Here is a 55,459-nt window from a genome sequence, read left to right as displayed (position 1 = left end):
ACCGGAATGCCGTCATGCACGCCGGTCGGCACGCTGATCGACGGCAGCCCGAGATAGGCGGTCGCGAACAGGAAGACGTGCGAGCGATACAGGCGATCGACGCTGGCATCGCTCTCGATGTCGACGCCGTAGGGCAGGGCCGTCTCCATCGCGACCGGGCACAGCACCAGCGGATGATCCTGCATGAACGCCTGCCAGCGCCGCAGATAGGTCGCGCGCGCCGACGACGCCTTGATCAGGCCGGGCACGTCGAGCTCCGGCGTGCGGTTCATCATCAGCGCGAAGGCACGCCGAGCCAGCGCATCGCCGTGCTGCTCGACCTGCGCGGCCAGCGTCACCCGCGATTCCCCTTGCGCGAAATCATTCCATGCCTGGGCTGCGGCGGCGACATCCGGCGGATCGCGCCAGGTCACCTCATAGCCCGACCGATGCAGGATCTCTGCTGCCTTGCGCACGGCGGCCTCGACCTCGGGCGCGATGCCGACACCGGCCGGATCGAGGCAGACCGCGACGCCGGGATGATCGATGCGGGGGCCCTCCAGCGGCATCGCGACATGCCAGGGATCGCGCGGATCGGGCGCGGCCATCGCCGCCAGCGCCAGCCTTGCATCCTCGACATTGCGCGTGATCGCGCCCTGCACCGAGATCAGCTGCAGCGACAATTGCCGCTCCGACGGCGCCGTGCCGTTGTACGCCGGGATGCGGCCGAACGACGGGCGCAGGCCGACCGTGCCGGTGCAATAAGCGGGATAGCGGATCGAGCCGCCGCCATCATTGCCATGCGCGATCGCGCACATGCCGGTGGCGGCGGCCACCGCCGCGCCGCCGCTGGAGCCGCCCGGCGTGCGATCCGGCCGCCACGGATTGAGCGTGCGGCCATGCAGCTCGTTGTCCGTGAACCAGCGCATCGAGAAGGCCGGCGTGTTGGTGCGGCCGATGATCACGGCGCCGGCCTTGCGCAGATTGGCGACGACGGGTGCGTCGTCCTTGGCGATGTTGTCCTTGAAGGCTGCGACGCCGTTGGTGGTCGGCAATCCCTTCTGGTCGACATTGATCTTGGTCGTCACCGGCACGCCGTGCAGCGGCCCGAGCATGGTGCCTGAGGCCACCATGCGGTCGGCCAGATCAGCGGCGGCCAGCGCGTCCTCGGTCTGCACCGAAACCACGGCGTTGAGCTCGGGATTGACCGCGGCGATGCGGTCGAGACAGGCCGTCACGGCCTCGCGGCTGGTGATCTTCCTGGTGCGGATGGCGGAAGCGAGTTGCGTGGCCGACCAGCGCCACAGCGGGGTATCCATGCGAAGCGAACCTTTGCAATCAAAGCCAATGGTCAGGCGCGCCGCGATGCTGCGCACACCGCGCGTCACGCCCGAACGACGGCCACCATAGGTGAATCGCGCGCCGGGCCAAAATTCTCGTTCCTGCGCGGGAACTTTGCCCTCACGCCGCCGTTACGTCGATGCGTCCGCTCCCGCCTGCATGCGATGGTGCGCGATGAGGCGGCAATGTCGCTGCCTGCCAGGGGGATGGATGACCAGTCGCGAGTTCGTGCGTAACTTCTGGCGCAATCAAACCTCCGTCGACTACGGCCTTCCGGACCTCGCTCCCGGCAACCTGGAAGACCGCGATTTCCGCCTGCTGGCGGACGGCATTCCCACGCTGTGCTGGATCGCCAATGGCGACGGCTACATCGTCTGGTACAATCGCCGCTGGCACGAATACTGCGGCAGCACGCCGGAGCAGATGGAAGGCTGGGGGTGGCAATCGGTGCATGACCCCGCGCAGCTTCCCTCGGTGATGGAGCGCTGGCAGGCCTCGATCGCCACCGGCGAGCCGTTCGAGATGACGTTTCCGCTGCGCGGCGCCGACGGCATCTTCCGGCCGTTCCTGACCCGCATCCAGCCGATGCGCGATGCGTCGGGACGTATCCGGCGCTGGTTCGGCGTCAACACCGAAGTGTCGGCCCAAATGCAGGCCGAGCAGGCGCTGCGCGACAGCGAGACGCAGGCCCGTGCCGATGCCGAGCGCGTGCAGCTCGCGCTCGCCGCCGGCGCCATCATCGGCACCTGGGTCTGGGACATCCCCGCCAACCGCTTCACCATCGACGACAACTTCGCCGTCAATTTCGGTCTCGATCCGGAGCTCGGGCGCGAAGGCCTCAGCCTCGAGCAGGTCACCATGACCGTGCATCCGGACGATCAGGCCGGGCTTGCGGCCGCCATCCAGGACGCCTTGGCGCGCGGCGGCGACTACGCGCATCAGTATCGCGTTCGCCGCCGCGACGGCCGCTACCACTGGATCGAGGCCAACGGCCGCGTCGAGCTGCGCGACGGCAAGCCGGTTCGCTTTCCCGGCGTCCTGCTCGACGTCAACGCGCGTCACGCCGCCGAGGCAGCGCTGCGCGAGGCCGAGGAGCGGCTGCGGCTGGCGACCCAGGTCGCCGAGGTCGGCTTCTGGGACTACGACCCCGCGACCGACGTGTTGGTCTGGCCGCCGCTCGTCAGGGCGATGTTCGGTGTCGCCGCGGACGTGCCGGTCACGATCGCCGACTTCTACGAGGGCCTGCATCCCGACGATCTCGAGCCGACGACGACAGCCTTCGCGGCCGCCGCAGATCCCGTCCGCCGCGCGCTCTACGACGTCGAATTCCGCACGGTCGGCAAGAATGATGGCGCGGTCCGCTGGGTGGCGGCCAAGGGGCGCGGCCTGTTCGACGACGCCGGACGCTGCGTCCGCTTGATCGGCACCGCCATCGACATCACCGCCCGCAAGACGGCCGAGGCGCGGCTGCGTGATCTCAACGAGAGCCTGGAGGTCGCCAATGAGGAGATCAAGCGCTACGCTCATGTCGTGAGCCACGATCTGCGCGCGCCGCTGGTCAACATCATGGGCTTTGCACAGGAGCTGCAGAGCCAGCGCGACGAGATGTTCGCGGCCGGACAACTGCCCAAGACTGATCCGCTGCGCGAGCAGGCCGAGCGCGACTTCGACGAGTCGTTGTCCTTCATCCGCGCGGCGACGCAGAAGATGGACGGGCTGATCAACGCCATCCTGAAAGTGTCCCGCCACGGCCAGCAGCCGCTGCATCCCGAGCCGCTCGACATGGAGGCGCTGGTCAGGAAGCTTTCGGATTCCATCCGTCACCAGACCGAGACGGCCGGCGCCGTCATCACCATCGAGCAGCTGCCGCCGCTGGTGGCCGATCCGCTCGCGGTCGGACAGATCTTCGGCAACCTGCTCGACAATGCCGTCAAATATCTCGATCCCGAGCGCCCGGGCCGGATTACCATTTCAGGCGAGGCGCGCGGCGGCGAGGTGGTCTTTCAGGTCGCCGACAATGGCAGGGGCATCCGGCCCGAAGACCAGGCGCGGGTGTTCGAGCTGTTTCAGCGCGCCGGCAAGCGCGACCAGCCGGGCGAGGGAATCGGCCTTGCGCATGTGAAGTCCTTGGTCGGGCGCATGCACGGCAGCATCTCGCTGACCTCCGAGGCTGGCGTTGGCACGACGTTTACCGTGATCTTGCCGCGCGCCGCCAACTAAGCGCGTCTGCAAATCAGTCCTGCGTGGAACGCAGGCCGATTTTGATTTGCCGCAACGGCAGCGGCTCTCCTTTCGGGAACATTGGCGTCAACGGAAAGGAGATGAGTCATGTGGCTCACCAAGGACGACTTCCGCATCAAGGCGGAGAATTTTGATTTATCGAATGGGATGAACATTCTTCGCATCATCTGCGGGTTGTTTCTGTTTCCCCATGTGGCCGGAAAATTCGCGGGCGGCGCGGTGTCGGCTGCGACGGCAGGCTTCTTCGCCAAGGCCGGCTTCCATCCGCCGGAGATTTGGGTCTTGATTGCCGCCGCGTCGGAAAGTGCCGCCGGCATCGCGCTGGTGCTCGGCATCTGCACCCGCTTTTCCGCGCTCGGCGCCACGGCGCTGCTGCTATTCGCCGTCTATGCGCTGCAGGTCGTGAAGGGCTTCGGCTGGACCTGGAATACCGGCGGCTACGAGTATCCCGTGTTCTGGGCGATCACCTCCTTCGTGGTGGCGCTCGAGGCCTGGAAGGTCCACCTCGCGCAGGCCAAGCCGCGCGCGGCGGTTGTGCCGGCGGGCGCTGCGGCCTGATCCGGGCGGGCCCGGCCTTCGCGAAACGTCAGAAGATCGAAGAGAGCCGCCCTTGGGCGGCTCTCTTGTCTTGAGCGCTTCCATTTTGTCATCTCTTGCCGATCCAAGACTGCCGAGACCAATCGTTGGATCACGTCCGAACAACAATTCGGTACACTACAGGGACGCCGCGGAGGCTGGGCCGTTCCGAGGGCCGGGAGCTAGGCCCCGGCGGGTGCAGGTGCCTGCGGGCAGTTCGTCAGCCGCGCCGGCGTGCCGACCGCGGTGCAGCCGGCGGGGACATCGCGGGTCACCAGCGCGTCGGCGCCGATCTTGGCGAAGTCGCCGACGGTGACGTCGCCCAGGATCGTCGCGCCCGAGGAGATCAGCGCGCCTCGGCCGATTCGCGGCGCGCGGCCGGGCAGCGCATCCTGGCGACCGACGGTCACGTTCTGGAGGATGGTGACGTCATCGCCGACATCCGCATACGCTCCGATGACGATGCCGGTGGCATGATCGAGGAAAACAGCGGTCCCGAGCAGGGCCGAGGGATGAATGCTCACCTGGAGAGAAGCCGAGGACTCCGCCTGCAGCAGCAGCGCGAGATCGGGCCTGTCGTTCGTCCACAGCCAATGCGAGACGCGATAGGCCTGCAGCGCGACATATCCCTTGTAGTTCAGCAGCGGCGGCAGCAGTGACGAACTCGCGGGATCGCGCGCCGCGATCGCGCGAAGATCATCCGCCGCAGCCTCGACCAGGACCGGCGCAGCATGCTGCGCGTCACGGGCGATGCGGGCAAGACGCGTCCCTTCGGCATCACGCCTGCCAAGCCGTACGCCGATCTGGTGAGCGATCATGTGGCCGAGATCGGGATGGTCCAGGACCGCAGCCGACAGGGCGCGACCGAACACGGGATCGGCAGCCGCGCTCGACCGGGCCTCACGCAAGATCGATTGCCAAAGCGAGCGGCTGGGCACGTTCGAGCGGTCGACCATGATCATGCTCCTCGGTTGCCGACCAGCAAGCAGGCACTGTAACATGGACGGAGCTTCATCAAAATCCCGAGTGGCCACGATCGGCCGACACGCGGTGATCGCCTTGCCCCGTCGCATTCACATCACCGGCGCCTCCGGCTCGGGGACCACCACGCTCGGTCGCAGCGTTGCCTCGGCGCTCGCGATCCCGCATCACGACACTGACGACTACTTCTGGAAGCCCACTGATCCGCCCTATGATGACATGCGGCCGGCGCCCGAGCGGCTTCGTCTGATGGCCGACATGTTCGTGCCGCGTCCCGCCTGGGTGCTGAGCGGATCCTTGGCGGGCTGGGGTGATCCGCTGATCTCCCACTTCGACCTCGTCGTCTTCATCACCATCGAAAAGGAGCTCCGGCTGCAGCGTATCCGGTGTCGCGAAGCCGCGCGCTACGGTGCTGCGGCAGTCGCGCCCGGCGGCGCGCGCCATCGCGACACCGAGGCCTTCGTCGCCTGGGCCGCCGCCTACGATGAGGGCGACAGCGTCAGCCGCACCCGGGCGAAGCACGAGGCGTGGCTGGCCACGCTGCCATGTCCCGTGCTGCGCCTCGACGGAGGACGTCCGATCGAGGAGCTCACCGCGCGGGTGGTGACGACGGCCTCGCAGCTTTGACCAGAGGTCGAGCCCAAGCTCGCTGTCGGAGACATGATCCGATGCAGGTGACAACCATCCTCTTGATCGTGCTGCTGGGGCTCGCCTGGCCGGTGCTGAAACTGTTCAACAGCCTTCGCACGATGCAGGTTCGGATCGGGATGGGAGCGGGCGTGACGCTGTCGAGGGACGAGAGCCCGCGCCTGTTCTGGCTTCTGATCACGTTGCAATGTCTGGCCGTGGGCCTGATGCTCGCAATCCTCTACGCTGTCTGCTTTATCCTCCCGCAGCAGATCCTGAGCTAACGCGCGAACGGCCTTGCATCGAAGCCGTTCACGAGCTTGATCCCCTCGTCCGCAAGAGCAGACCTCTGGTTTCAACGTCCGCGCTCGGCCCCGCCATTGACCTGAACGATCTGCGCGGTGACATGAGCCGCCTCCGCCGAGGCGAGCCAGCCGATGGTCGACGCGATATCCGCTGGCGTCCCTGCGCGCTTGTTCAATGTCTCGTCGATCCTCGCGTCCAATTGCGCCTCGCTCATCGCCGCGCCGAAGAATTCCGTGTCGGCGACATAGCCGGGCGCGACGACGTTCACCGTGATGCCGCGCGGCCCGAGCAGTTTGGCGAGGTCGGCGGAGTAGGGGTGAAGGGCGGCCTTGGCCGCGCCGTAGGACCCTTCGCCCGATCCGCGATAGGCCGCGATCGAGCTGACGAAAACGATCCGCCCGCCCGGGGCACGCAGGCGCGGAATGAGGGCTTCGGTGAGCAGCACGGCCGTGAGCGTATTGAGGCGGTAATTGTCGGTCCAGCGCCGCGCCACGCCCGCCAGACCGTCATCATAGGTGCCGGCCGGCGCGCGCCGCGCCACATGGCCGCCGGCGGCATTCACGAGTACGTCGACGGCGGCGAACCGCTGCTCCAGCGTCGCTCGCACGGCTTCGACCTGCCCGACATCAGCGAGGTCGGCGGTGATCGACAAGGGCGCCGGCGCTTCCGGCTGCTCCGTTGAAATCGAAGCGACTGCGGCCGCGAGCACGCCCGCGCGGCGGCCAATGATCACGACCTGGGCCCCGCGTCTCGCAAAGCTTCGCGCCGTGGCAAGTCCGATGCCTGTGCCCCCGCCGCTGATCACGACCACTTGCGTCATCGTTCAACTCCACGCTGTCCTAAGTGCCACGGTCGAGCAGCAGGTTCAAAATCCGAAGCGGCAGTCGTCAACCTGCACGGGAGTGGACTTTTCGTCAACGATGCTTACCTTCGTCGGCGGGGCACCGGCCCGGGCTGTTCTGAGGAAGACATCTTCGCATGTTTGTCAAACTCGCGAATGCCGCAAGGATGACGTGGCGCTGGATGCCGCCGTCGACCTACTTGGCGGCTGCTGTCGCTCTTGCGGTGCTCGTTGCGGCCTCGATGGCGGCGAGGCCGGGGCTTGCAGCGATTTGCTGGCCGTGGACACTCGCTGCGGCCGCCTGTGTTCTTGCGATCGCCGGCGCCTTTCGCATCGTGCGCGGAATCGGTGCGCCGCGCTGGATCGCAGCTGTGCTTGCGCTTCCTGCCTATATGTGGGCCGTGGGTGTTATCAAGCTGCTCAGTGATCAGCCGGTTTCGGTGATGGAGCGGATCGTGTTCGGCCTTGCCGCGCAACTGGCCTTTCTCGCCGCGGCCGGTGGCGCGATCGGGCTCGTTGCGTGGCTGTCGAGGCCACGATCGATGTTTCGTGTCGGCGTGGCCGTGCTCGCGACATTTGCCGTGCTCTCCTGCGCCGACGCCATGATGGCGTGGAACGGGCTGTCCCTCGCGACCAGCACCTATTGGCTCACTCCGTTCCTCGCGGCGCGCGCGACCGCGATGCTCGTTGCCTACACCGCGTTCGTCGGTGCTGCATGGATGCTCTCGATGCGCCATGATGGCGAGCCATGGACAGCCATCGTGATCAGCCTCATCGCGGCCGACATGCTCACAGATACGCTGCGGCTGACAGTCTTGCTCGAGGCGCGCGCATATGCGCCATCGTTGTGGGGATACGGTGTCGTGCTCACCGGCGCCGCCGCGGTTTGGCGCATGGGAGCCGTGCTAGGCCCCGAGATCGATGCCGGCCGCCGCGCAGATACTCCGATCGGAGGAGAGGTATGAGCGTTGGGGCGAAGTCCCAGCGCTGAATTGGGTCAGCCTCTGAGACAGTCCGTCAGCCTCCCGAACGGGCTTCGATATTTTCTCCGTTTCAGAAGTTTTCTCTTTCGTTTTTCCGGAAAGTGTGCTTCAATGCCCCCATCCTGCTTCGCCACGAGGGGCGTATCGCGATCGTCACGACATGTGAGGCGGGGAGGCGATGGCCGCTGGCTTGCCGCAGCGCATATCTGTGCGCGGACGAACGGCAGTTGGCGGACGTGAAGTCGTGTGGTCCTGGCGCCGCGATGCTGGCGCCAAGCTGTCGGGCGATGATCCCGATGGCGACGGTGGCTCGACAGCCGTACACCGGGGAGAGCACGATATAAGCGTGAAGACCATCGCGCAGGGAATGCCGGAGTTCGGCTGAACCTGTGGTGACTGCCGCCTGCTTTTTTTGCTGCAGGCGGGCCATGGGTTGCGGCCAGCGCCCGGCATTCCCTGCGCCCTCGTAATATCAGAGGGCTCGTCGATCTCATCAGCCCGGGCGTCTCAGCGTCGCGGGATTGCGCCGATGCGTGTGAGGCCGCAGCTCAGGGCCGAGAGCATCTGACAGCCCGATGGGATGATGGAGCAAAGTCCTGTCTTGCCAGTTCGCGAGTCCGTCGACGGCGCTCCTGAGCGAGACGTTGAAAGGAATGATGGAAGACCGCTTGCCAGGGGAAGGTGAGTTGCCAGGGCTGAGGCGCCGATCTGTAGAGGCCCCGATCTGCAATGGCCGATCGCCCAGGGCCGCAGGCCTCGCGCGACGGCGGATTATGATCTAGATGGGAGCGATCTCGAAGGACCGATCCTGACGTCTCGCGTGCACCGGCGCGCAGGACAAATCCGGAGTTGCATATGTCGCCCAGCCGAGCACCTTCTCTCACCCTCGCGGCCGAAACGATCGATATTCTGACCTCGCTCGGCGTCGCCCCTGAGCGGCTGCGCGGCGGCCCGCGTGCCGCGCGCTCGCCGATCACCGGCGAGGTTCTGGCGCAGGTGCATGACGACACACAAGCGGATGCGACTGCGGTGATCGCCCGCGCCCATGCCGCTTTTTTGCAGTGGCGACTGCTGCCGGCGCCGAAGCGCGGCGAACTGGTGCGTCTGCTCGGTGAGGAATTGCGCGCGAACAAGGCGGCGCTCGGCCGGCTGGTCTCGATCGAGGCCGGCAAGATCGTCTCGGAGGGCCTCGGCGAGGTCCAGGAGATGATCGACATCTGCGACTTCGCCGTCGGCCTGTCGCGCCAGCTCTACGGCCTCACGATCGCGACCGAGCGCGCCGAGCACCGCATGATGGAGACCTGGCATCCCCTCGGGGTCACCGGCGTGATCTCGGCGTTCAATTTCCCGGTCGCTGTCTGGGCCTGGAATGCCGCGATCGCGCTGGTGTGCGGCAACAGCGTCGTCTGGAAGCCGTCTGAAAAGACGCCGCTGACGGCGCTGGCGACGGACGCGCTGCTGGCACGCGCGATCGCCCGCTTCCGCCGCGAGGGTGGCGAAGCGCCGGACGGGCTCGCCGGCCTGCTGCTCGGCGGCCGCGCCGTGGGCGAGATGCTGGTGGACGACGCAAGGGTGCCGCTGGTGTCGGCGACCGGATCGACCGCGATGGGCCGCGTCGTCGGCGCCTGCCTCGCCAGCCGCTTTGCCCGCGCCATCCTCGAGCTCGGCGGCAACAATGCCGCGATCGTCACGCCGACGGCCGATCTCGATCTCACGCTGCGGGCGGTGGCGTTCGCCGCGATGGGCACCGCGGGCCAGCGCTGCACCAGCCTGCGCCGGCTGTTCGTCCATGCCGACGTCTATGAGCAACTGGTGCCGCGACTGAAGCAGGCCTATGCATCGGTCGCCGTCGGCAATCCGCTGGAGCAGGGCACCTTGATCGGCCCGCTGATCGACAGCAGTGCCTACGACGCCATGCACGACGCGCTGAGCGCGGCGCGGGATCACGGCGGTCGCGTGTCCGGCGGCGAGCGTGTCAGTGTCGGCGGTTTCGACGATGCCTACTACGTGCGGCCGGCGCTGGTCGAGATCGCCACGCAGGCCGGCCCGGTCGAGCGCGAGACCTTCGCGCCGATCCTCTATGTGATGCCGTATCGTGATCTCGATGCCGCGATCGAGCTGCACAATGCCGTGCCGCAGGGCCTGTCGTCGTCGATCTTCACCAACGATCTGCGCGAGGCCGAATTGTTCGTCTCGTCGCGCGGCTCCGATTGCGGCATCGCCAACGTCAATATCGGGCCGTCCGGCGCCGAGATCGGCGGCGCGTTCGGCGGCGAGAAGGAGACCGGCGGCGGCCGCGAATCCGGCTCCGATGCATGGAAGGCCTATATGCGCCGCGCCACCAACACCGTGAACTACGGACGCAGCCTGCCGCTGGCGCAGGGCGTGAAGTTCGATTTGGGGTGAGCTGTGTGATGCTTCCGGTCGGCAGCGGAACTGCTTGGCTCATTCGCGCGTTGCGCGCTGACAAGGAGATGCATCATGGCAGCGAAGAAAACCTCCACTGCAAAATCGGCGCGCGGACGCAAGCAGGATCGCGCCCGCGTCGCGAGCGGTCAGGACTACGAAGTGCGCTACGAAGCCAAGAAGAGCGGCCGCTCGGCTTCCGCCGTGAAGAAGGCGGTCAAGAAGGTCGGCAACAGCCGCAAGAAGGTCGAGCGCAAGCTCGCGCGTTAGGATCGTCAGTTCGGCTTCGGCCGCTGCGGCGGCCGCAGCGATCCTCTCGCCCAGCCGAGCGCCTTCGGCGAATGCAGGGGATCAGGGCCGTCGCAGACGGGGCAAATCGCCTCGCGCAGCCTGGCCGTCGCGCCGAGTCCGACATCGGCATTTCGGTCAGTCGTCGCATCGTGCTGCCGGTCGCGGAGAGCGAGCGGCCGTCCGCAGGTGGGACATGGCTTGCGCACAATCCATTGGGCCGGACGTTTCAGCACGACGACGTCTCCCGGTTGAGTGCTCAGGCTAGAACATCTTCGGGCGCCGGCGGAATCACTTATTTGAATCGTGGCGATTCTTCCGCTTCGTCCCGCGTCGAACAGTCGGGACAGCTGTCGCCGATCGCACCGAGGACGTCGTCGATCGCAGCGATTGCGTCCGAACTGCAGACGCCGCGCGGCGGAGCGTCGCCTGCGGCGCGACGCGCCCGGGCCACCGCGTACGGATCGCCGCGCTCGCGCATCCAGCCATGCTCCTCGCATTCGCTGATGGCGCCTGCATCGCGCAGGATGCTGATGGCCCAGCGCTCGAGATTCTGGCTCGCCTGGCGGCGCGGATTGGCAGGTGGCATCGGCTCTCTCCAGCCTGGGAGAATCCATGAATCCCCATGCGTTTCCAGGCCGCGCCCGCAGGGCAGGGATTCCAAAATGGAGGGGCTGGTTTTGGGCGGACGAGTCCGCGCTTGCCGCTTGAGATCGCCGCGGGCGGAGGTCATCCTGGGCGGAGCTTCGTGACAAGGGTGCGGACAGGGATGCAGATCAAGACCAATGAGGATGTGCTGCTCATCATCGATGTGCAGAATGATTTTTGCCCGGGCGGCGCGCTTGCGGTCGCCGACGGCGACGCCGTGGTGCCGGTGATCAACCGGCTGAGCGGACGCTTCGATCACGTCGTGCTGACTCAGGACTGGCATCCGGCGGGGCACAGCTCGTTCGCCTCCAGCCACCCCGGCAAGGCGCCGTTCGAGAGCGTCACGATGCCCTACGGGCCGCAGACATTGTGGCCGGATCACTGCATCCAGGGCACGCCGGGCGCGGCGTTTCATCCTGGGCTTTCGACCGACAAGGCGCAGATGATCATCCGCAAGGGTTTTCGCGCCGCGATCGATTCCTATTCGGCGTTCTTCGAGAACGACAAGACCACGCCGACCGGGCTCGCCGGATACTTGCGGGAGCGCGGCCTGAAGCGGGTGTTCCTGGCCGGGCTCGCGACAGATTTTTGCGTGCACTATTCGGCGGTCGACGCGCGCCGGCTCGGCTTCGAGGCGATCGTGATCGACAGCGCCTGCCGCGGCATCGACCTCGGCGGCTCGATGGCCGCCGCGCAGGCTGAAGGCGCCGAGGCCGGCGTGATCAGGCTGCCGGAGCTGGCATGAGCTACGCCGCCGCGCCGATGCCGGGCTCGGCGATGGCGCCGGCGACGCGGACACGGACGCGCAGCGCATTGCCGGGGAGGTAGGCGATCGGCATGTCCTCGACGTCGACCGTCTTGAGCGTGCCGCGCTCGGCGCCCGCCTGCACCGCGCGGTCCTCGGCGATGCCGCGGGCGGCCGCGATGGCCTCGTCGCGGGTCATGTCGCGGAACACCTGGTCGGCCTCGCCCGACACTTGCGCGATGGCGGCACCGACCGCGTTGGCGCAATCGCCATGCGGGACGCGGACGATTTCTGAAATGCCGGCAAGCCGCTCCGGCACCAGGAAGGCGCCGCCCCCGACCGCGAGCAGCGGCACGTCGCCGGCCTCGGTCTTCATGCGGTCGATGTCGCCCTCGAGCTTGCGATGGGCATCCGCGAGCGCGGCGTCGATCAGGGCTTTCGGCAGATGCGCGACGCGCGCGCGGTCGCCGATGTCGATCAGCCCTGCGGCGACCGCGATGTCGGTCGCGGTGAGCTGGTCGCCGCCGAATACGAGCGCCTCGGAGGTCAGCCGGTATCCGACGCTGACCGGCCCGACGCGGACCGGATCCTGCTCGACGTGGCTGCCGCCGCCGAGGCCGATCGAGAGCAAATCGGGCATCCGGAACAGCGTGCGGACGCCGCCGACCTCGACCACCGCATTGGCCTCGCGCGGAAAGCCGTGGCGGAGCTGGCCGATGTCGGAGGTGGTGCCGCCGACGTCGACGACCATGGCGTCGTCGAGGCCGGAGAGATACGCAGCGCCGCGCATCGAATTGGTGGCGCCGGAGGCGAAGCTCATGACCGGGAAGGCGGTCGCGATCTCCGCCTGCATCACCGTGCCGTCGTTCTGCGTCAGGAACAGCGGCGCATCGATGCCGGAGTCGGCGATCGCCTTGCGGAAGGCGGCGACGGTGGTGACGGCGAGATCATGGAGCGCAGCGTTGAGGAGGGCGGCATTCTCGCGTTCGAGCAGGCCGATGCGGCCGAGGTCATGCGACAGAGTGACCGCCACGTCCGGGCAGATCTCGGCGAAGATCTCCCGCGCCGTGATCTCGCAGCTCGGGTCGAGCGGCGAGAACGACGAGGCGACCGCGACCGAGCGTAGGCCCCTGGCCTTGATCGCGCGCGCGGCGGCCTTCAGCCCGTCGGTGTCGAGCGGCATGAACGGACGGCCGTCATAGTCATGGCCGCCCTCCAGCATGAACGTCTCGCCGCTGACGAGCTCGGCAAGGTCGGCCGGCCAGTCGCAGAACGGCGGCAGCGAGGCGGAGGCGGGCATGCCGATGCGGATCGCGCCGATCTTGTGCAGATGCCGCCGCTGCACCACCGCATTGATGAAATGCGTGGTGCCGATCACGACCGCATCGACCGGCACGGCCGCTGCGGGATTTTCGCGCAAGGCCTTCAGCGCGGCGAGAATGCCGGAGGTGACGTCGGCGGTGGTCGCGGCCTTGACGGAATGAACAACCTTGTCGTCGGCAATCAAGACCGCGTCGGTGTTGGTGCCACCGACGTCAATACCAATCCGCTTCATTCACTAGGCTCCAGGGGTCGCAAACAGCGACCGGAAATCGAGGTCGTAACCGAAGGCGCGGGGGCCGACGAAATCGAGGCCGCGCGGGCTGGTCAGCACGGCGGGCGCGGGCAGGGCGATCACGGTGACGCGCTGGCCGTAGCGCACGGTCTCGGTGCCGATGCCGTGGCCGTTGACGCTGTCGAGCACGCAGATCAGATCGGGCGACATCGCGATCGCCTCATCGCCGCGCCAGGCCACGATCCATTCGTTCTGGAACGACAGCTTGAGCTGCGTGCCGCGATCCGCGTCGCTACCCTCGATGACGGCAGAGCCGCGGAGGAAGCCTTCGGTGGTGCGGCGCTCCACGTCGACGATCTTGCCGTTGAACAAGCGCTGGCCGCCCTCGCAGTCGAGGATCGCCGCGATCGGATCCTGATGGTTTTTATTGGCGGCGTTCACGGCGCGGCCGATCGCGATCGCCTTGGTGGTGGTGAAATGAATGCCCCAGTCCTTGACCTCGCGCCCGGTGCGCGGCGCCTTGCTGGTCGAGGCGATCGAGCCCATCTCGACGCAGATCTTGCGGCTGGCGCGCTCCATCCACTTCCACGAGGGGACCTTGGTGACGACGGCCTCGATGCCGCGCGGATCATACAAGGTGCAGGGATACGGCTTGAGATCGCCGATCGCGACCGACGTCATCTGCGCCTCGGGGAAGGCGCGGCCCATGCAGTCGGCGTCGACGACGGGAATGTTCAGATGCGCGGCGGCCATCAGCGCCTGCATGCCATTGCCGCCGCCGATCTCGACCGACATCACGGCGCGGAATTTGAAGCCGTTGATCTCCTCTTGCATGCGCACGGCGCGCGCGATGCTGCGGCTGTCGGCGAGACGCTCCTGGCCGACCAAAGGCGCGCCCATGTTGGAGACCACCGCGACCCAGTCGTCGTCGCCGAGATCGAGCGGCGACATCAGCTGTACGCGATGCCCCTGGGCATAGAGCCGGCGCAGATTGAGCAGGCCGAGATAGGGGCTGCCGCCACCGCCGGTGCCGAGAATCCAGGCGCCGACCGCGAGCGCCTCGATGTCGTCGAGGCTGATCGTCTTCATGTCGACCGCGCTCACGACACGAGCTCCTCGATCACCCGCGCGGCCGCCGCGATCGAGAGAATCACGGGGCCCGGATAATGCCGACGCACGCGGGCCTTGTTGGCGCTGGAGTAGCTCATGCAGTCGAGCACGACGAGGTCGGGTTGCCTGGCCGCCATGTCGCGTGCCGCTGCATCGACGGTCGCGTCATCCGAGCCTGGCTGCAGCGTGACGCCGACGACCTCGACGCCCTCGCGCTGCCATTTCCCGGCAATCAGCGCCGTCTGCTCCGGCAAGGGCGAGAACACGCCGAGCCGGCCCTTCGGCAGCACCGCCTCGACCATCTTGTGCAGCACGGCCGAAGGCAGGACGACGAGTCCCTCCGGCGCAAGATTCGGGAATTTGCCGGTGCAGGCGAGCATGACCACGTCGATGCCCTCCTGGCGAAACTTTGCGAGCTGCGCATTGGCGCGGGTCTCGACGGCCTTCTTGCTGAGACGGACATTGTCGCCGTTCGGCAGCAAGGTGAACAGCGCATCGGCACCATCGATCGGCGGAATCATGTCGATCTCGGCACGGCTCATGCCGTCGAGCGCGCCACGGAGCTCGATCGTCGTGCCCGGCGACAGCACGGCAGCGATCTCGGCCTCCATCGTCGGGCGCGGGCTCTGGCCGATGACGACGATGCCCATGCGACGTTGGGTGCGGTGGGCAGGGGACGGGGATGAAAGCATGACGTTCAAAATATCAATCCTCGAGAATGACGAGATCGGCCGGCCGCCAGCCGAGCGCGACGGCCTGGCCCGGCGTATGGAGCGGGCCGGCTCCGGAATTCGGCTGCTGCGCCAGCACGCGCTGGCCGCCGTCGAGCACGATGCGATAGAGCACGGCGCCGCCGAGGAAGTTCGTGCTCTCCACCGTGCCGCGCGCCGACGTGCCGCTGCTTCTCGTCTCCGACTGATCGGCTGCAGCTATGGTGATCTTTTCGGGCCGCAGGGCGACCGAAACAACTTCGCCTTGCGCGGCGGCAACAGGCCGGGGCAGCGCCAGCGCGAGACTGTTGCCGACCGCGATGCCCGTGCCCTGGTCCATGGTCACGCACTGGCCGCGAAAGATGTTGGTGTCACCGATGAAGTCGGCGACGAAACGGGTGCGTGGCTGGTCATAGATCTCGACCGGCGTGCCGACCTGCTCGACGCGGCCGGCGTTCATCACCGCGATGCGATCAGACATCGCCAGAGCCTCTTCCTGGTCGTGGGTGACGAAGACGAGGGTCACGCCCAGGTTCTTTTGCAGTTGCTTCAGCTCGAACTGCATCTGCTGGCGGAGCTTCTTGTCGAGCGCGCCGAGCGGCTCGTCGCACAACAGCACCCGCGGCGAGATGACGATGGCGCGGGCCAGCGCGACGCGCTGCTGCTGGCCGCCGGAGAGCTGCGCCGGCCTGCGATCCTCCATGCCCGCGAGTTCGACCATCGCCAGCGCGGCCTTCACCTTGGCGGCGATCGTCGCCTTGTCGACCTTGCGCATGCGCAGGCCGAAGGCGACGTTCTCGGCCACCGTCCGGTGCGGAAACAGCGCGTAGTTCTGGAACACCATCGCCATGTCGCGCTTGTGCGCCGGCACATGGGTGATGTCGGCACCGTCGAGGCGGATCTCGCCAGAGCTCGGGGTGTCGAAGCCCGCGATCATGCGCAATGTCGTCGTCTTGCCGCAGCCGGAGGGGCCGAGCAGCGAGAAGAACTCGCCCGGCCGGATGTCCATGGCAACCGTGTCGACGGCGCGAACGCCGCCGTCATAGACCTTGCTGACACCTGCGATTTCGATCGCAGCGCTCATGCGCGGAAGATCCGGTTGACCCGGCTGTCGATCTCGTCCTTCTGCGCGTTGTACCATTTCCAGTCGACCTGGATCAGCTTGCTGACCTTCTCCGGCGTGGTCAGCAGCTTCGCGTCGTACTTGGCGTCGAGCTTCACCCTCTTGTTGGCCGGCGAATACCACACGGTCTCGGCGAGGCGCTTTTGAACGTCTGGGCGCAGCATGTAGTTGATATAGGCGTTGCCGAGCTCCTTGACCTTGCTGCCCGGCGTGATGCTCAGCACCTGCTCCAGCGACAGCACGCCCTCGCTCGGCGTGACGAAGTCGATCGGCTGGTTCTGCCCGTCGTAGCGGTAGATGCCGGAATCATGGATCACGCCGAGTCCGACCTCGCCCGAGAGGAACAGCTTCTCCATCGCGCCGGTGAAGTCGACGAGCTTGATCGGCTTCAGCTTCTCCAGCGCGGCGTAGGCCGCGTCGAGATCGGTCTGGCCCTTGCCGTAGAGCGTGCCGCACATCATCAGGAAGGCCTGGCCCAGGCTGTTGACCGGGATGACGTAGCCGCCGCGCACCCCGTTGTACTTCGCGTCCCACAGCTCCTTCCAGGAGGAGATGTTGGCATAGCCCTTGTCGGTGCGCATCCCCAGGCCGATGGCGCTGGTGAAGATGCAGACGCCGACGATCTTGTCGCTGACGGCGTAGGGATAGAGGTCCGCCATGTTCGGCACCAGCTTCGGATCGACCTTCGGCTCCACGAGGCCCATCTCCACGGCCGCCCATTGCTCGTTGGAGTTGGTGTGCAGCACGTCGTAGATCGGCGCGGAGCGCGAACTCGCCTGCAGCTTCGGCAGGAACGGCAGGGCGGTGTCGGTCTTGAGTTTGCACTTGAACTCGGTCTCGAAGGCGGGGCCGATCTCGGCCTTCATCACCTCGCCCCATTTGCCGCCCCAGCCTGTGACGTTCAGCACCGGCTCCTCGGCGCGTGCGACGTAAGGTGCCGCGATCACACCGGCACCGAGCGAGGCCGCGCCGGTCAGCAGGCGCCGGCGGCTGAGAGTGAAGCGACGCGATGAGGCGGTCATGTCGAAAGTCTCCATCAGAGTTTCACGTAGGAGCGCAGGCCAACGGTACGATCGAGCGCGATGACGACCAAGAAGGCGAGCAGGATCGAGACGACCGAGGCGGCGCCGATGGTGCCGTCGAGGTCGAATTTGAGATAGTTGAACAGCGTGATCGGCAGTGTCTCGCTGCCGGGCGCGACCAGGAACAGCGAAACCGGAAACTGATCGAACGAGACGATGAAGGCGAAGATCCCGCCTGCCATCACGCCGGGCTTCACCAGTGGCAGCGTGACCTCGACGAACGTCCGCGCCGGGCTGGCGCCGAGGTTCTGCGCGGCTTCCTCCAGCCGCACGTCGAAATTATGCAGCACGGCGAGCGTGGTGCGGACGACATAGGGGATCGTCACCAGCGTGTGCCCCGCGACGAGGCCCCACACGGGACGACCGACATCGAGCAGGACGTAGGACTGGAACAGCGCCAGTCCGGTGAGGATCGCCGGCAGCATCAACGGCGACAGCATGGTCGCGACGATCAGCCGCGAGCCGGGCAGATTGCCGCGGGCGATGGCGAGCGCCGCGGACGCGCCGAGCACAGTCGCGGCAACCGTCGTCATCGCGGCGACCTCGAGGCTGAACAGCAGCGCTTGCATGAAGTCGCGCGAGGCGAAGAACTTCTCGAACCAGCGCAGCGAAACGCCGACCGGCGGAAACTGGATGAACGGCGTGGGGTTGAGCGCGAACACGATGACGATCGCGATCGGCGCCAGCAGGAAGGTGAGAATCGCGATGTTCGCTGCCAGGTACAATCGGCGTCCCCATCGCCGCGGCGTCGCCTGGCTGCGCAGGGCAGAGGCTGCCGCAAGCTCGACCGGGCGAGCCAGCTGTGTGTGCTGCGGGGAGACGAGACCCGTCATCGTAGGCCTCACTGCAGCTCGCGCTGGCCCGAGACGAGGCCGAGCACATGATTGTAGGCAATGACGAGCGAAAGCGAGATCACGAGCAGCACCATGCCGAGGGCCGCCGCGAAGCCGACGTTGAAGTTCGCCGAGATCTGCTGATAGATCAGGATCGGCAAGGTCATGATCTGGAAGCCGCCGAGCAGGATCGGCGTGACATAGGCGCTGATCGCGAGCGCGAACACCAGCAGCGAGCCGGCGAGGATGCCGGGCAGGCTGAGCGGCAGAGTGACTTCGAGGAACGCGCGCCAGGGGCTCGCGCCGAGATTTTCCGCCGCCTGCTCGAGCCGCTCGTCGATGCGGCCGATCACGCCGGTCAGAGTCAGCACCATGAACGGCACGTAAATGTGGACGAGCCCGATGATGATTCCGGCCTCATTGTACATCAGCTGCAACGGCCTTGCGATCAGCCCGAGCGAGATGAGGATCTGGTTGATGACGCCCTTGTCGGACAGCAGCGTCATCCAGGCGAAGGTGCGCACGACGATCCCGGTCAGCATGGGGGCCAGCACCGCCATCAGGAGCAGTGCATGGCCGGTGCGGCTCTTGATCCGCGCCATCCAATGCGCCAGCGGATATCCGATGACAAGCGCGACCAGCGTCGTCCAGAGGCCGATCCGGAGCGTGGTCGAGATCACCTCGAGATAATAGCTGTCGTTGCCCATGCGGGCATAGTGTTTCGTGGTGAACGCGACATTCGGCATGACGACGGGGTTTCCCGTCAGCACGCTCATCACCGCCATCAGCCCGATCGGCAGGAAGAAGAACAACGCGAACAGCAGCGCGCTCGGCAGGATCAACAGCGCGAGGCTGTTGACGCGCGGCGCGCTGCTGCCCGGCATCAGGAGGCCAGTCCGGCCAGTTGCTCGATGGTCTGGCCCAGCGGGTCGCCGGTCATGCGCCGCAGCTTCGCGGCCATTGCGTTGAGCTCACGGCGGACATTGGCCCGCTCGATCTCGGTGGTGGCCTGCACCGAATACGACACCGCGATGCCGATCAGCTCGCCGCTCTCGCCGCTGGCGAGCGCAAAGCCCTGCGATCCCACGCCTTCGATGGCTTCGTCGGCCGCGTCCGAGATGCCGGTGCGGCGGATCTCGTTCAGCCGCGCCATCAGCTCATTGAAGTTCTGCGGCGAATTGGCGGGGACCTTGGGGTAGTCGAGCGGCACGCGCGCGCGGATGTCCTGGTCCGACAGGCGCGCCAGCATCGCGCGCCCGTTGGAGGTGACGATCGCCGGCGTGCGCTGGCCCGGCGGGTTGACGACGCGCAGCGGGTTGGAGCCGGGCACGATGCGCAGCACGACCTGCTGATAGCCGTCGAGCACCGCGATGTAGCCGGTGTGCCCGGTGCGCGCGCAGACGTCGCGCAGCTCGCGCTCGGCGATGGCGAGCAAATCGTCATGGGCGCGGTGCAGCCTGCCAAGCTCGAAGGTCAGCAGGCCCGGGCGATAGCGCCGGCTGTGCGGGTCCTGCTCGAGCAGGCCGCAATCGCGCAGCGAGCGGAGCAGGCGCGAGGTCGAGCTCTTGGGCTTGCCGGTCAGGACCTGGACGTCGGCGAAGGAGAGGTCGGGCCGCGTGGTCGAGAAGCAGCGAAGGATGTCGATGGCGTTCGTCAGGGCGCTCATGATGATACCGTCTGTTCCATTTTGCGGAACCTAGTGCCAAATTCTAGAAGCGGCAAACCATCTGCCGCAAGGTGAAATTACGTGCAGAACGCTGCTCGAATGCGCGTCAGGGTGGTGGTCGCGGCGCCAAGGGGGTGCGAAGCATCGTCGGCCTCAATGCGGCATGGCCGAGCGGATGCGGCTCACGGCAGCATTCACGTCGGTCCAGGCGGCCTTGTCCGGTGCGAACTGTCCGCGCAGGTAGGAGACGAGCTCGGCAACCTGCGCGTCGCTCAAATGGTCCTTGAACGCTGGCATGTAGCCGAGGTCGGAGGAGGCCGGCTTCATGATGCCATGCAGGATGACCTGGATCAGGTTGTCGGGCGTCGCGCTGTGCAGATTGCTGTTGACGGCGAGCGAGGGCCTGGTCCCGAACAGTGGCAGGCCGCCGACCTCGTGACAGACGGCGCAGGCGCCGAGATAAAGCCGTGCGGCGGGAGACGAAGCAGAGGTGACCTTGGTGCGCGTTTCGAGCTCCGTGGCCAGGGTCTCCAATTTTGCCGGCTCAGGCGCGGCCTGCTGGAAGGAGGCCAGATAGGTCGCCATCGCGCGAATATCGGCATCGGGGAGCCTCGCGAGATCCTTGACGATCGGCGCCATCGGACCGGCGGCCACGCCGTGGAAACGCGAGTGGCCGGTGCGGAGATAAGTGACGAGTTCGTCTTCCGTCCACGGGATCGGCGCTGAGGAGAGCGCGGTCAGCGCCGGTGCTTCCCAGCCATCGGCGAAGCCGCCTGCGAGATACGCATTGCGCTGCTCGGCGCCGAGCGCGTTGCGTGGCGAGTGACAGGCGCTGCAATGGCCGAGGCTTTCGACGAGGTAGAAGCCGCGATTCCACGGCTCTGATCTGGTCGGATCGGGTTTGAACGCTTCGGTGCTGTGAAACAGCGCATTCCACCCGGCGACCAGCGGCCGCAGGTTGACCGGGAAGCTGAGCGCATTGCCGGGCGCCTGCTGATGAACCGGCGGCTGCGCCATCAGATAGGCGTACAGCGCCTGCAGGTCGGCATCACCGGTGCGGGCAAAATGTGTGTAGGGAAACGCCGGATAGAGCTGCCGGCCATCGCGGTGCACGCCTTCGCGCATCGCGCGCTCGAAGGCGGGATAGGACCAGGCGCCGATCCCGGTCTCGACATCCGGCGTGATGTTTGTGCTGAAGATCGTCCCGAACGGCGTCTCCAGCGCGCGGCCGCCAGCATTGATCAAGCCGCCATCCGAGGTGTGACACACGGCGCAATTGCCGAGCGCCGCAAGTGCCTCGCCGCGCGCGATCGTCGCCGCTGAATAGACCGAGGGATCAGGACGCGTGATCGGCGCGATGGCGCGCCATGGCAGCACGGCGGTCGCGACGCCGATGGCCGCGGCGCAGGCCGCGACGGCGCTGGCGACGAGGCCGCCGCGCTTTGCGAACGGCTTGAGCCAAGTGGCCGCTGGCTTATTCGGAGCTGGCAACGGCTGCGGCTTGGCGGACTCGACCTCGTCGCCGCGCAAACCTTTCAGGATTCGCTCCGGCGTGAACGGGGGCTCGCGGAAGCGCACGCCCGTGGCGTCGTAGATCGCGTTGGCGATGGCGGCGGCGCTCGGCACCGATGCGGACTCGCCGACGCCAAGGGGGGGCTGATCCGGCCGCGGCAGCATCAGCACGTCGATCTTGGGCACGTCGGGGAAGGTGATGATCGGGTAGGCGCCCCATTCGCGCGCCACGACCTTGCCGCGGGAGAACGGGACCTCCTCCATCAGCGCCCGGCTGGTGGACTGGATGACGTTGCCTTCGATCTGGTGGCGCACGCCATCCGGATTGATCATCAGGCCGGAGTCCTGGCCGGCGATCACGCGGGTGACGCTGACATCACCGGTCGTGGTGTTGACCGCGACATCGGCGATCCAGGCCGACCAGGCCGCGCCGTAGCCGGGAAACTTGCTGTGGACGTAGAGCGCGTAGGCGAAGCCGCGGCCGTGTACGACGCCATTCTCCGGCGTCTTCTCTTCCCGCACCGGACGCGGCCGCCAGCCGGCGCGCTCGGCCACAGCGTTGACGAGATCGCGCGCGCGCTCGTCCTTCAGATAGCGCAGCCGGTATTCGATCGGATCGACTTCAGCCTCCGCGGCGAGCTCGTCGATATAGGATTCGTGCGCAAACGTATTGGGCAGCGCCGAGACGCCGCGGATCCAGGAGGCGCGCACGATCGGCGGCATGTCATGCGCGGTCACGCGCATGTGGTCGTAGTCGTAGGGCGGGATCGCGGTGCGGTCGCCCATCTCGAACACCGCAGGCTCCGGCGCGATGCGTCCGGTGAGCAGCAGCGCCAGGGTCGGCGCGCCGTTCGACGGATAGCGCGTCGCGAACTCGTAGGCGGCGACCGAGCCGTCGGCATTGAGCCCGCCATTGACGTCCATCAGCTGGGCCGTGCCCTTCGGCTCCCACACATGCTCCTGCTCGCGTGTCAGCTGCACGCGCACCGGACGGCCGACCGCGCGCGACAGCAGCACAGCGTCGGCGGTGACGTCGTCGGCGCAGTTGCGGCCGTAACAGCCGGCGGCCTCCAGCCGGATCAGCTCGATCTGGTGCTCGGGGCAGTCGATCAGCTTGGCGAGATCGGCGCGCAGGAGGTGAGGGTTCTGCGTGCCCGAATAGATCCGGATCTGGCCTTCGCAATAATCGGCGACGGCGCAGGATGGCCCGATCGAGCCATGCATCTGATACGGCCAGAGATACGTCCGTCGCATCGGCTTGGCTGCGCCTTCGATTGCGGCATCGACGTCGCCCTTATCGAGCAGCCGGCGCGGCGCGGACGGATTGACGCGCAGCGCATTCTCGACATCGTCGAGATCGCGCAAGGTCGGCACCGGCTTCCACTTCACCTTCAGCCGTTCGGCGGCGCGGATCGCCTGCTCCTCGCGCTCGGCGACGACACCGATGAAGTCGCCGATCACGACGACGTCGACCAAGCCAGGGATATCGCGCACCGACTCTTTATCGACCCCGAGCAGACTGGTGCCGATGAAGGGACCGGCGTCGACTCCAGCATAAGGCGGGCGCACGACACGACCGTGCAGCATGCCGGGCACGCGCACGTCGTGCACGTAAGTCAGCTCGCCTGTCGCCTTCGCCGGCAGATCGACACGTGGCACAGAGCGCCCGACGACCTGGTAGTTGTCCACGGATTTGACGGCGATGTCGTCGGTGAGCTCGAGGCGGACCGTGTCGTCGCCGATCAGTTCGCCATAGCTGAGCACACGGTTGTTGGGGCCTCGGACAAGCCCGTCCTCGATCGTCAGGTCCCCGGCGGCAAGGCCGAGCTGCGTCGCCGCTCGCGCCAGCAAAAAGGCGCGCGCCTGCGCGGCCGCCTGGCGCAGCGGCACGGCGGTGATCTGGATGGTCTCGCTGGCGATGGTTGCGCCCTGGTTGGGCACGATTGCGGTGTCTCCGAGCACGACCACAACCCGGGCGAAGGAGACGTCGAGCTCTTCTGCGACGATCTGTCCCAGGGCGGTGCGAATGCCGGTGCCGAGATCGACATGGCCGTTGAAGGCCGAGACCTCGCCTGCCGCGGTGATTCTGATGAAGGTTTCGGATGAGCCGCCGGCCGTGCTGCGCTCGACGGTCAGCATGCCGCCCGGATGATCGGCTGTCGTCATGACGCTCTCAGTCATCAGTCCAGCGCCTCGAGCGTGTGGCCGGCCGCGCGCATCGCCGCGCGGAGAATTTCGACATGCGCGCCGCAGCGGCAGAGATTGTAGCGCAGCGCCTGCTTGATCTCGTCGAGCGACGGATCGGGCTTGATCGCCAGCAGCGCCTTGGTCGTCATGATCATGCCGTTGAGGCAGTAGCCGCATTGCGCGGCCTGCTCGGCGATGAAGGCCTGCTGCACGGGATCCGGCGCCTCGCGCGTTCCCAGGCCTTCCAATGTGGTCACGCTTCGGCCAGCGCAGCCTTCGATCGGAATCACGCAGGAGCGCGCGGCGCGGCCGTCGATCAGCACGGTGCAGGCGCCGCACTCGCCGAGGCCGCAGCCGTATTTGGGGCCGTTCAAAGCGAGATCGTTGCGCAGCAGATGGAGCAGGGGCGTCTCGGGCGCGACGGCGACGTCATGCGTCTGTCCGTTCACGGTCAGCCGAATCGTTGCTGGCGTCATGCCCTTCTGTCGTCCGCTGTGATATCGTTAACGAGGATGCGATCGTGATCGCCCTGAGCCTATCGTTTGTGTACTAACATGCAAGTACCGCGTTTCGCGGTGCAGCGTGTGCACGATTTGTCGTCATTGTGCAGGGCAAACTGATCGATTATCCGGCAAACCTGCTTTTCGCTCGCGCTGGCGCTTGACAGTCGGCGGACGGGCGCGACATCATTCGTATACGAACGAATTGCCTCGGCGGACGGCGGTGCGCCGCCCCGGCTTCAAGATGGGCTTCTCTGCATGGCGACTGAGACGGCGAGCGAGAGTGCAGGAGACAAGATCCGCTGCGATGCCTGTCCGGTGATGTGCTACATCAAGCCGGGCGCGGCCGGCGCCTGCGATCGCTACGCCAATCAGGACGGCGTGCTGGTGCGCGTCGATCCTCACATCCTTCTGGAGCGTGCCGTGTCGCATGGCGGCAAGCTGGTGCCGTTCCAGGCCAGCGGCGACTGGGACGGCAAGATCGTGCATCAGCCTGAGCTGTTCGTCACCGCGATCGGAGCGGGTACGACCTATCCGGACTACAAGCCGGCGCCGTTCATCGTGTCGTCGCAGGTGGAAGGCGTCGACATGGTCACCGTGGTGACCGAGGGAATCTTCAGCTATTGCGGTGTCAAGGTGAAGATCGACACCGACCGCTATCTCGGGCCGGAAGCCGCGACGGTGCGTGTCGACGGCGAGGCCGTCGGTCACGTCACGACCAGCGAATACGGCTCGCAGATGCTGTCGCTCGGCGGCGTGCATCATCTCACCGGCGGCTCGAAGAAGGAGGGGCGCGTCACCTGCGATGCGCTGATGGACCTCAGCAACCGCAAGGCCGTGGAGCTCACGATCGACGGCGGCGCCAGCGTGATCGTGCAGGCCGGGCAGCCGCCGATCGTCAACGGCGTCAAGGAAGAGCGCATGCGCGTCGGCTGCGGCTCAGCGACGATCGGCATGTTCGCCAAGCAGTGGCAGGGCAAGGTCGACGAGGTCGTCGTGGTCGACGACCATATCACCGGGGTGCTGTCGGAACACCAGGCCGGCAAACTGCTCGACATCCCCTCGACCGGCATCAAGATGAAGGGCCGGCGCTCGACGCCCGGCCGTTACTTCCAGGTCGCGCAGCCCGGCACGGGCTGGGGCGGCACCGACATTTCCGATCCGCTCGCCATTCTCGGGCCGTTCGATCCGAAGACGGCGAAGCCGGGCACGACGCTGCTGATGGTGTCGACCACCGGCGAGCATGCGGGCTACTACGTGCTCGACGACGACTTGAAGCCCGTTCAGCGCGACATGCCGGCCGAGCTGCAGTTCTCGGTCGACCGTATCCAGGAGAATTGCGAGCCGGCGCTGTGTACCGTGCTGTTCATGGCCGGCGCCGGCGGCTCGCTGCGGGCGGGCGTGACCGACAATCCGGTGCGGCTGACGCGCTCGGTCAAGGATGCGCTGACGCGCGTCACCTCGGGCGGCGCGCCCGTCTATGTCTGGCCGGGCGGCGGCATTACCTACATGGTCGACGTGACGCAGATGCCGGCCGGCGCCTTCGGCTATGTGCCGACGCCGGCGCTGGTGGCGCCGATCGAGTTTACCATGGCACTGTCCGACTACGAGGCGCTCGGCGGTCATATGGACTATGTGCAGCCGCTCGCGTCACTCAAAGACGTCAGCAAGGATATTCGTCAGTTGCCGTGGCCGGGGCAGGGCGCATGAGCCGCCAGCCCCAGATCGCGCTGTTGCCGGACCGGCGGCTGCACCTGCAGGATGGGCCGATCGATCTGATCATCGGCGCCGACGGCTCGGAGGCTGATATGCGCGCCGCCTACCAGGCGGCTGCGAAGCGCTTCACGGGGCTGCTCGATGAGCTCTGTTCGGAGCTGCCCGAGCTGCGCAAGGCTGCTGATCTCGGTTGTCCTCTGAATGGTGTCGTCGCTCGTCGCATGCATGCGGCGGTGGCGCCGTTCGCAGCCGAGATGTTCATCACGCCGATGGCGGCCGTCGCCGGTGCCGTGGCGGAGGAAATCCTCGGCGCGATGCTGAGCGCGGCGAAGCTCACGCGCGCCTATGTCAACAATGGCGGCGACATCGCGCTGCAGCTGCGGGACGCCGCGACGTTCAGCGTCGGGCTGATGGATCGGCCGGACAGCGCCGGAACCATGCGCCGGATGACGCTGCGCGCAGCCGATGAGGTCAGCGGCGTCGCCACCTCAGGACGCCACGGCCGCAGCTTTTCGCTCGGCATCGCCGACGCAGTCACGGTGCTGGCCAGGACCGCCGCGCAGGCCGACGCTGCTGCGACCGTGATTGGCAATGCTGTGGATCTGCCCGGACATCCGGCAGTGCTCCGTCGTCCTGCCTGCGAGTTGCAGCCGGACAGCGATCTCGGTCAGCGGCCCGTCACATGCGGGGTCGGAGACCTCAGCGATGCCGACGTCGCAATCGCGCTGGCATCGGGCGAGCGATGCGCGCAAGCCTTGCTGGCGGATGGTCAGATCGAAGGCGCGGTTCTCCAACTCGGTGGGGCCATCCGCATCGTCGGTCCGCGTTCGATCGAGATCATCCGTCCGTCGCAGTTGCAGGCTGCGGCCGCGTGAGGTTTGATCCATGATGGGCTGGAACATGAGGAACTGCCGACGATGAGCGCCGTCATCCGCAAGATCGTGACCGTGGTGGAGGAAGTCCATCAGGAGATGGGCAAAGACGTCTCGCCGCCGACGCGCCGGGCCGCGGCCGTCGCCGTGATCGAGAATCCGTTCGCCGGCCGCTATGTCGAGGATCTCACGCCGCTGATCGCGATCGGCGAGGAACTCGGCGAGATGCTGGCCAGGCGCGCGGTGGCCGCGCTCGGCATCGAGGGACCTGCGGCGCACAGTTATGGCAAGGCTGCGGCCGTCGGCAGCGACGGCGAGCTGGAGCATGCCGCGGCGATCCTGCACCCGAAGATGGGCGCGCCGGTGCGCAAGGTGCTCGGCAAGGGTGCCGCGCTGATCCCATCGTCGAAGAAGCGCGGCGGCGTCGGCTGCACGCTCGATATTCCGCTCGGGCATAAGGATGCCGCCTTCGTGCGCAGCCATTTCGACGGCATGGAGGTGCAGATCAATGACGCGCCGCGTGCCAACGAAATCATGGTCGCGCTCGCCGTCACCGACAGCGGGCGCCCCTTGCCAAGGGTCGGCGGGCTAGAGGTCGCCGAGATCAAGGGCGACGACGGTTTACGATAATCGAGCATGCTCCGGAAAAGCGGGTACCGGTTTTCCGACGAGAGCATGCTCAAAAATAGTCAGATCAAAACTGGAGGCTGAAGGGATGCGACGGAGAACGATGCTTGCGGCAGGCCTGGGCCTTGCCGTCGCGGGACTTGCAGGCGCGGCGCGCGCCGAGGACGTCATCAAGATCGGCGAGATCAACAGCTACTCGCTGCTGCCGGCGTTCACCGAGCCCTATCGCAAGGGCTGGCAGCTCGCGGTCGAGGAGGTCAACGCGGCCGGCGGCATCAACGGCAAGAAGCTCGTCGTCGTTTCCAAGGACGACAGCGGCAAGCCGGCCGACGCGCAGACCGCGGCCAACGAGCTGGTGTCGAGCGAGAACGTCGCGATGCTCGCCGGCACGTTCTTGTCGAACATTGGCCTCGCCGTCAGCGACTTCGCCAACCAGAAGAAGGTGTTCTTCCTGGCGGCCGAGCCGCTGACCGACGCCATCACCTGGTCCAAGGGCAACAAATACACCTTCCGCCTGCGTCCGTCGAACTACATGCAGGCCGCTATGCTGGTCGAGGAAGCCGCCAAGCTTCCGGCCAAGCGCTGGGCCACGATCGCGCCGAACTACGAATATGGCCAGTCGGCGGTCGCCGTGTTCAAGAAGCTGCTCTCGGAAAAGCGCCCGGATATCCAGTGGGTCGACGAGCAGTGGCCGCCGCAGGGCAAGATCGACGCCGGCCCGGTGGTGCAGGCTGTCGCCGCCGCCAATCCGGAGGCGATCCTCAACGTCACCTTCGGCGCCGACCTCGTGAAGCTGGTCCGCGAAGGCAACACCCGCGGCCTGTTCAAGGACCGCAAGGTCGTCAGCTTCCTGACCGGCGAGCCGGAATATCTCGATCCGCTCAAGGAGGAGACGCCGGAGGGCTGGATCGTCACCGGTTATCCCTGGTACTCGATCAAGACGCCGGAGCATGATGCGTTCCTCAAGGCCTATCAGGCCAAGTACAACGACTATCCGCGGCTCGGCTCGATCGTGGGCTACCAGACCATCAAGTCGGCGGCCGCCATCCTCGCCAAGGCCGGCTCGACCGATGCCGACAAGCTGATCGCAGCGGCCGAAGGCCTCTCCGTGCCGTCGCCGTTCGGCGAGATCACCTTCCGCAAGAACGACCATCAGTCGACGCTCGGCGCCTTCGTCGGTAAGACCGCGCTGAACGACGGCAAGGGCATCATGGTCGACACCGTCTACCGCAAGGGCTCGGACTATCTGCCTGGTGATGCCGAAGTCGCCAAGCTGCGTCCGAAGGACTGATCCACGCCTTCTCCACGCTTTCCTGCCTCCTCCTCTCGCGGAGGAGAGCGGGCGGGGTGAGGGCTGTTGACGCCTGGTCTACAGGTCCAGGCCGAGATCCCTCACCCCACGCTTGCCCGCCGGTTCGGCGCGGCTTCTTCATACAGACGATCTCCTGACGCGGACCGCCCATGGCCTTCTATTTCGTCCAGTTCCTGACCGGCCTTGCCAGCGCGGCCTCGCTGTTCCTGGTGGCATCGGGACTGTCGATCATCTTCGGCGTCACCCGCATCGTGAATTTCGCCCATGGCGCGTTCTACATGCTTGGCGCCTACGTGGCCTTCTCGCTGACCGAGCGGCTGTCCGGCCCGCTCGGCTTCTGGGGCGGCATCGTCGTCGCGGCGCTCGCGGTCGCTGTCATCGGCGTACTGGTCGAGATCGTGCTGTTGCGCCGGATCTATCACGCGCCGGAATTGTTCCAGCTGCTCGGGACGTTCGGCCTGACCTTGATGGTCGAGGACCTCGTCGTGCTGATCTGGGGCCCGGACGACCTGGTCGGCCGTCGCGCGCCTGGCTTCAAGGGCGCGGTCGATTTTTTCGGCCAGAACATTCCGAGCTATGACCTGTTCTTGATCGCGATGGGGCCCATCGTTCTCGGCGTGCTGTGGCTGCTGTTTCAGCGTACGCGCTGGGGCATCCTGGTGCGCGCGGCGACGCAGGACCGCGACATGGTCGCGGCGCTCGGCGTCAATCAGAAATGGCTGTTCACTTCGGTGTTCGCGGTCGGCGTCTTCCTGGCGGCGCTGGGCGGCGCGCTGCAGATCCCGCGCGATGCGGTCCACCATGCGATGGACCTGCGCATCATCGTCGAAGTCTTCGTTGTCGTGGTGATCGGCGGCCTCGGTAGCATCCTCGGCGCCTTCGTCGCCGCGGTGCTGGTGTCCGAGCTCAACGCCTTCGGCATCCTGATCTTCCCGACGATCTCGCTGATCCTGGTGTTCCTGGTGATGGCCGTCGTGCTCGTCGTGCGGCCCTGGGGCCTGTTCGGCAGGAAGGAGGCGCCCGCGCGCCGCACTCCCGGTCTTACCGTCATTCCCTGGCGTCCCCTGAGCTCGGTCGAGCGGCTGGCCTCTCTCGTCGCGCTGGCGTTCGCGGCGATGCTGCCCTTCATCGCCGGCAACTACGCGCTGACCGTCGGCGCGGAGATCGCGATCTTCGTGATCTTCGCAGCGTCCCTCCACTTCCTGATGGCCGTCGGCGGCCTCGCCTCGTTCGGCCACGCCGCTTATTTCGGCCTCGGCGCCTATGGCGTCGCGTTCCTCGCCAAGCTGGCGGGATTGCCGATGATCGCCTGCCTGCTGCTCGGGCCGTTGTTGGGCGCGGCGGGGGCGGCCGTGTTCGGCGCCTTCGCCGTGCAGCTCTCGGGCGTGTACTTCGCGATGCTGACGCTCGCTTTTGCCCAGATCGTCTGGTCGATCGCGTTCCAATGGGTCGCAGTGACCGGCGGCGACAACGGCATCCTCGGCCTGTGGCCGGAGAAATGGGCGGCCTCGCCGTCGCACTTCTACTGGCTTGCGCTCGGCGTGTCCGCTGTCGTCGTCAGCGTGCTGCGCCTCGTCACCTTCTCGCCGTTCGGCTACGCCCTGCGCGGCATGCGCGACTCGCCGCTGCGCAGCGAGTCCATCGGCATCAACGGCAAGCGCATCCAGTGGACCGCCTTCATCATCGCCGGCACCACCGCGGGCATCGGCGGCGCGCTGTTCGCCTATCTCAAGGGCAGCGTCTTCCCCGACAACATGGGCATCTCGCTGTCGGTCGATGCGCTGGTCATGGTGCTGCTCGGGGGCGTCGAGACCGTGCCCGGCGCAATTTTCGGCGCCATCGTCTACAAGGCGCTCAACATCTGGCTGGTCAGCCAGACCGATTGGTCGAAGCTCGTGCTCGGCATCTTCATCGTGCTGATCGTGGTGGTCTTCCCCAAGGGCATCGTCGGCGTGGTCGAGAGCGTCATGCACCGGCGGCGTGCAGTCGCGCCGAAGGCGGCTGCGCTGGCGGCGAAGATGGAGGGCGCGCAATGAGTCTCGGTGTGTCCTTGCTGTTAGTTGAAGGCCTGACGAAATCCTACGGCGGCATTCACGCCGTGCGCAACGTGTCGTTCATGCTGCAGGCCGGCGAGATCCTCGCGCTGATCGGGCCTAACGGCGCAGGCAAGAGCACCTGCTTCGACATGCTGAACGGCCAGAACGTGCCGGACAGCGGCCGCATCACCGTGATGGGGCAGGAGACCACCGGCCGCAAGCCGCGCGAGGTCTGGCGGCTCGGGGTCGGCCGCACGTTCCAGATCACCGCGACCTATCCGACCATGACCGTGCGTGAGAACATCCAGGTTGCGCTGGTGTCGCACCATCGCCGCCTGTTCGACTTCTGGAGCCCGATGATCGGAATCGAGCGCGGCGAGGCGGATCGCCTGCTCGATCTCGTCGGCATGGCCGGCTATGCCGAGCGGCCGTGCGGCGAGCTCGCCTATGGCGATCTCAAGCGGCTGGAGCTCGCGATCGCGCTGGCCAACCAGCCGAAGCTCTTGCTGATGGACGAGCCGACCGCCGGCATGGCGCCGCGCGAGCGCGTCGAGCTGATGCGGCTGACCGCCAAGATCGCGCGCGAGCAGTCGATCGGCGTGTTGTTCACGGAGCATGACATGGACGTGGTGTTCGAGCATGCCGACCGCATCCTCGTGCTCAATCGCGGCAGCCTGATCGCGCAGGGCTCCCCGGCCGAGGTGCGCGCCAACCGCGAGGTGCAGGCGATCTATCTCGGCGAGGGCCTACTGTACGATGCCCGGCATCGCGAGGGGGCCTCGGCATGAAGCTGTCCGTTTCCAATCTCAACAGCCATTATGGCCCGGCGCATATCCTGTTCGACATCGGTCTCGAAGTCGGCGAGGGCGAGGTCGTGGCGCTGCTCGGCCGCAACGGCGCCGGCAAGTCGACGACGTTCCGCTCGATCGTCGGTCTCGTCGCGCTGCGCGACGGGCAGATCATGTTCGAAGGCAAGGACATCTCGACTGCGCCGACGCATGAGATCGTCCGAGCCGGTCTCGGCTACGTTCCCGAGGAGCGGCGTATCTTCACCGACCTGACGGTCGAGGAGAATCTCGAGGTCGGCCGGCAGAAGCCGCGGCCGGGCGCGCCGCAATGGACGCGCGAGAAGCTGTACAAGCTGTTTCCCAATCTCGGCGAGATGAAGAACCGCCCGGGCGGCCGCATGAGCGGTGGCGAGCAGCAGATGCTGACGATCGCCCGCACTTTGATGGGCAACCCGTCGCTGGTGCTGCTGGACGAGCCCTCCGAAGGCCTGTCGCCGAAGATCGTCGAGCAGATGGTCGATGCCATCCTGACGATGAAGAAGGAGGGCGTGTCGCTGGTGGTGTCCGAGCAGAACCTGCATTTCGCGAAGCTGATCTCCGATCGCGCCTATATCATCGAGCGCGGCCGCATCTGCTTTGCCGGGACCATGGCCGAGCTCGACGCGCGGCCCGATATCCGCGACGCGCATCTGTCGATCTGAGGCGAGGACTCATGGCAAAGACCGCTGCGTTGAAGCGGCCCGCAAAGGCGGCCACCAAGGCTGGCCCGAAGCCCCCGGCCAAGGCTGCCGCGAAGGCTGCGGCCAAGCCGTCGAAATCGACCTATGTGCTCGACGACCAGATCGGCTTCATCCTGCGCCAAGTCTGGCAGCGCCACACCATGATCTTCGCCCGCGACATCGGCAGCAATCTGACGCCGACGCAATGGGCGGCGCTGTCGAAGCTGGTCGAGACCGGGCCGTGCTCGCAGAACCAGCTCGGTCGTCTCACGGCGATGGACGTCGCAACCATCAAGGGCGTCATCGATCGGTTGACCGCGCGGGGGCTGACGGAGACGAGCGCTGACCCGCAGGACGGCCGGCGGCTGCTGGTGAGCCTGACGCGCGCGGGCCAGCAGCTCGCCGAGAAGACCGCGCCACTGGCGCTCGCAATCTCCAAGGAGACGCTGGCGCCGCTCGATGCGAAGGAGCGCGAGGCACTGCTGGGGCTGTTGGGCCGGCTGCGGTAGTTGGCGCAAACACTGCGGGAGCGGTAAGCTCTGCTGTCGTCCCGGCCTTGAGCCGGGACCCATACTCCGCGGCCGTCGTGGCGGGCACGATGTTAACGACGCGCCTGCCTCAAACTAAAGCCTGTGGTTCTGGGTCCCGGCTCAAGGCCGGGACGACACTGTTGGTCGTTGCGCGAGCTGGGCAGCCACCGGCGAGCTCGCAATGACGGAGCTCGTCGCAACTACTTCGCCACGATCTCCGGGATCTTCGTGGCGGGCGGTGTATTCCGGCTGCGCTGGGTGCGGACGATGCCGTCGATGATGGTCATGCCGATGCCCGGGAGATCGCCGAGCTGGACGCTGTCGAGCAGCGTGTTGGCGGGCGAGTGCTGCGCCTTGTCCATGATGACGAAGTCGGCGGAGCGGCCGACCTCGATCAGGCCGCAATCGAGCTCGCGCATGCGCGCGGTGTTGCCGGTGGCGAAGCAGAACGCGATCTCGGCCGGGATGTCGCCGAGCGAGGACAACAGCGACACCATGCGCAGGATGCCGAGCGGTTGCACGCCGGAGCCGGCGGGCGCGTCGGTGCCGAGGATGACGCGGTTGAGCTCATTCATCTCGCGCGCGGTGCGCAGGGTGAACAGCGCCGAGCGCTCATTGCCATTGTGCACCAGCTCGAGGCCGGCCTTGCAGCCCTCGCAGATGCAGCGGATCTGATCGTCGGGGAGCGCAGTGTGGCCGCCATTGATGTGCCCGATGACGTCGGTGCCGGCTTCCAGCACGACGTCCTTGTCGATCAGACCGGAGCCGGGAATTGACGGACCGCCAGTGTGGATGGTGCTCTGGATGCCGTATTTGCGCGCCCAGCCGACCATCTTGCGCGCGGTCGGGCCGTCCTTGACGCCACCGAGACCAACTTCGCCGAGCAGCTTGACGCCGGCCGCGGCCAGCTCCTTGAAGTCGTCCTCGACCATCTCGCATTCGATCACCGGCGCGCCGGCATGCACCTTCACGCCGCCGGGGCGGAGCGTCCAGAACGCGCGCTGCGCGAAGATCGCCATCGCCTTCAGGCCGACGACGTCACGCGGACGGCCGGGCATGTGCACCTCGCCGGCGGAGATCATCGTGGTGACTCCGCCGTGCAGATAGGAATCGATCCAGTTGCTCTGGTTCTGCCGCGGCGTCCAGTCGCCGGCGACCGGGTGGACGTGGCTGTCGATCAGGCCCGGCGCGACGGTGGTGCCGTGTGCGTCGACGATGGTCGTCGCGCCCGAGGTATCGACATCCTTGTAGCGGCCGATGGCGGTGATCTTGCCGTTCTCGGCGACGATGGTGTCGGCATCCAGGATCGGCCGTTCCAGCGCGCCCGACAGCATCAGTCCGATGTTGCGGATGACCAGCTTGCTGGGACCGGTCGCTTGCGGCGCATCATGGGCCATTGGGGTGTCCTTCTCCTGGCGAAGCATTTGCGGCATTTTGCGCCTGCACGCGGCGCAGCATCAAGCCGGTTGCGGTCATTCGTACACCAATGATCCTGTCGGGCAAGCGGACGGCCTGCACGAAGATGAGGCGCGGACTGCCCGTGTCAGGGTCACTGCCTCATGGTTCGAGACGCGCCGCAACAGCGGCGCTCCTCACCATGAGGGGACAGATCGCGCCAAGCGCCAGGTCCTCGTCCTGAGGAGCCCGCCGCAGGCGGGCGTCTCGAAGGACGGTCGAGCGGGTAGTAACGCGCTAATCAATTCGTTCAGGCAGAGCTTCAACGCAATGTCGGGATGTAAAACGCCTGCCGGAAATAGGAACGGAACACCTCCATGGCGGGCGTGAACTCGATGTTTCGCCGCCAGGCGAGGCCGATGTCCATCGCCGGCACGGGATCGCTGAGCACGATGGTCTCGATCCGCCGGCCTTCCAGCGACCACGGCCGCAGCACCATGTCGGAGAGGATGGCGACGCCCTGGCCGTTGGCGACCATCGAACGCACCGCCTCCACTGATGACGTGCGCAGCACGACGTTGGGCTGGAACGCGGTCTTGTTCCAGTATTTGAGCGAGGTGTGCGCGGCCTCATCGACGGTCAGCATGATGTAGGGCTCGGTGGCGACGTCCTGCAGGGATACCGACTCGCGCTGCAGCAGCCGATGTTTCGACGGCACCCAGAGCCGACGGCGCGAGCCGATCAGCGTCTCCATGGTGAGATCCGGATTCTGCACGTTCGACGTCAGCAGCACCGCAATGTCGTAGCGGTTCGACAGCAGGCCTTCCTCGATCGCCTCGCGCGTCAGCTCGAACAGTTGGATCTTGAGTCGCGGATAGTGGCGCTTCAGCCGTTCGAGATGGTTGGGAAGGAAGTAGCCGATCACGGTGTAGGTCGCCGCGAGCGTCAGGCTGCCCTCGACGTCGCCGGCGGGCACGCGGAGGGAGGTCGCTTCCTCGACCTTGTTGAGGATGTCGTAGGCGTGAAACAGGAATTGCCGCCCGATGGGCGTGAGCTCCATGCCCTGCGGCGAGCGGCTGAAAAGCTCGGCCCCGACAATCTCCTCGAGCTCCTTGATCGAGGTGGTGATCGCAGATTGCGAGATCGACAGCGCCGACGCGGCCTGCGTGATCTGGCCCTGCTCAGCCGTGGCGACGAAATAGCGGATCTGGCGAAGGCTGACGGCCACCCGAAGCTCCATCTGAATAGTTGATGATAGAGCCATGCTTATTCCAAAAAAGCAAATCGAATATTCCTTGAGCTCGCTGCAAAGCAAACAGGCAGATCAATTTGTTTTAGTAAATCAATTGCTTGACTAGGTGTGGCGCACAAGGCGTGGTCAGCGGTAAATCGAAAAAAGAGAAAATGAATTTCCAAGAATAATAATTTTCAATGGGAGATGATCCCCCTAACGTCCATCTCCGCCGACCCTCCGCTGATCAGCGCGGCGGGACGGAGCAGGTAAGGGGAGCATCTGTGCCGCTGAAGACTGTCGATATCAATTGCGATCTGGGCGAAGCGTTCGGCTCCTGGCGGCTGAGCGACGCCGAGGATGCCAAGCTGATGGAGCTGATCAGCTCGGCGAACATCGCCGCCGGCTTCCACGCCGGCGACCCCAACCTGATGGACACCTCGGTGCGGCTCGCCACTCAGCACGGTGTCGGCATTGGCGCGCATCCCGGCTATCGCGATCTCCAGGGCTTCGGCCGCCGCCGCATCGACGGCTCGGCCGACGAGCTGATCAACGACATCGTCTACCAGGTCGGCGCCATCAGAGAATTCGCCCGCCGCCACGGCGGCACCTTGCAGCACGTCAAGCCGCATGGCGCGCTCTATATGGAGCTCGCGGCCAATGAGCAGCTGTCGCGTTCCTTCATCAAGCTGATGCGCACGGTGGCGCCGAACTCCTTCGTGTTCTGCATGGACATCTCGGTGACCTACCGTGTCGCCGTCGAGGCCGGGCAGCCGGTCATCCGCGAGTTCTATGCGGATCGTGATTACGATCGCTCCGGCTCGATCGTGTTCACCCGGCACGGCAAGAAGCTCGATCCGCAAGGGGTGGCCGAGAAGGTGCTGCGCGCCTGCCAGACCGGCAAGGTCCGCACCATCGAGGGCGACGACATCGACATTTCCTTCGAGTCGATCTGCTTCCATTCGGATACGCCGGGCGCCTACGAGATCGCGAGCGCCATGCGCCAGACGCTGATCAACAACGGCATCCGCATCGCGCCGCCGTCCGACATCGTTTCCCAGAAACCGCAAAGCGAAGCCTGAGTCATGAGCACTGAAATCAAGTCCCCGCTGCCTGGCGTGTTCTACCGCAAGCCGTCGCCCGAGAGCGCGCCGTTCAAGAACGACGGCGACAGCGTTGCCGCTGACGATGTGATCGGCCTCGTCGAGGTGATGAAGTCGTTCCACGAGGTGAAGGCCGGCGTTGCCGGCAGGAATATCCGCTTCAGCGTCGATGACGCCGATGCCATCATGGCCGGCCAGGTGATCGCCGAGGTCGAGGCATGACCCTGCGCTCGGTCCTGATCGCCAACCGTGGCGAGATCGCGGTGCGGATCATCCGTGCGGCGAAGGCGCTCGGCCTGCGCACCGTGCTCGCGCACAGCACCGCTGACAAGGACTCGCTCCCCGCCCAGCTGGCCGACGAGACGGTCGAGATCGGGCCACCGGCCGCGAAGAAGTCCTATCTCAACATCGAGGCCGTGGTGAATGCGGCCAAGTCGTCGAAAGCCGACGCCGTGCATCCCGGCTACGGTTTCCTCGCCGAGAATGCGGAATTCGCCGACGCCGTCACCGCGGCTGGCATCGTCTTCGTCGGCCCGAGCGCGGAAGCCATCCGCCTGCTCGGCGACAAGGTCATGGCCCGGCAGGTCGCGGCGCTCGCCGGCGTACCGACCGTGCCGGGCTCGGATGGCCGTGTCACCGATCTCGACGAAGCCCTCGCCATCGCGGCGCGGATAGGCTTTCCCGTGATGATCAAGGCCGCGGCGGGTGGCGGCGGTCGCGGCATCCGCATCGTCGGCGATGCCGAGGAGTTCGCGCGCCAGTTTCCGCAGGCCTCCAGCGAGGCGGCGGCCGCCTTCGGTGATGGCGGGCTTTACATCGAGAAGGTCATCGAGCGCGCGCGTCACGTCGAGGTGCAGATCCTCGGCGACGGCACGGATGTCGTGCATTGCTACGAGCGCGAATGCTCGCTGCAGCGGCGGCGGCAGAAGGTCTGGGAAGAGGCCCCCGCGGTCGGCCTGCCCGACGACGTCCGCCAGCGGCTCTGCGCCAGCGCCGTCGCGCTCGGCCGCGCCGTCGGCTACAGCGGCGCCGGCACGGTCGAATATCTCTATGACGACGCCACGAACGAATTCTACTTCATCGAGGTCAACACCCGCATCCAGGTCGAGCATCCCGTCACCGAGATGATCACCGGCATCGACCTCGTGCAGGAGATGCTGAAGATCGCCGGCGGCGCCAGGCTCTCGGTGACGCAGGATGACATCCGCATCCAGGGCCACGCCATCGAGTGCCGGATCAATGCCGAGGATCCGCACAAGGGCTTCATGCCCGCGCCCGGCACGATCGAGCGGCTCGTCGTGCCCGATGGCGAGGGCATCCGCTTCGATACATTGCTGTTCGAAGGCTATGCCGTGCCGCCGTTCTACGACTCGCTGCTCGGCAAGCTGATCGTCCGCGGCGAGACGCGGGCCGATTGCCTCGCCCGCCTGCGCGAGGCGCTCGACGGTCTCGTGATTACCGGCATTCCCACGACCATTCCGCTGCATGCCGCGCTCGCGCGCGACGCCAGCGTCGCGGACGGCCGCACCCATACCCGTTTTCTCGAGCCGTGGCTCGAGAGTGATTTCGCGCAGCTGGCCCGCTCCAGGGAGGACGCCTGATGACGACCCGCTACTCCTTCGGGGGTGACGAGCATCTCTTCGTCGAATGCGACGAGGCGATGTCGCTCGATGCCTTCTTCAAGAGCCTGTCGATGACCAATGCGATCCGCGACGCCTCCATCAAGGGCGTCACGGAGATCTGCCCGGCCAATGCCTCGTTCCAGATCAAGTTCGACCCCGATGTCATCAAGCCATCCGATATCTTGAAGGAAGTGCAGGGGATCGAGAGCGCGGCGGCCAAGACCGAGCCCGTGATCAAGACGCGCATCATCGAGATTCCCGTATTCTACCAGGACCCGTGGACCCACGAGACCCTGATGCGCTTTCGCGAGCGGCACCAGGACCCGACCGCGACCGACCTCGAATATGCCGCTCGCGTCAACGGCCTCGCCGATGTCGACGCCTTCATCAAGGCGCATAGCGGCTCGCCCTGGTTCGTCTCGATGGTCGGCTTCGTCGCCGGTCTGCCGTTCATGTACCAGATGGTGGAGCGGGCGAAGCAGCTCCAGGTGCCGAAATACTTGAGGCCGCGCACCGACACGCCGAAGCTGACGATCGGCCATGGCGGCTGCTTCTCCTGCATCTATTCGGTGCGCGGCGCCGGCGGCTACCAGATGTTCGGCATCACGCCGATGCCGATCTTCGATCCGGAGCAGAGCATCTCGTATTTGCGCGACTTCATGGTGTTCTTCCGCCCTGGCGACATCGTCAAGTTCAAGCCGATCGGCCAGGACGAATACGACCATGCGTTGGGCGAGGTCGCCTCCGGCCGCTTCGCTCCCATCATTCGCGACGTCACCTTCGACTTCCGCGATTTCCAGAAGGACATGACCGGCTACAACGCCAAGCTGGAAGGAGCGCTGGCATGACCATCAAGGTGCTTCATCCGGGCCTGTCGACGACCGTGCAGGACCTCGGCCGTCCCGGCTACTTCCATCTCGGCATTCCCGTCGGCGGCGCGATGGATCGGCTCGCCATGCGCGCGGCAAACATGCTCGTCGGCAATGATGAGGGCGCGGCGTGTCTCGAGGCTGTCTTCATCGGGCCTCAACTGGAGTTTACCGCGCCGGCGCGCATCGCCGTCACGGGCGCCGAGATGCCGATCAAGCTCGACGGCGTCGAGCAGCCGGGCTGGACCGCTCTGGACGTGAAAGCAGGGCAGGTGCTCAGCTTCGACTATCTGAAGAGCGGCGCGCGCATCATCATTGCGGTCGCCGGCGGCATCGATGTGCCGCTCGCGCTCGGCAGCCGATCGACCTATCCGATCGGTGCGCTCGGCGGCTTCAAGGGCCGCGCGATTGCGGCCGGCGACGAGCTGCCGGTCGGTGCTGCCGCGAGTGGCAAGGCCGGCGCAAGCGTTCCCGAGGCGCTGCGCCGCAAGCCGGGCCATCCGGCCGAGTTGCGCGTGCTGCCCGGCCTGTATTGGCACCGCATCCTGCCGGAGTCGCAGCAGAGCTTCTTCGCCGACCAGTGGAAGGTCGCGCCCGAGGCCGACCGCATGGGCTATCGCTTCCGTGGCGGACAGGCGTTGAAATTCGTCGAGCGCGAGCAGCCGTTCGGCGCGGGCTCCGATCCCTCCAACATCGTCGACAGCTGCTATCCCTACGGCTCGATCCAGGTGCCCGGCGGCAAGGAGCCGATCATCCTGCATCGCGATGCCGTGTCCGGCGGCGGCTACTTCATGGTCGGCACGGTGATCTCGGCCGACATGGACCTGATCGGCCAGTTGCAGCCAAACATGCCGACGCGCTTCGTCGAGATCGACATGGATGGCGCGCTGGCCGCGCGCGCCGATCGCAAAGCTCTTCTGCAGAAGATCCGGGCGGCATTGGCCTGATCGCGCCAGCGGGCAGGCTTGTGCCGGGTTTCCAAGACTGAATGACAAAGGGGTAGTTCAATGAAGAGTTTGGTTCGTGTTCTCCTGGCGTCCTCGGCGCTGGTGCTGTCGGCCGGCGCCCATGCCGCCGACTGGTTTCCCTATGACGCCTCGAAGATCGATCCGCCGTTCTCAGCGGACGGCAAGCCGTGGGACGTGAAATACGAGCCGTTGGAGAAGGCCTCCAAGCCGTGGAAGCTGTGCGTCTCATTCCCGCACATGAAGGACGCCTATTGGCTCGGCGTCGACTACGGCGTCGCAGAGGAGGCGAAGCGCCTCGGCGTCAAGATGAACCTGGTCGAGGCCGGCGGCTATACCGAGCTGAACAAACAGATCTCGCAGATCGAGGATTGCGTCGCCTCGGGCACCGATGCGGTCATCATCGGTGCGATCTCGGCGGATGGCTTGAACAAGGTGATCGGCGAGATCGCCAAGAAGAAGATCCCGGTGATCGACCTTGTCAACGGCATCTCCTCGCCGGACGTCTCGGCGAAGTCGCTGGTGTCGTTCTACACGATGGGCGCGGAGACCGGCAGCTATCTCGCCAAGAAGCATCCGGCCGGCACGCCCGAGGTGGTGGTGGGCTGGTTCCCTGGTCCGGCAGGCGCGGGCTGGGTCGAGGCCGCCAACAAGGGCTTCATGGATGCGGTGAAGGGCTCGGCGATCAAGGTGCTGGAGCCGAAATATGGCGACACCGGCAAGGAGGTGCAGGCCAAGCTGGTCGAGGACGCGCTGCAGGCCGCGCCCAACATCCGCTATGTCGCCGGCACCGCCGTCACCGCCGAGGCGGCGCAGGGCCTGATCCGCGAGCGCGGCCTCAAGGGCAAGGTCGATCTGCTCGCCTTCTATATGACGCCCGGCGTCTATGAAGGCATCAAGCGCGGCCTCATCATGGCGGCACCCGCCGACTCCATGGTGATCCAGGGCCGCATCGCGGTCGACCAGGCCGTGCGCATCCTCGAAGGCAAGGACTACGTGAAGCATGTCGGCCCGAAGATCTTCGTGGTCGACTCCGCCAATGTCGGCAAGGTGCCGCAGGCGAACATCCTTCCCCCGGACGGCTTCAAACCCGTCTTCAACTAAGTGCGGGAACGTGCGGCTCTGCCTTCGCTCCCTGACGGGGCGGGGCCGCATCGCAAGGGGCAGGCGATGAGTAATTTGGCTGCACCGCTGGTCGAGATGAGCGGGATCACCAAGGAGTTTCCCGGCGTCAAGGCGCTCAGCGGCGTCCATCTCAAGGTCGAGCGCGGCGAGGTGCATGTGCTGTTCGGTGAGAACGGCGCCGGCAAGTCGACCTTGATCTCGATCCTTTCCGGCGTGTTCCGGCCGACCTCCGGCGCGATCAGCATCGCCGGCCGCGAGGTGAGCTTCCACTCGGTGCATGATGCGGCCAAGGCCGGCATCGGCACCGTGTTCCAGGAATTCTCGCTGGTGCCGACCTTGCCGGTGTTCGAGAATCTCTATCTCGGCCGCGAGCTGATGCGGGGCCCGCTGACGGACCGCCGCGCCATGCTGGCCGGTGCGCGAAAGCTGTTTGCCGAGCTCGATTTCGATATCGACGTGACGCGGCCGGCGTCCAGCCTGTCGCGCGCGCAGCAGCAGATGGTGGAGATTGCCAAGGCGTTCCTCGCCAATGCGCGCGTCCTGATCCTCGACGAGCCCACGGCCTCGCTGACCGAGCGCGAGACCGAGCGGCTGTTCGGCTTCATCGGCAAGGCGGCTGCATCGGGCGTCGGCATCATCTACATCTCGCACCGCATCCAGGAATTCCAGAAGATCGCCGACCGCATCTCGATCCTGCGCGACGGCCGCCTGATCGCCACTGTCTCGGCGCGCGACACCTCGGAGCGCGAGCTGATCGAGCTGATGACCGGACGCGCGGTCGATCAAGTCTATCCGGAGATCGCCCATCGTGCCGATGGTCCCGTGGTGATGACGCTGGAGGGCATCCGCACCGCGGGCGTTCATGGCGCCGATCTCGAGGTCCGCGCCGGCGAGGTGCTCGGCTGCGCGGGTCTCGTCGGCAGTGGCAAGTCGCGGATCTGGCGCACGGCGATGGGGCTGCAGCCGCTGCAGTCCGGCAAGATCACATTGAAGGGCCGCGACGTGACCGGCGCCTCGACGCGCGCGCTGCTCAAGGACGGCGTGTTCTTCCTGCCGTCCGACCGCAAGAGCGAGGGGCTGCAGATGACCGCGAGCGCGCGCGGCAACATCGAAATCAGCCTGCTCGACCGCGATGACGTGGCCGGTCCCCTTGGCTTCGTAGGTCTGCGGCGCAGCCGCGCGCTGACGGATGCGATCGGCGACAAGGTCGGCATCGCCAAGGGCGCGATGGACCGCGCAGTGTCGAAACTGTCCGGCGGCAATCAGCAGAAGGTGCTGTTCGGCAAGGGCTTTGCCGACGACCGCGACGTCTACATCTTCGACGAGCCGACGGTCGGCGTCGACATGGGCACGCGCATGGCGCTGTACCAGCTGATCAAGGCGATCGCCGAGGCCGGCAAGGCCGTGGTCGTGATCTCCTCGGATCTGCCGGAAGTGATGAACCTGTCGCATCGCCTGCTGGTGTTCGCCAAGGGCCGCATCGCGGCCGAGCTGTCCGGCAGCGCGATCGCGGAAGAGAACGTCTTGAAACATTTCTTTGCTGAAACGGAGGGCTCGGCGTGAGCATGCCAACGACGACAATCGCCGAGGACACCTCGAGGCCACGCCGCGGCCATGCGCTGCTCACCGGCCTGCGCGCCGTGTTCCTCCGCGTCGGCGTGCTGCCGTTCTTCCTGGTTGCCACCCTGATCGCCTTCTCGCTGGTGTCGAAGGAGTTTCTGGCGCTGCAGAACCTCACCAACGTTGCACGGCAATCGGTTTACCTGATCCTGGTGTCGCTGGGGCAGATGCTGGCGCTGGTCACCGGCGGCTTCGACCTCTCGGTCGGCACCGCGATCGCGCTGACCTCGGTGGTGTCGGCGCTCGCGATGGTCGCGCTGTCGCACGTGCTGCCGCCGGACATGCTGTGGCTCGTGATCGTGCTCGGCTGCTGTGCCGGGCTGGCGGCGGCGCTCGTCATCGGCAGCATCAACGGTCTCGGCGTCGCCGTGTTCGGCGTCTCGCCCTTCATCATGACCCTCGGCGTCCAGTCGGTCGGCGCCGGCATCGCGCTGTTCCTGACCGGTGGCGTTCCGGTCTCCGGCGTGCCTTACGAGTTCGGCGACATCCTCGGCTTCGGCCGCGTCTTCGACATCCCGGTGCCGGTGCTGGTCGCGGTCGTCGCGGCCACCACGATCTGGCTGGTGATGAACCGCACCCGGCTCGGCAAGCACATCCAGGCGGTCGGCGGCAACGTCAAGGCCGCCAGGCTCTCGGGCGTCAACACCACGAAGGTGCTGTTCATCGCCTATATCATGTGCGCGCTGCTCGCCTCCGTCGCGGGCCTCCTGCTCACCGCCCGCGTCGGCTCCGGTGAGACCAATCTCGGCGGCACCATCGCGCTGGAATCGATCGCAGCCTGCGTGATCGCCGGCGTCTCGCTGCATGGCGGCATCGGCCGGGTGGAGAACGTCGTGCTCGGCGGCTTCTTCATCGTGCTGCTGCAGAACGGCATGAACATCGCGCAGATCGGCTCCTACATGCAGATGGTGCTGCTCGGCTCGCTCTTGGTCCTCGCCGTCATCCTCGATCAGTTCCGCTACCGGTTGCTGGTCGGCGAGCGGTGATCCCGGGACAAGCTCTGGACGCCGTCGCCGCAATCCGGCATCACCCGTCGTGATCTCCCGGGACGGATGATGCGACATGAGCGAGGACCTCCATACGATCAGCGCCGGCGGCATCGCCGCCACCGTCAAGGCTGATGGCGCCGAGCTCTGCTCGCTGAAGACTGGCGGTGGTTTGGAGCTGCTTTGGCAGGCGGCCCCCGCTTGGCCGCGCCATGCGCCCTGGCTGTTTCCGATCGTCGGCCGGCTCAAGAACGACCAGCTGCAGCATCGCGGCCGATTCTACCCAATGACGCAGCACGGCTTTGCCCGCGACATGCGCTTCACTTGGCTGCAGCGCAGCGCCGAGGCCTTCGTGCTGCGCCTGACCGACGACGAGACCACGCGCGCCCGCTACCCATTCGCTTTCAGCCTGACCTTGACTTACCGGATCACGGCCGACGCGCTCGAGATGCAGATCGAGATCGCCAATCGCGGCGCGGAAGAACTGCCGGCCTCGTTCGGGGCGCATCCGGCGTTCAACTGGCCGCTGCTCCCGGGCGAGCCGAAGGAGAGCTATCGGCTGATCTTTGCAGAGCCTGAGCCGGCGCCAATCCGGCGCCTGTCTGGTGGGCTGCTGCGCGAACAGCCCGAGCCATCACCGATCGAGGGGCGCGTTCTCTCACTGAACGAAGGCCTGTTTGTCGACGATGCCATCATCCTCGATCAGCTGGCCAGCCGCTCAGTTCGCCTGGTCGGAACCAAGGGCCCTGCACTGGAATTATCCTGGGATAATTTACACCAGCTCGGACTGTGGTCGAAGCCGGGCGACGCCCCGTTCCTGTGCATCGAGCCATGGCGCGGCTTCGCAAGCCCGGTGAATTTCGACGGTGAATTCGCGAACAAGCCTGGGCTGATGTACATCGCACCGGGCGCAGCCGAAACGCTGCACTGTCGAATCCGCGTCGGCTCATCTGATTAGTATGACTTAATATAAGTATGACTTATCCCGCTGCGCCCAGCGCCGTGCACAGCGGTAACCGTGACTCGCGGTTTCGGGCCTGGACATGGCGGCCGTGTGTCCTACATGAGAGACGCCAGCGGAACTTTGGCTATGATCTTCGCAACGGCCGGCTGATCCGGAGCTTTTCTCCGGACTGATAACGGTCGATCAACGAACATCATGGTGCGCGGTTGAGGGTGTCGAGGCTTTGTTGAAGCCTCCGTCCGCCGCAGCCAGGGATCTCGCAGCAGGGGCGCGCGATTGACGTCGCGCGGGACGACGGGAGGACGGGATGGTCTCGAAAGGTTTGATCGGCACGATCACATGCGCCGTGTTGCTCACGGCCAGCCAGGCCGTCGCGACTCCATATGAGCGCGGCGACTTCCTGCGGCTCGACCTGTCCAAGGCGGTGTTGTCGCCGGAGCCGCTCGGCCCGGAGGCGCATTTCGAGCCTGTCCCGATCGAAGCCCGGACCGACCGGCCTGCGCTGGCCTCGCGTTCGGCTGTCGATGCCGATGTGGGGTCGGTGACGCCGCATGCCTCGTCGACGCGGCGAAGCCATGCGTCGAAAGTGGCGGAGCGGCCCCGTGGCGCGGCCCGTGCCAAGCTCGCCCATCGTCGCAGCAATCCCCTGGACGCGCAGGCGATGGACACGCGCATTCAGACCTGGCCATGCAAGCCAGGCAGCGGCGGCATCTGTAATTGGCGCTGACCGTCGTCGCCGTCATGCTCTCCCGGATTCCGGAACCGATCTGCCGACATCTTGATTGAGGTCGGCAACGGGTTCGCTTGAACTCGCAAGCGCAGCGCAGGCAGACTGAGCGCATTCCGCCAAGGTCTTGTTTGATCGACGCTGTCACCGGTCGCCGCTCGCCGGTGATCCGCGCGCTCCCAGGAGAGTCCATGAACGTCATCGAAACCCAGGGTATCCGTCTGCCCAAGCTCGGGCTCGGCACGTTTCGCATGCAGGGCACCGTGTGCCGGGAGGCGGTCGAGAGCGCGCTTGCGCTCGGCTATCGCCACATCGACACCGCTGAGATGTATGCCAACGAGGATGCGATCGGCGCCGCGCTCGCGGCTGCGGATGTGCCACGCGCCGATTTGCATGTCACGACAAAGGTCTGGCCCGAGAACCTCGCGCCGGACGCGATCCGGCGTGCGTTCGACACGAGCTTGAAGAAGCTGAGGTTGGACTTCGTCGACCTTTATCTCATCCATTGGCCGGCCAAGGGAATGGATCTTCCGGCCGCGTTGGAGACGCTTCTGAAGCTGAAGGAAGAGGGGCGTACCCGCGCGATCGGCGTCGCGAACTTCACGGTCGCGCTGCTCAAACAGGCGGTCGAGGACATCCAGGCGCCTGTCGCCTGCAATCAGGTTGAGTATCATGTGATGCTCGACCAGTCGAAGCTGATGGACTACATGGCGAGCAAATCCATCCCTTTGGTCGCCTATTGTCCCCTGGCGCAGGGCCGCGCCGCCGCCGATGAGACACTGGCGGAGATCGGCCGTAAGCACGGCGTAAGCGCTGCGCAGGTCGCGCTGAAGTGGCTGCTGGACCAGGACAACGTCGCGGCGATCCCGAAGGCCGGCCGCAAGGAAAGCCAGCAGGCCAATTGGGATGCGATGAAAGTTCAGCTGGATGATGAGGATCGCAAGACGATCGCGGCGCTTCCGAAGGACAAGCGCTTCGTCAATCCGGGCTTCGCGCCGGACTGGGACCGCTGACCATTGCTCCAGAACCCGCCGCAGAAAAATGGCCCCTCGCGGGGCCATTTCCTTGTCTGCGCAGCAGATCAGTAGCGCTTGATGACGACGGTGCGATCGTGATGGCGGTGATACGGCCGGACGTAACGCGGCCCGAAGTTGCGATGCATGCGATACTCGGCGCGCGAGCGGTCCCAACCGTGATGATAGTGGTGGCCGCCACGCTTGATGACGACGGTCTCGGCGTTGGCGATCGACGGGGCCGCCAGCGCGATGACCGAGAGTGAAGCGAGCGCAAGAGCAAGTTTCTTCATGATGTCCTCCAGGATGAATTGCGCGAGGTCAACTTGAAGTGTGCGAGATCGTTCCGCAGGAACTTCCGCGAAGTTGCTGAACAGACGTTAAGATTTGAATTGGCGGCCGCAGCACCAGCAGCAGTTGAAGCAGGAGTGCCTGTCGTCAGTCGCACTTCCTGAGAACAGGCGTCGGCTTGCCGTTGGCGACGAAGCGGCCGTCGCGAATGCTGTAACTGTCGTCCTCGCCGCGATTGAACAGCGCGCGGATGCTGCCGTCGGGCGTCCGCGCAATTCCGTTTTCACGCGTCTGATGCGCTCTCGGCAGGACGATCGACAGCACCAAAGTCTGATCGGACTCGACGCGGGCGTTTGCGACCGCGTTCACGTCGGACGGATCGCGGTCGCGGCGATAGATCAAGGTCCCGTCGGGCGTGACCTCGTAGGAAATGATGGCGCCACGGCCCTTCACGGCAGGTGCGCTGCAGTCCGCCGCCCACGTCCCGATCAGACCCCAGGCGCGCGCAACGTCGGCCGTTTCGTCCGCCACAGCGACAGCGGCGAAAGATGCGCAGAGGATTGTCGCGAGCAGGAGGCGGGAGATCGAGGACATCAGGTCTCGCAGAGATGACTGCCGCGCCATCTTAATGCACTGCGTCAACGGCGCAACGTCGGACCTCCGCTTCCGGCGTTGGCACAAAGTCTCATTCTTTTGGCGGCAGCCTTGCTGCTTTTGCGGTCCGGGCGCATGCTGCCCGCAACTACAAACAATCAAGGGGGAGGCTGATCATGCCAGCGTTGTCACGCCGCAAATTCCTGTTGTCGTCCGGAGCGGCCGCAATGGCCGCGATGTCGGAGCCTGCTCATGCGGCGATGGGGCCTGCCGACAAGTACGACCTGGTCATCAAGGGCGGCGACGTCATCGATCCCAGCCAGTCGCTGCGGGGCAAGCGCGACATCGGCATCCGCTGGGGCGTCGTCGAGGCGGTCGAGCCGGACATCCCGGCAGAGCGTGCGCTGCGATCGATCGACGCCAACAGCCGGCTGGTGATGCCGGGTCTGATCGATCTCCACAGTCACGTCTACCCCTACGGATCTGCGATCGGGATTCCGCCGGATGAGCTGGTGCAATTCCAGGGCACCACGACCGTCGTCTCGGCCGGCGACGCCGGCGTCAACAACCTTGCTGCGTTGCGCCGCTTCATCGTTGGCCAGTCGCGCGCCCGGATCTACGCCTTCGTCCATATCGCCAACAACGGCCTGTCAGCGTTCCCGGTCGCCGAGCTCTACAACATCGACAATGCGCAGGTCGATGCCTGCGCCATGGCACTGGCCGAGAACCCGGACTTCCTGCTCGGCGTGAAGGTGCGGATGTCGGAGAACGTGATATTCAAGCACGGTCTCGAGCCGTTGAAGCGGGGCATCAAGGCCTGCGAGCTGTGCGGCTGGCCGGCGCGGATGATGGTGCATATCGGCGGCGTCGAGACCGCCGAGCTGATGTCGCAGATCCTCGACCTGCTGCGCCCCGGCGACATCCTCACCCACGCCTATTCCGGCGCCCCGAACATCGGCGGCGCCTTCACCAACATCGTGCAGGACGGCAAGCTGCTGCCGGCAGCGCTTGCCGCCAAGCAGCGCGGCGTGCTGTTCGACGTCGGCCATGGCGGCGGCAGCTTCGACTACGCGGTCGCCGAGGTCGCGATCCCCGGCGGCTGCGGGCCGGATACGATCTCCTCGGACATCCATGTCTTCTCCGGCAATACGCCGGGCATGCCGTTCCTGCCCAATGTCATGGGCAAGTTCCTGGCGATGGGATTCTCCTTGGAGCAGGTGGTGAGCATGGCGACCTCGGCTCCGGCGAAGATCATCGGCCGGACGCCGAAGCTCGGGACGCTTCAGGTCGGGGCGCCGGCCGACCTTGCGATCGTCGATCTCGTCGAGGGTCCTGTCACCTTCGTCGATACCCGCGGCAACAAGCGCGACGGCAAGCTGCAGCTGAAACCGGTGCAGACCGTGATCAACGGCGTGCCATTCGGGCGACCATATCAGTCGCCCTTCTCGGTGCGCTGAGCCGCGCGACTATGCGCGCGCGCTGCCGCGCTCCACATTGGCCGACCGCTGGGGCACGCCGAACTCCTGGTGGCACACGTCGGCCAGCACGGCGATGCCCTCGCGGATCTCCTGATGCGAGGGGCTGGCGAAGCACAGCCGCAGCCGGCTCCGCGCATGCGCGGCGTCGGTCGACCATTCCGGGCCCGGATTGATCGACACGCCGCGCTTCATTGCGGCCTGCGAGAGCTTCATCGCGTCGACCTGGTCCGGCAGCTTGACCCACAGGAAGATGCCGCCCTTCGGCGCCTCGAACTCGGCTGACGTGCCGAACTCGGCGTTGAGCGCCTCCATCAGCGTGTCCAGCTTGGCGCGCAGCCCGCGAACGAGTTGCGGCACATGGGTCGTGAAATGCGGCCTGCAATATTCGGCCAGCACCATCTGCTCCAGCGCACCCGAGCCGGCATCGGTCTTGAGCGCGAGCAGCACCGACATGATCTCCCAGGGCGCGACCAGGAAGCCCACGCGCAGCGCCGGAGCGACCGATTTCGAGAACGAGCCGAGATGGATCACGCCGCCATGGTCGGACATGCCGTAGATCGCGCGCGGCCGCTTGCCGTCCCAGATCAGGTCGGCATAGCAATCGTCCTCGAACACCGGCACGCCATAGGCGCGTGACAGCCACAGCAGCTCGGCCCGGCGGTTCTCCGGCATGATGGTGCCGGTCGGGTTCTGCACCGTCGGAATGGTATAGATGTATTTCGGCCTGATGCCGCGATCCTTGAGGTCCGCAAGCACTGTGGCCAGCACATCCGTCCGCATCCCGTCTCCGTCCAGCGGAATTCCAATGGGCTTGACCCCGAGCCGCGCCAGCCGTGTCAGCGTGCCCTGGTAATTGTCCTGCTCAACGATCACGGTGTCGCCCGGCACGAGCAGCGCCTGGTTGACGAGATCAAGCCCTTGAAGGGAGCCTGAGAGGATCATGATGTCGTCGGCGCGCGCCGGCATGCCGGCGTCGCGCGACAGCTTGGCGGCGAGGAAATCCCGCAGCGGCCGGTAGCCTTGCGGTCCATGCGCGAGGCCATAGGTGGCGAGCGCGCGGCCTTCGCGGGCGAGCACGGAATCGGCCGCGGCGCGCAGATCCTCCACGGGCACGGCGTCGGCGTCATTGTTGCCGCCGACGAAGCTGTATTTGGCCAGTCCTGTCCAGCGCGCGGCCGGCGCCGGCAGGCCAGCCGCCAGGAGCGGTGCAAAATCGAATGCGGCCATGAGGCGCGGCTCCCTTGTTCTCGAATTGGCGCGACTTTAAACAGATACCAGGGTGCTTGTCCTGGCAGGACAGGTTCTTTTCCCGGGGAAGGCGACCTTCGAGCGGCGGTTCCGCTGCTCTGGCGCGCGCCTGCGATCCCGGCTAAAGCAGCCCCCGGAAAAAGCAGCGAGACTTTGCAATGGCCGACTCGATCCAGGAAGTTCTGCACGCCTTCGCCAAGGGCGAGATGGTCGTCGTGACCGACGACGACGATCGCGAGGGCGAGGGCGATCTGATCGTTGCGGCCTCGCTGTGCACGCCCGACAAGATGGCGTTCATCATCCGCCACACCTCCGGCATCGTCTGCGCGCCGATCACGGCCGACGACGCGCGGCGGCTGCGGCTCGACCCGATGGTGGCCCATAACGATTCCAACCACACCACGGCCTTCACGGTCTCGATCGACTACAAGCCCGACGGCGGCACCGGGATCTCGGCGGAGGAGCGCGCCTCCTGCTGCCGTGCGCTCGCCAACCCCAACGCCGGCGCCAATGATTTCGCGCGCCCCGGCCATATCTTCCCGCTGATCGCGCGCGACGGCGGCGTGCTGCTGCGCTCGGGGCACACCGAGGCCGCCGTTGATCTCTGCAAGCTCTCGGGGCTGCCGCCGGTCGGCGTCATCTCGGAGTTGATGAATGACGACGGCACCGTGATGAAGGGCGAGCAGGTCGTCCGCTTCGCCGCGGCCCACAATCTCAAGCACGTCACGATCGCCGATTTGATCTCCTACCGGCAGGCGCGTGAGAAGCTCATCGAGCGCGTGTCGATGTTCACGACCGAGAGCCCGATCGGCCCGTTGCAGGGTTACGCCTATCGCTCACCGTTCGATCCGATCACCCACGCCGCCTTCGTCTACAACGGTATCGGCGACGGCAGGAACGTGCTGACGCGATTGCACAAGCCCAATATCGTGAAGGATCTGATTGCGGGTCCGCAGCGTATTCAAGCGGTGCTGCAGCACTTCAAGAAGGCCGGCCGCGGCGTGCTGATCTATCTGCGGGATGGCGCCGCCGGCGTGCCGGTCGAGCCCGTCACGGAGCCGCATACCGCGGAGGCCGATCGCCATCGCCAGTGGCGCGAGGTCGGCGTCGGTGCGCAGATCCTGCGCGATCTCGGCGTGACGTCGATCCGGAACCTGACCTCGTCAGTCCATGATTATAAGGGCCTGTCGGGTTTCGGCATCGAGATCGTCGCCAATGAGCGGCTTGAAGGCTGAACAGCCAGGATTTAACCTCAAGAGGCTGCGACCCGTGCGCAGCGAGACGCGAAAGGACCATTCATGAGCGCGCGCCCTCAGGCAAAGGACAAGCCGGCCCAGTCGAGCTTCCAGTGGGACGATCCCTTCCTGCTGGACGAGCAGCTGACCGAAGACGAGCGCATGGTGCGTGACACCGCGCGCGCCTATGCCCAGGACAAGCTGCTGCCGCGCGTGACCAAGGCCTATCTCGAGGAGAAGACCGACCGCGAGATCTTCAACGAGATGGGCGAACTCGGCCTGATCGGCATCACGCTCCCGGAAGAATATGGCTGCGCCAATGCGAGCTACGTCGCCTATGGCCTTGTCGCGCGCGAGATCGAGCGCGTCGATTCCGGCTATCGTTCGATGAACTCGGTTCAGTCCTCGCTGGTGATGTATCCGATCTACGCCTATGGCGACGAGAACCAGCGCAAGAAGTATCTGCCGAAGCTCGCCAGCGGCGAATGGGTCGGCTGCTTTGGCCTGACCGAGCCGGACGCCGGCTCCGATCCGGCGGGCATGAAGACCCGCGCGGAAAAGGTTGCCGACGGCTATCGCCTGACCGGCAGCAAGATGTGGATCTCTAATGCGCCGATCGCCGACGTGTTCGTGGTGTGGGCCAAGTCGGCCGCGCATGACAACCAGATCCGCGGCTTCATTCTCGAGAAGGGCATGAAGGGCCTGTCGGCGCCGAAGATCGGCGGCAAGCTGTCCTTGCGCGCCTCGATCACGGGAGAGGTCGTGATGGACGGCGTGGTGGTGCCGGAAGACGCGCTGCTGCCCAACGTGTCCGGCCTCAAGGGTCCGTTCGGCTGCCTCAACCGCGCCCGCTACGGCATCTCCTGGGGCGTGCTCGGCGCCGCCGAGGACTGCATGCATCGCGCCCGCCAGTACACCCTCGACCGCAAGCAGTTCGGCAAGCCGCTCGCGGCCACCCAGCTGGTGCAGAAGAAGCTTGCCGACATGGAGACCGAGATCGCGCTCGGCCTTCAGGCGTCGCTTCGCGTCGGCCGGCTGATGGACGAGGGCAAGATGGCGCCGGAGATGATCTCGATCGTCAAGCGCAACAATTGCGGCAAGTCGCTCGACATCGCCCGCCTCGCCCGCGACATGCACGGCGGCAACGGCATCTCGATCGAGTATCACGTGATGCGTCACGCCGCGAACCTCGAGACGGTCAATACCTATGAGGGCGCGCACGACGTTCACGCGCTGATCCTCGGCCGCGCCATCACCGGCATTCAGGCGTTTTTCTGATTGAGACGGAACGCTGTCGGACGTCGTCATGGCCGGGCTTGACCCGGCCATCCACGTCTTGAGCGGGGCACGAAGCGTGGATGCCCGGGTCAAGCCCGGGCATGACGGAGTAACCAAGCGACGAGCACGCCATGGCCGACAATGACGACGTCCCGTTCAACCGTAACTTCCCGCTTGCCGCGGGAGTCGTCGACGAGGTGCGTCCCGGCATCCGCCGCGTTCTCTGCAACAATCCGAGCCCGTTCACCTTCACCGGCACCGTCAGCTACATCGTGGGCACCGGCAACGTCGCGATCATCGATCCCGGCCCGGACAACGAGGCGCATGCGCAGGCGCTGCTGGACGCCGTCCGCGGTGAGACGGTGACGCATATCATCGTCACGCATACGCACCGGGATCACTCGCCGAACACCGGACGGCTGAAGGCGGCGACCGGCGCGACCGTCTATGCCGAGGGCCCGCATCGCGCGTCGCGCCCGCGCTACGAAAGCGAGAAGCACAGCCCGGAGTCCGGCGTCGATCGCGACTTCGCCCCCGACTTCACCGTGGCCGATGGCGATGTCATCGAAGGGCAGGGCTGGCAGCTCGAGGCGGTGGCAACGCCGGGCCACACCGCCAACCATCTCGCCTTCGCCTGGGGCGAGCGCAGCACCACCTTCGTCGGCGATCACGTGATGGGCTGGGCGACTTCCATCGTGGCGCCGCCCGACGGTTCGATGGTCGACTACATGGCCTCGCTGGAGCGGCTCGCGGGCCGTCCGGAGGAGCTGTATTTCTCAGGCCATGGGCCGGAGATTCCGGAGGGCCCGCGCTACACGCGTTTCCTGATGCGGCACCGCCAGGCCCGCGAGGCCTCGATCCTGCATCGCCTCGCCAAGGGCGAGACGGACATTCCGACCATGGTGCGGGCGATCTATATCGGCATCGATCCGCGGCTCACAACGGCCGCCGGCTATTCCGTGCTCGCGCATCTCGAAGATCTCGTCGCCCGCGGCATCGTCGCGACGGACGGCGATCCTGTGATCGGCGGAACGTATCGGCTCGTGTAGCGAATGGCGAATAGGGAGTAGCGAGTAGGGAAGGGGGAGCAGTGCAGTTCCACGTCATCCCTATTCGCTACTCCCTATTCGCCACTCGCCCCCTCACTTCTTCACCGTCTTCGCATTGCCCTTGGCCGCCACCGGCGGCGGCGTGACCTTCTTCACCGGCTTCTGCGCCTCGGCCTCGCCGGCGTTGGACAGGTCCTCGATCAGCTTGGTCACGCGCGCGGCGTTGCTGCCGAGGTCGGAATCGAAATAGCGCGAGGCGGAGCGGACATCGATGCGGGAGTCCTCGCCGTCGGGCTGGATGCGGATCGAGATGTCCTCGCGGAAGCCCATGATAGGCGTGCGCGCGACGGCCTCGATGCGGCCGACCCGGCGCGGCGGCTGCGGCGCGCGCTCGTCGACCACGAACCATTTGCGCCGGTTGACCAGCTTCAGCGCGATCGCATAGGCGCGATCGGGCGGCAGCTCGATCTGCACCGGTTCGATGTCCGGATAGAATTTCTGCTGCTGCTCGGCGGAATAGAGGCCGGCGTAGACGGCGGTGTTGGTGCCGTCGCCGTTGCGTAGCGCGGCGAGCGCCTCGAAGCGCGGCGGATCGATCGGGTCGGTGGTGATGTCGTAGATCTTCGGCAGCTTGCGGTATTGGAGCGCGAGATAGGCCGGGTAGGCCAGCACCACGGCGTCGATCATGAAGGCGAGCAGCACCCGGCTCATGCCGCGGCTGCCGTTGCGCCAGATGGCGACGAAGGCGGCGAGCCCGAGCAGGATCGACAGCATGGCTAGGCCCAGGGCGCCGAAGAACGTCGCCAAGGCCGGCTTCATCTCCAGGAAGTCGAAGCGCAGGATCAGGATCGAGACCAGCACGGCGACGACGGAGAACACCGCGAGGTTGCGGGTCCATGTCGCGAGGCTCGAGGTCGGCTCCGACAGATAGGGGGCGTGAAACCTGCGGGCCATCGTGTCAGGAACTGCCGGGTTGGACCGTCCCAGGCGACGGCCTTTGCATCTGTGAGACCATGGTGAGGATGCAAATTCAAGGCCTTTGCCAGCACCCCCAAGCTTCATGAGCAGCAGCCGGCAGCCTTCGCGCGAGCCAAGGGCACGATCGCTGCGGCGTGCAGGCCAACAACGCAAAACGGCCCCTCCAGGAGACGAGGGGCCGTTCCATCGCGACGTCTGGTGTCGACGGCTACGCCGCCGCGTTCGGGAAGCGATACGCCTTGAACTGCTCGCGCAGCGCGGTCTTCAGGATCTTGCCGGTCGCGGTGTGCGGGATGCCGTCGACGAAGGCGACGTCGTCGGGCATCCACCACTTCGCGATCTTGCCTTCCATGTATTTCAGGATGTCCTCGCGCGTCGTGGTCTGGCCCTGCTTGAGCTGCACGATCAGCAACGGCCGCTCGTCCCATTTCGGATGGTAGACGCCGATCACCGCCGCTTCCGCGACGGCGGGATGGCCCACGGCGAGGTTCTCCAGATCGATCGAGGAGATCCACTCGCCGCCGGACTTGATCACGTCCTTGGAGCGGTCGGTGATGCGCATGAAGCCATGGGGATCGACGGTGGCGACGTCGCCGGTGTCGAAGAAACCAGCGTCATCGAGAATGTTGGTCTCGACCTTGTAGTAGGCCTTCGACACCGCGGGGCCCGAGACCTTGAGCCGGCCGAAAGTCTTGCCATCCCACGGCAGCTTGGCGCCGGCATCGTCGGTGATCTTCATCTCGACGCCGAACGGCGGGAAGCCCTGTGTCTGCAGGATGTCGAGCTTGGCATCGCCAGAGGCGTCGAGGAACGGCGGCTTGAGAGTCGCGAGCGTGCCGATCGGGCTC

At 66.2% G+C, this 55,459-nt stretch carries 54 protein-coding genes (2 of these 54 running past the window's edge); 31 read left to right on the top strand and 23 right to left on the bottom strand.

All coding sequences use genetic code 11. The features are described 5' to 3' along the window. Positions 1-1,298: the 5' portion of an amidase gene (locus NLR35_RS07555; RefSeq protein ID WP_257165919.1), read on the bottom strand. The gene continues 103 nt to the left of window position 1, outside the view; the window shows 1,298 of its 1,401 coding nt (coding positions 1-1,298); the start codon lies at positions 1,296-1,298; its stop codon lies off the left edge, out of view. Between the two features lie 232 nt (positions 1,299-1,530). Between NLR35_RS07555 and NLR35_RS07550 the strand changes: the two genes are divergently transcribed. Both NLR35_RS07550 and NLR35_RS07545 read left to right on the top strand, forming a co-directional pair. Beyond that, positions 1,531-3,540 (top strand): PAS domain-containing protein, encoded by a 2,010-nt coding sequence (locus NLR35_RS07550; RefSeq protein ID WP_257165918.1) that lies wholly within the window; start codon positions 1,531-1,533, stop codon positions 3,538-3,540. Between the two features lie 108 nt (positions 3,541-3,648). Beyond that, positions 3,649-4,119 (top strand): DoxX family protein, encoded by a 471-nt coding sequence (locus NLR35_RS07545; protein ID WP_257165917.1) that lies wholly within the window; start codon positions 3,649-3,651, stop codon positions 4,117-4,119. Positions 4,120-4,319: 200 nt separating this feature from the next. Here the strand turns inward: NLR35_RS07545 and NLR35_RS07540 are convergent, their stop codons facing one another. Next, a complete protein-coding gene (locus NLR35_RS07540; RefSeq protein ID WP_257165916.1) occupies positions 4,320-5,093 on the bottom strand; it encodes a serine acetyltransferase in 774 nt (257 codons plus the stop codon). Between the two features lie 94 nt (positions 5,094-5,187). Between NLR35_RS07540 and NLR35_RS07535 the strand changes: the two genes are divergently transcribed. Beyond that, positions 5,188-5,745, top strand: coding sequence for a hypothetical protein (locus tag NLR35_RS07535; protein ID WP_257165915.1), 558 nt, complete (start codon positions 5,188-5,190; stop codon positions 5,743-5,745). Positions 5,746-5,786: 41 nt separating this feature from the next. Beyond that, complete coding sequence (locus tag NLR35_RS07530) at positions 5,787-6,029, top strand: hypothetical protein (RefSeq protein WP_257165914.1); 243 nt, start codon at positions 5,787-5,789, stop codon at positions 6,027-6,029. A gap of 71 nt (positions 6,030-6,100) precedes the next feature. On the opposite strand, the gene NLR35_RS07525 is transcribed toward NLR35_RS07530, so the two are convergent. Further along, the gene (locus tag NLR35_RS07525; RefSeq protein WP_257165913.1) at positions 6,101-6,871 is read right to left on the bottom strand and encodes an SDR family NAD(P)-dependent oxidoreductase; all 771 of its coding nucleotides are present in this window, start codon (positions 6,869-6,871) and stop codon (positions 6,101-6,103) included. Between the two features lie 158 nt (positions 6,872-7,029). Between NLR35_RS07525 and NLR35_RS07520 the strand changes: the two genes are divergently transcribed. Next, positions 7,030-7,857, top strand: coding sequence for a hypothetical protein (locus NLR35_RS07520; RefSeq protein ID WP_257165912.1), 828 nt, complete (start codon positions 7,030-7,032; stop codon positions 7,855-7,857). An 88-nt stretch (positions 7,858-7,945) separates the two neighbouring features. Here NLR35_RS07520 and NLR35_RS07515 read toward each other — a convergent pair whose 3' ends face one another. Further along, a complete protein-coding gene (locus tag NLR35_RS07515; protein WP_257165911.1) occupies positions 7,946-8,305 on the bottom strand; it encodes a hypothetical protein in 360 nt (119 codons plus the stop codon). A gap of 425 nt (positions 8,306-8,730) precedes the next feature. Here NLR35_RS07515 and NLR35_RS07510 point away from each other — a divergent pair, with 425 nt between their 5' ends. Both NLR35_RS07510 and NLR35_RS07505 read left to right on the top strand, forming a co-directional pair. Continuing rightward, the gene (locus NLR35_RS07510; RefSeq protein WP_257165910.1) at positions 8,731-10,281 is read left to right on the top strand and encodes an aldehyde dehydrogenase family protein; all 1,551 of its coding nucleotides are present in this window, start codon (positions 8,731-8,733) and stop codon (positions 10,279-10,281) included. Positions 10,282-10,356: 75 nt separating this feature from the next. Next, a complete protein-coding gene (locus NLR35_RS07505; protein ID WP_257165909.1) occupies positions 10,357-10,551 on the top strand; it encodes a DUF3606 domain-containing protein in 195 nt (64 codons plus the stop codon). A gap of 5 nt (positions 10,552-10,556) precedes the next feature. On the opposite strand, the gene NLR35_RS07500 is transcribed toward NLR35_RS07505, so the two are convergent. Both NLR35_RS07500 and NLR35_RS07495 read right to left on the bottom strand, forming a co-directional pair. Continuing rightward, the gene (locus tag NLR35_RS07500) at positions 10,557-10,805 is read right to left on the bottom strand and encodes a hypothetical protein (RefSeq protein WP_257165908.1); all 249 of its coding nucleotides are present in this window, start codon (positions 10,803-10,805) and stop codon (positions 10,557-10,559) included. A gap of 59 nt (positions 10,806-10,864) precedes the next feature. Then, positions 10,865-11,302 carry a hypothetical protein gene (locus NLR35_RS07495; RefSeq protein WP_306577293.1) on the bottom strand — a complete coding sequence of 146 codons (438 nt, stop codon included), beginning with the start codon at positions 11,300-11,302 and terminating at the stop codon, positions 10,865-10,867. Between the two features lie 36 nt (positions 11,303-11,338). Here NLR35_RS07495 and pncA point away from each other — a divergent pair, with 36 nt between their 5' ends. Continuing rightward, positions 11,339-11,962 (top strand): bifunctional nicotinamidase/pyrazinamidase, encoded by a 624-nt coding sequence (pncA, locus tag NLR35_RS07490; protein WP_257165907.1) that lies wholly within the window; start codon positions 11,339-11,341, stop codon positions 11,960-11,962. A gap of 1 nt (position 11,963) precedes the next feature. Here pncA and NLR35_RS07485 read toward each other — a convergent pair whose 3' ends face one another. The 10 genes from NLR35_RS07485 to NLR35_RS07440 form a co-directional block, all read right to left on the bottom strand. After that, on the bottom strand, positions 11,964-13,517 hold the full coding sequence (locus tag NLR35_RS07485; RefSeq protein WP_257165906.1) for a hydantoinase/oxoprolinase family protein: 1,554 nt from the start codon (positions 13,515-13,517) through the stop codon (positions 11,964-11,966). A 3-nt stretch (positions 13,518-13,520) separates the two neighbouring features. Further along, a complete protein-coding gene (locus NLR35_RS07480; protein WP_257165905.1) occupies positions 13,521-14,621 on the bottom strand; it encodes a DUF917 domain-containing protein in 1,101 nt (366 codons plus the stop codon). Beyond that, complete coding sequence (locus NLR35_RS07475) at positions 14,618-15,277, bottom strand: AroM family protein (protein ID WP_257165904.1); 660 nt, start codon at positions 15,275-15,277, stop codon at positions 14,618-14,620. Before NLR35_RS07475 ends, NLR35_RS07480 begins: the two co-directional genes overlap by 4 nt. A 55-nt stretch (positions 15,278-15,332) precedes the next feature. After that, positions 15,333-16,421: an ABC transporter ATP-binding protein gene (locus tag NLR35_RS07470; RefSeq protein WP_257165903.1), complete on the bottom strand. Its 1,089-nt coding sequence runs from the start codon at positions 16,419-16,421 to the stop codon at positions 15,333-15,335. Next, on the bottom strand, positions 16,418-17,482 hold the full coding sequence (locus tag NLR35_RS07465; RefSeq protein ID WP_257165902.1) for an extracellular solute-binding protein: 1,065 nt from the start codon (positions 17,480-17,482) through the stop codon (positions 16,418-16,420). Before NLR35_RS07465 ends, NLR35_RS07470 begins: the two co-directional genes overlap by 4 nt. 14 nt (positions 17,483-17,496) lie before the next feature. Continuing rightward, on the bottom strand, positions 17,497-18,375 hold the full coding sequence (locus tag NLR35_RS07460; RefSeq protein ID WP_257165901.1) for an ABC transporter permease: 879 nt from the start codon (positions 18,373-18,375) through the stop codon (positions 17,497-17,499). Between the two features lie 8 nt (positions 18,376-18,383). Next, positions 18,384-19,259 carry an ABC transporter permease gene (locus NLR35_RS07455; RefSeq protein WP_257165900.1) on the bottom strand — a complete coding sequence of 292 codons (876 nt, stop codon included), beginning with the start codon at positions 19,257-19,259 and terminating at the stop codon, positions 18,384-18,386. After that, positions 19,259-20,041 carry an IclR family transcriptional regulator gene (locus tag NLR35_RS07450; RefSeq protein ID WP_257165899.1) on the bottom strand — a complete coding sequence of 261 codons (783 nt, stop codon included), beginning with the start codon at positions 20,039-20,041 and terminating at the stop codon, positions 19,259-19,261. Before NLR35_RS07450 ends, NLR35_RS07455 begins: the two co-directional genes overlap by 1 nt. Before the next feature lie 153 nt (positions 20,042-20,194). After that, entirely contained in the window at positions 20,195-23,734 is a 3,540-nt protein-coding gene (locus tag NLR35_RS07445) for a molybdopterin cofactor-binding domain-containing protein (protein ID WP_374940794.1), read from the bottom strand. Further along, positions 23,734-24,216: a (2Fe-2S)-binding protein gene (locus NLR35_RS07440; RefSeq protein ID WP_257165897.1), complete on the bottom strand. Its 483-nt coding sequence runs from the start codon at positions 24,214-24,216 to the stop codon at positions 23,734-23,736. The genes NLR35_RS07445 and NLR35_RS07440 overlap by 1 nt, the downstream gene beginning before the upstream one ends. 282 nt (positions 24,217-24,498) lie before the next feature. On the opposite strand from NLR35_RS07440, the gene NLR35_RS07435 reads away from it, so the two are divergent. From NLR35_RS07435 to NLR35_RS07400, 8 genes are all read left to right on the top strand, one after another. Then, entirely contained in the window at positions 24,499-25,950 is a 1,452-nt protein-coding gene (locus NLR35_RS07435) for a 6-hydroxynicotinate reductase (RefSeq protein ID WP_257165896.1), read from the top strand. Then, on the top strand, positions 25,947-26,831 hold the full coding sequence (locus NLR35_RS07430) for a UPF0280 family protein (protein WP_257165895.1): 885 nt from the start codon (positions 25,947-25,949) through the stop codon (positions 26,829-26,831). Before NLR35_RS07435 ends, NLR35_RS07430 begins: the two co-directional genes overlap by 4 nt. A gap of 42 nt (positions 26,832-26,873) precedes the next feature. Beyond that, the gene (locus NLR35_RS07425; protein WP_257165894.1) at positions 26,874-27,458 is read left to right on the top strand and encodes an amino acid synthesis family protein; all 585 of its coding nucleotides are present in this window, start codon (positions 26,874-26,876) and stop codon (positions 27,456-27,458) included. Positions 27,459-27,558: 100 nt separating this feature from the next. Further along, positions 27,559-28,746 carry an ABC transporter substrate-binding protein gene (locus tag NLR35_RS07420; RefSeq protein ID WP_374940798.1) on the top strand — a complete coding sequence of 396 codons (1,188 nt, stop codon included), beginning with the start codon at positions 27,559-27,561 and terminating at the stop codon, positions 28,744-28,746. Positions 28,747-28,916: 170 nt separating this feature from the next. Further along, positions 28,917-30,803, top strand: a complete 1,887-nt coding sequence (locus tag NLR35_RS07415) for an ABC transporter permease (RefSeq protein ID WP_257165892.1) — start codon at positions 28,917-28,919, stop codon at positions 30,801-30,803. Beyond that, positions 30,800-31,591: an ABC transporter ATP-binding protein gene (locus tag NLR35_RS07410; RefSeq protein WP_257165891.1), complete on the top strand. Its 792-nt coding sequence runs from the start codon at positions 30,800-30,802 to the stop codon at positions 31,589-31,591. The genes NLR35_RS07415 and NLR35_RS07410 overlap by 4 nt, the downstream gene beginning before the upstream one ends. After that, positions 31,588-32,292 carry an ABC transporter ATP-binding protein gene (locus tag NLR35_RS07405; protein WP_257165890.1) on the top strand — a complete coding sequence of 235 codons (705 nt, stop codon included), beginning with the start codon at positions 31,588-31,590 and terminating at the stop codon, positions 32,290-32,292. The genes NLR35_RS07410 and NLR35_RS07405 overlap by 4 nt, the downstream gene beginning before the upstream one ends. Before the next feature lie 11 nt (positions 32,293-32,303). Continuing rightward, a complete protein-coding gene (locus tag NLR35_RS07400) occupies positions 32,304-32,819 on the top strand; it encodes a MarR family winged helix-turn-helix transcriptional regulator (RefSeq protein ID WP_257165889.1) in 516 nt (171 codons plus the stop codon). 221 nt (positions 32,820-33,040) lie between these two features. Here NLR35_RS07400 and NLR35_RS07395 read toward each other — a convergent pair whose 3' ends face one another. Together NLR35_RS07395 and NLR35_RS07390 are read right to left on the bottom strand one after the other, a co-directional pair. Beyond that, positions 33,041-34,237, bottom strand: a complete 1,197-nt coding sequence (locus NLR35_RS07395) for an amidohydrolase family protein (protein ID WP_257165888.1) — start codon at positions 34,235-34,237, stop codon at positions 33,041-33,043. Positions 34,238-34,557: 320 nt separating this feature from the next. Then, the gene (locus NLR35_RS07390) at positions 34,558-35,463 is read right to left on the bottom strand and encodes a LysR family transcriptional regulator (RefSeq protein ID WP_257165887.1); all 906 of its coding nucleotides are present in this window, start codon (positions 35,461-35,463) and stop codon (positions 34,558-34,560) included. Positions 35,464-35,750: 287 nt separating this feature from the next. On the opposite strand from NLR35_RS07390, the gene NLR35_RS07385 reads away from it, so the two are divergent. The 11 genes from NLR35_RS07385 (at position 35,751) to NLR35_RS07335 (ending at position 46,460) form a co-directional block, all read left to right on the top strand. Beyond that, a complete protein-coding gene (locus NLR35_RS07385; protein WP_374940793.1) occupies positions 35,751-36,548 on the top strand; it encodes a 5-oxoprolinase subunit PxpA in 798 nt (265 codons plus the stop codon). A gap of 3 nt (positions 36,549-36,551) precedes the next feature. After that, positions 36,552-36,791: an acetyl-CoA carboxylase gene (locus NLR35_RS07380; protein WP_257165886.1), complete on the top strand. Its 240-nt coding sequence runs from the start codon at positions 36,552-36,554 to the stop codon at positions 36,789-36,791. Then, positions 36,788-38,170: an acetyl-CoA carboxylase biotin carboxylase subunit gene (locus tag NLR35_RS07375; RefSeq protein ID WP_257165885.1), complete on the top strand. Its 1,383-nt coding sequence runs from the start codon at positions 36,788-36,790 to the stop codon at positions 38,168-38,170. Before NLR35_RS07380 ends, NLR35_RS07375 begins: the two co-directional genes overlap by 4 nt. Further along, positions 38,170-39,039: an allophanate hydrolase subunit 1 gene (locus NLR35_RS07370; RefSeq protein ID WP_257165884.1), complete on the top strand. Its 870-nt coding sequence runs from the start codon at positions 38,170-38,172 to the stop codon at positions 39,037-39,039. Before NLR35_RS07375 ends, NLR35_RS07370 begins: the two co-directional genes overlap by 1 nt. Continuing rightward, positions 39,036-40,007, top strand: coding sequence for a biotin-dependent carboxyltransferase family protein (locus tag NLR35_RS07365; protein WP_257165883.1), 972 nt, complete (start codon positions 39,036-39,038; stop codon positions 40,005-40,007). Before NLR35_RS07370 ends, NLR35_RS07365 begins: the two co-directional genes overlap by 4 nt. Positions 40,008-40,067: 60 nt before the next feature. Further along, positions 40,068-41,129, top strand: coding sequence for a TMAO reductase system periplasmic protein TorT (gene torT / locus NLR35_RS07360; protein WP_257165882.1), 1,062 nt, complete (start codon positions 40,068-40,070; stop codon positions 41,127-41,129). A 66-nt stretch (positions 41,130-41,195) separates the two neighbouring features. Next, on the top strand, positions 41,196-42,713 hold the full coding sequence (locus NLR35_RS07355) for a sugar ABC transporter ATP-binding protein (protein ID WP_257165881.1): 1,518 nt from the start codon (positions 41,196-41,198) through the stop codon (positions 42,711-42,713). Continuing rightward, positions 42,710-43,756 (top strand): ABC transporter permease, encoded by a 1,047-nt coding sequence (locus NLR35_RS07350; RefSeq protein WP_257165880.1) that lies wholly within the window; start codon positions 42,710-42,712, stop codon positions 43,754-43,756. The genes NLR35_RS07355 and NLR35_RS07350 overlap by 4 nt, the downstream gene beginning before the upstream one ends. Before the next feature lie 76 nt (positions 43,757-43,832). Continuing rightward, entirely contained in the window at positions 43,833-44,714 is an 882-nt protein-coding gene (locus tag NLR35_RS07345) for an aldose 1-epimerase family protein (RefSeq protein ID WP_257165879.1), read from the top strand. A 313-nt stretch (positions 44,715-45,027) separates the two neighbouring features. Beyond that, positions 45,028-45,447, top strand: a complete 420-nt coding sequence (locus tag NLR35_RS07340; RefSeq protein WP_257165878.1) for a hypothetical protein — start codon at positions 45,028-45,030, stop codon at positions 45,445-45,447. Positions 45,448-45,638: 191 nt separating this feature from the next. Beyond that, a complete protein-coding gene (locus NLR35_RS07335; RefSeq protein ID WP_257165877.1) occupies positions 45,639-46,460 on the top strand; it encodes an aldo/keto reductase in 822 nt (273 codons plus the stop codon). Between the two features lie 68 nt (positions 46,461-46,528). Here the strand turns inward: NLR35_RS07335 and NLR35_RS07330 are convergent, their stop codons facing one another. Next, positions 46,529-46,753 (bottom strand): hypothetical protein, encoded by a 225-nt coding sequence (locus NLR35_RS07330; protein WP_257165876.1) that lies wholly within the window; start codon positions 46,751-46,753, stop codon positions 46,529-46,531. 145 nt (positions 46,754-46,898) lie between these two features. Next, entirely contained in the window at positions 46,899-47,345 is a 447-nt protein-coding gene (locus NLR35_RS07325) for a hypothetical protein (protein ID WP_257165875.1), read from the bottom strand. A 176-nt stretch (positions 47,346-47,521) separates the two neighbouring features. Here NLR35_RS07325 and NLR35_RS07320 point away from each other — a divergent pair, with 176 nt between their 5' ends. Next, a complete protein-coding gene (locus tag NLR35_RS07320) occupies positions 47,522-48,802 on the top strand; it encodes an amidohydrolase/deacetylase family metallohydrolase (protein ID WP_257165874.1) in 1,281 nt (426 codons plus the stop codon). A gap of 9 nt (positions 48,803-48,811) precedes the next feature. Here the strand turns inward: NLR35_RS07320 and NLR35_RS07315 are convergent, their stop codons facing one another. Beyond that, a complete protein-coding gene (locus NLR35_RS07315) occupies positions 48,812-50,050 on the bottom strand; it encodes a PLP-dependent aminotransferase family protein (protein WP_257165873.1) in 1,239 nt (412 codons plus the stop codon). A 179-nt stretch (positions 50,051-50,229) separates the two neighbouring features. Here NLR35_RS07315 and ribB point away from each other — a divergent pair, with 179 nt between their 5' ends. From ribB to NLR35_RS07300, 3 genes are all read left to right on the top strand, one after another. Next, positions 50,230-51,306 carry a 3,4-dihydroxy-2-butanone-4-phosphate synthase gene (gene ribB, locus NLR35_RS07310; RefSeq protein ID WP_006609422.1) on the top strand — a complete coding sequence of 359 codons (1,077 nt, stop codon included), beginning with the start codon at positions 50,230-50,232 and terminating at the stop codon, positions 51,304-51,306. A 63-nt stretch (positions 51,307-51,369) separates the two neighbouring features. Next, the gene (locus NLR35_RS07305) at positions 51,370-52,584 is read left to right on the top strand and encodes an acyl-CoA dehydrogenase (protein WP_257165872.1); all 1,215 of its coding nucleotides are present in this window, start codon (positions 51,370-51,372) and stop codon (positions 52,582-52,584) included. Between the two features lie 131 nt (positions 52,585-52,715). Beyond that, complete coding sequence (locus tag NLR35_RS07300) at positions 52,716-53,633, top strand: MBL fold metallo-hydrolase (RefSeq protein WP_257165871.1); 918 nt, start codon at positions 52,716-52,718, stop codon at positions 53,631-53,633. Positions 53,634-53,726: 93 nt separating this feature from the next. Here the strand turns inward: NLR35_RS07300 and NLR35_RS07295 are convergent, their stop codons facing one another. Further along, positions 53,727-54,587: a DUF1499 domain-containing protein gene (locus tag NLR35_RS07295; RefSeq protein ID WP_257165870.1), complete on the bottom strand. Its 861-nt coding sequence runs from the start codon at positions 54,585-54,587 to the stop codon at positions 53,727-53,729. A 232-nt stretch (positions 54,588-54,819) separates the two neighbouring features. Next, on the bottom strand, positions 54,820-55,459 hold the final stretch of the coding sequence (locus tag NLR35_RS07290) for a fatty-acid--CoA ligase (protein ID WP_257165869.1). It continues 989 nt past the right edge of the window; only the last 640 of its 1,629 coding nucleotides appear in the window; the start codon falls outside the window, past its right edge — the gene reads right to left on this strand; the stop codon is at positions 54,820-54,822.

The sequence above is a fragment of the Bradyrhizobium sp. SRS-191 genome, assembly GCF_024586915.1.
GTDB lineage: Bacteria > Pseudomonadota > Alphaproteobacteria > Rhizobiales > Xanthobacteraceae > Bradyrhizobium.
Note: the sequence above shows the minus strand (reverse complement) of the source record. Positions and strands in the feature narration are given on the sequence as shown.

What these genes read in the sequence shown, in the direction of transcription:
- NLR35_RS07550 (WP_257165918.1), top strand. Translation starts at nt 1,531, where the DNA reads ATGACCAGTCGCGAGTTCGTGCGTAACTTCTGGCGCAATCAAACCTCC.
- NLR35_RS07545 (WP_257165917.1), top strand. Translation starts at nt 3,649, where the DNA reads ATGTGGCTCACCAAGGACGACTTCCGCATCAAGGCGGAGAATTTTGAT.
- NLR35_RS07540 (WP_257165916.1), bottom strand. Translation starts at nt 5,093, where the DNA reads ATGGTCGACCGCTCGAACGTGCCCAGCCGCTCGCTTTGGCAATCGATC.
- NLR35_RS07530 (WP_257165914.1), top strand. Translation starts at nt 5,787, where the DNA reads ATGCAGGTGACAACCATCCTCTTGATCGTGCTGCTGGGGCTCGCCTGG.
- NLR35_RS07525 (WP_257165913.1), bottom strand. Translation starts at nt 6,871, where the DNA reads ATGACGCAAGTGGTCGTGATCAGCGGCGGGGGCACAGGCATCGGACTT.
- NLR35_RS07520 (WP_257165912.1), top strand. Translation starts at nt 7,030, where the DNA reads ATGTTTGTCAAACTCGCGAATGCCGCAAGGATGACGTGGCGCTGGATG.
- NLR35_RS07515 (WP_257165911.1), bottom strand. Translation starts at nt 8,305, where the DNA reads ATGGCCCGCCTGCAGCAAAAAAAGCAGGCGGCAGTCACCACAGGTTCA.
- NLR35_RS07510 (WP_257165910.1), top strand. Translation starts at nt 8,731, where the DNA reads ATGTCGCCCAGCCGAGCACCTTCTCTCACCCTCGCGGCCGAAACGATC.
- NLR35_RS07505 (WP_257165909.1), top strand. Translation starts at nt 10,357, where the DNA reads ATGGCAGCGAAGAAAACCTCCACTGCAAAATCGGCGCGCGGACGCAAG.
- NLR35_RS07495 (WP_306577293.1), bottom strand. Translation starts at nt 11,302, where the DNA reads ATGACCTCCGCCCGCGGCGATCTCAAGCGGCAAGCGCGGACTCGTCCG.
- pncA (WP_257165907.1), top strand. Translation starts at nt 11,339, where the DNA reads ATGCAGATCAAGACCAATGAGGATGTGCTGCTCATCATCGATGTGCAG.
- NLR35_RS07485 (WP_257165906.1), bottom strand. Translation starts at nt 13,517, where the DNA reads ATGAAGCGGATTGGTATTGACGTCGGTGGCACCAACACCGACGCGGTC.
- NLR35_RS07475 (WP_257165904.1), bottom strand. Translation starts at nt 15,277, where the DNA reads ATGGGCATCGTCGTCATCGGCCAGAGCCCGCGCCCGACGATGGAGGCC.
- NLR35_RS07470 (WP_257165903.1), bottom strand. Translation starts at nt 16,421, where the DNA reads ATGAGCGCTGCGATCGAAATCGCAGGTGTCAGCAAGGTCTATGACGGC.
- NLR35_RS07465 (WP_257165902.1), bottom strand. Translation starts at nt 17,482, where the DNA reads ATGACCGCCTCATCGCGTCGCTTCACTCTCAGCCGCCGGCGCCTGCTG.
- NLR35_RS07460 (WP_257165901.1), bottom strand. Translation starts at nt 18,375, where the DNA reads ATGACGGGTCTCGTCTCCCCGCAGCACACACAGCTGGCTCGCCCGGTC.
- NLR35_RS07455 (WP_257165900.1), bottom strand. Translation starts at nt 19,259, where the DNA reads ATGCCGGGCAGCAGCGCGCCGCGCGTCAACAGCCTCGCGCTGTTGATC.
- NLR35_RS07450 (WP_257165899.1), bottom strand. Translation starts at nt 20,041, where the DNA reads ATGAGCGCCCTGACGAACGCCATCGACATCCTTCGCTGCTTCTCGACC.
- NLR35_RS07445 (WP_374940794.1), bottom strand. Translation starts at nt 23,734, where the DNA reads ATGACTGAGAGCGTCATGACGACAGCCGATCATCCGGGCGGCATGCTG.
- NLR35_RS07440 (WP_257165897.1), bottom strand. Translation starts at nt 24,216, where the DNA reads ATGACGCCAGCAACGATTCGGCTGACCGTGAACGGACAGACGCATGAC.
- NLR35_RS07435 (WP_257165896.1), top strand. Translation starts at nt 24,499, where the DNA reads ATGGCGACTGAGACGGCGAGCGAGAGTGCAGGAGACAAGATCCGCTGC.
- NLR35_RS07430 (WP_257165895.1), top strand. Translation starts at nt 25,947, where the DNA reads ATGAGCCGCCAGCCCCAGATCGCGCTGTTGCCGGACCGGCGGCTGCAC.
- NLR35_RS07425 (WP_257165894.1), top strand. Translation starts at nt 26,874, where the DNA reads ATGAGCGCCGTCATCCGCAAGATCGTGACCGTGGTGGAGGAAGTCCAT.
- NLR35_RS07420 (WP_374940798.1), top strand. Translation starts at nt 27,559, where the DNA reads ATGCTTGCGGCAGGCCTGGGCCTTGCCGTCGCGGGACTTGCAGGCGCG.
- NLR35_RS07415 (WP_257165892.1), top strand. Translation starts at nt 28,917, where the DNA reads ATGGCCTTCTATTTCGTCCAGTTCCTGACCGGCCTTGCCAGCGCGGCC.
- NLR35_RS07410 (WP_257165891.1), top strand. Translation starts at nt 30,800, where the DNA reads ATGAGTCTCGGTGTGTCCTTGCTGTTAGTTGAAGGCCTGACGAAATCC.
- NLR35_RS07405 (WP_257165890.1), top strand. Translation starts at nt 31,588, where the DNA reads ATGAAGCTGTCCGTTTCCAATCTCAACAGCCATTATGGCCCGGCGCAT.
- NLR35_RS07400 (WP_257165889.1), top strand. Translation starts at nt 32,304, where the DNA reads ATGGCAAAGACCGCTGCGTTGAAGCGGCCCGCAAAGGCGGCCACCAAG.
- NLR35_RS07395 (WP_257165888.1), bottom strand. Translation starts at nt 34,237, where the DNA reads ATGGCCCATGATGCGCCGCAAGCGACCGGTCCCAGCAAGCTGGTCATC.
- NLR35_RS07380 (WP_257165886.1), top strand. Translation starts at nt 36,552, where the DNA reads ATGAGCACTGAAATCAAGTCCCCGCTGCCTGGCGTGTTCTACCGCAAG.
- NLR35_RS07375 (WP_257165885.1), top strand. Translation starts at nt 36,788, where the DNA reads ATGACCCTGCGCTCGGTCCTGATCGCCAACCGTGGCGAGATCGCGGTG.
- NLR35_RS07370 (WP_257165884.1), top strand. Translation starts at nt 38,170, where the DNA reads ATGACGACCCGCTACTCCTTCGGGGGTGACGAGCATCTCTTCGTCGAA.
- NLR35_RS07365 (WP_257165883.1), top strand. Translation starts at nt 39,036, where the DNA reads ATGACCATCAAGGTGCTTCATCCGGGCCTGTCGACGACCGTGCAGGAC.
- torT (WP_257165882.1), top strand. Translation starts at nt 40,068, where the DNA reads ATGAAGAGTTTGGTTCGTGTTCTCCTGGCGTCCTCGGCGCTGGTGCTG.
- NLR35_RS07355 (WP_257165881.1), top strand. Translation starts at nt 41,196, where the DNA reads ATGAGTAATTTGGCTGCACCGCTGGTCGAGATGAGCGGGATCACCAAG.
- NLR35_RS07345 (WP_257165879.1), top strand. Translation starts at nt 43,833, where the DNA reads ATGAGCGAGGACCTCCATACGATCAGCGCCGGCGGCATCGCCGCCACC.
- NLR35_RS07340 (WP_257165878.1), top strand. Translation starts at nt 45,028, where the DNA reads ATGGTCTCGAAAGGTTTGATCGGCACGATCACATGCGCCGTGTTGCTC.
- NLR35_RS07335 (WP_257165877.1), top strand. Translation starts at nt 45,639, where the DNA reads ATGAACGTCATCGAAACCCAGGGTATCCGTCTGCCCAAGCTCGGGCTC.
- NLR35_RS07330 (WP_257165876.1), bottom strand. Translation starts at nt 46,753, where the DNA reads ATGAAGAAACTTGCTCTTGCGCTCGCTTCACTCTCGGTCATCGCGCTG.
- NLR35_RS07325 (WP_257165875.1), bottom strand. Translation starts at nt 47,345, where the DNA reads ATGTCCTCGATCTCCCGCCTCCTGCTCGCGACAATCCTCTGCGCATCT.
- NLR35_RS07320 (WP_257165874.1), top strand. Translation starts at nt 47,522, where the DNA reads ATGCCAGCGTTGTCACGCCGCAAATTCCTGTTGTCGTCCGGAGCGGCC.
- NLR35_RS07315 (WP_257165873.1), bottom strand. Translation starts at nt 50,050, where the DNA reads ATGGCCGCATTCGATTTTGCACCGCTCCTGGCGGCTGGCCTGCCGGCG.
- ribB (WP_006609422.1), top strand. Translation starts at nt 50,230, where the DNA reads ATGGCCGACTCGATCCAGGAAGTTCTGCACGCCTTCGCCAAGGGCGAG.
- NLR35_RS07305 (WP_257165872.1), top strand. Translation starts at nt 51,370, where the DNA reads ATGAGCGCGCGCCCTCAGGCAAAGGACAAGCCGGCCCAGTCGAGCTTC.
- NLR35_RS07300 (WP_257165871.1), top strand. Translation starts at nt 52,716, where the DNA reads ATGGCCGACAATGACGACGTCCCGTTCAACCGTAACTTCCCGCTTGCC.
- NLR35_RS07295 (WP_257165870.1), bottom strand. Translation starts at nt 54,587, where the DNA reads ATGGCCCGCAGGTTTCACGCCCCCTATCTGTCGGAGCCGACCTCGAGC.